The following is a 57,671-nucleotide window of genomic DNA, read 5'->3' as shown; positions in this document are numbered from 1 at the left end:
TGATGGTAGCGTGGTGGCCAGTATTGCGGCACAAGGAGTATAAGTTTATAAAGAGATTGAACTATGAAACAACTATATTATGTCATACGTACCCTGTTGCGTGGGCGCGGTTCGAATGTAATCAAAGTCATTTCTCTTGGATTGGGCTTGACAATGAGTATTCTGCTGTTTTCACGTGTGGCTTTTGAACAAAGCTACGATACTTGCTACAAGGATTATGGTGATCTTTATCAGATATACTCCATATTTTCGGCTGAGGGTGAACAATTTGAACCGCAAAAACAAAACTGTGGCCCTGTGGCAGGTGCCATTCTGGAGAATTTTCCCAAAGAGGTAGAGGCGGCTACCAGCATTGCGTATTTTGTTTCTTCACCACTTTACAATGGCAGTGTACGCATCGATGCCCGGAAAATATTAGCCGATTCACTTTTCTTCAAGACTATGGGTATTGAGGTACTGAGTGGTAATCCGGAAAAAGATCTGATGCAGAACGATGTCATATTTTTGAGTGACGATTTGGCTCAGAAAATATATGGTGGTGAGAATCCTATTGGAAAAGTCATTAGTTATAATAAGGAGTTGCAACTGACGGTAAAGGGCACTTATGTCGATTTGCCCGAGAACGCTACTATGCGTCCGGAGGCTGTTATTTCCATGCCTACAGGTTGGAGTCGTGGCTGGGGTAACTATTCCTGGCGTGGTGGTGACAGCTATTACGAATATATCCGTTTTCGTCCGGGAGCTGATAAAGAAATCGTGAATGCCCGTCTGGATGCCATGATACAGAAATATCGTCCGGAAGAAGATAAGAAAGCATACGGTTACACAGCCTTTGTGAAACCTATCCGTGATGTGTATCGTGACGAAGATCAGGTGAAACGCATGGATAGCATTATGAGTATCTTAGCTTTGGCTATTCTTTTTATCGCATCACTGAACTACGTGCTGATATCTATTTCTTCGCTCACTTATCGTGCCAAAGCGGTGGGTGTGCATAAGTGTAGTGGTGCGAGCGGAGGTACGGTGTTCTCGATGTTTCTTTTGGAAACGGGAATTATTATTGCGTTGGCCCTGGTGTTGATGGGGTTGATATTACTCAATTTCCAGGAGTTCATAGAAGATACTACCGCAGCCAAGTTGAGTGTACTTTTTGCTCCGGACCGTATCTGGGTGCCGCTTGTTGTGGTGCTGGTTCTGTTCATTGTAGGTGGAATTCTGCCGGGCAGGCTGTTTGCCCGCATACCTGTGTCTCAGGTGTTCCGCCGCTATACGGAGGGTAAGAAGGGATGGAAACGTCCGTTACTTTTCGTTCAGTTTGCGGGTGTGGCCTTCATTTGTGGACTGATGTATGTGGTGATGGCGCAGTACAATTATGTGAAAGATAAAGATATGGGCTATAATCCGCAGCGTGTAGCCATTGGCAGTATTTATTTCGGTGGCGAAGAGGAGAGTGGTCCTGCCTTGCAATTCTTTCGCGGACTGCCTTATGTGGAGGAGGTATCTTCCGCTGTCAGTACCCCTATATGGAGCTATAGCGGTTCAATGATTGAAGGTGAGGGTGGACAATCGCTCTTTTCGACCCGATTCAGTTATGCACTTGAGGACTACTTTAAGATGATGGGGATGACGATGAAGGAAGGGCGTCCGGCGCGTGCATCGGACGAAATAGTCGTGAATGAGGCTTTTGCGGAACGGATGCGTTGGGGAGACAAGGCGCTGAATCATCCGTTGCGTGCCGAAGGTCGAAATTTGAAAGTAGTAGGTGTGCTGAAGAATTTCCATATAGGCTCTTTCTATCAGCCACAGGATGTCATTATGTTTGGCTATACCCGTACCTTTGGTAATACTGTTCATGTACGTCTCAAGGAACCCTTTGCCGAGAATTTGCGTCGTCTGAACAAGGACGTCTCTGAGGCTTATCCTGACAAGACGGTTGACTTCTATAGTATGGAAGATCAGATTTTGAACAAGTATAATCCGGTTCGTGTCTTCAGTAATGCCACGATATTGGCGGCACTGACTATGTTCTTTGTCATGCTGATGGGCTTGATTGGTTATACTACAGACGAAGTGCGTCGTCGTTCCAAGGAAATCGCTATTCGTAAGGTGAATGGGGCGGAGTCTTCGGGAATATTGGAGCTGCTTTCGAAAGATGTCCTTTATGTAGCGGCTCCGGCTGTTATTATCGGCATTATATCTGCAGCATATATCAATGAAATGTGGATGGATCAGTTTGCCGAACAAGTGCCGCTTTCCTGGCCGGTATATATATTGATAGCATTAGTTATCCTGTTACTTATCATCGCTTGCGTCATCTGGAAGTCATGGCGGATAGCGAACGAAAATCCGGTAAACAGTATTAAAAGCGAGTAAATGTATGAAGCAGATTTACTATGTAATTCAAACACTGCTCCGTGGTCGCGGCAGCAATATCATCAAGATTCTCTCTCTGGGCTTAGCGTTGACGATGAGCATCCTGCTTTTTGTCCGTGTTGCCTTTGAGCAGAGCTATGATACTTGCTACCGTGATCCGGACCGCATCTACCAGCTCTTCTCCATCTTTACCATCAATAGTGAGCGGGGCGAGCCGGGTGAACTTAACCTACCCCCTGTGGCAGGTGCCGTCTTGGAGAACTTTCCCCAAGAAGTGGAAGCTGCTGTCAGTGTTTGCAAATACATGGCTTTTGGACCGCTTTATAACGGCAGTGTGCGTTTTAAAGACTACACTGTAATGGCAGATTCACTCTTTTTTCAGACACTGGGCATCGACGTACTCAGAGGCGATCCGCTGCATGAACTTCAGCAAAAGGATGTGGTTTTTCTGAGTGACCGTCTGGCACAAAAAATGTTTGGTGACGAGGACCCCATTGGTAAAGTGATAAGTTATGATAAGCAGTTACAGCTTACTGTGAAAGGAGTCTACGTTGCCTTGCCTGAGAATTCAACCATGAATCCTGAAGCTGTCATTTCTATCGTCAGCGCCTGGAGTCGTGATTGGGCGGAGAATTCCTGGGAAGGAGGTGATTCTTTCTTTCAATATATCCGTTTTCATCCGGGCGTGAAGGTAGATGTTGAGAAGTTCAATGCCCGCCTGGAGGCTGTCATTCAAAATTATCTTCCTCAGGATGGAAAGGACAATTCCAGTTATACTTCCATTGTGAAGCCATTGCGCGATGTGTATCGTGGCGATGAAGCGGTACGACGTATGAATGCTATTACGTTGATTCTCGGTCTGGCTATTCTTTTCATTGCTGCGCTGAATTATGTGCTTATTTCTATTTCTTCGCTTTCATATCGTGCTAAAGCAGTGGGAGTGCATAAATGTAATGGTGCATCGGGAGGTACTGTATTCTCCATGTTTTTGTTGGAGACAAGCATTATCATTTTGTTGTCATTGATACTGATGGCGTTTCTGTTGCTGAATTTCCGTGAGATGATAGAAGAAATGATGGAAGTCCGGTTGACGTCACTTTTTGCACTTAGTCGTATCTGGGTGCCACTGTCGGTGATAGGAATACTGTTTGTCATAGGCGGAGTGTTACCAGGGCGGATGTTCTCACGGATACCCGTGTCGCTGGTTTTCCGTCACTACACAGAAGGAAAGAAAGGGTGGAAACGTCCATTGCTTTTCATTCAGTTTTTGGGTGTAGCCTTCATCTGTGGGCTGATGTGTGTCATTATGGCTCAGTATCATTATGTATTGAATAAAGATACAGGTTACGATGCCCGTCGTATAGCTACGTCCGACATCTACTTTGAGAGTGACTCTGAGCGTGATGCTGCACGTCAGTTCTTTCTCGGACTGCCTTATGTGGAGGATGTGGAATCTGCCAGTTATCCGCCATGTATCGGAATGAGCGGCATGAGGATCTTGAACGAAAGCGGACAGTCACTTTTCTCTTCGCGCTATTGTGTGGAAACAGAAAACTATCCGAAGATGATGGGCATGACGATGAAAGAGGGGCGCATGGCACGCGAGCGCAATGAGGCGGTTGTGAATGAAACATTTGCCAAGACGATGCGCTGGGGTGATGATGTAGTGGGGCGTATTGTGCACCAAGGGAATACAGGTCTGGGAGATCTCCGTATTGTGGGAGTGCTCAAAGATTTCCATACCGCATCGTTCTATGTGTCGCAACAACCGCTTATTGTTCGTTGCGGACGGTTTGGAGGCTCTATCCATGTTCGCCTCAAAGAACCTTTTGTGGAGAACCTGAGGCGACTGAACAGTGAGGCAGCAGCTGCCTTTCCTGCGAAAACAGTAGATTTCTATTCTTTGGAGCTTGACATGCAGGATGCTTATGGTGTTGTTCGTATTTTCCGCGATGCTACCATATTGGCAACAGTGGTGATGTTCTTCGTTATGCTGATGGGATTAATAGGTTATACTACCGATGAGGTGCGTCGCCGTTCCAAAGAAATTGCTATCCGTAAGGTGAATGGTGCCGAGTCGTCTACAATATTGGAAATGCTTTCGCTCGATGTACTTTGGGTGGCGGTACCGGCAGTCATCATGGGGACGATAGGATCATGGTATGTAAATGGAATATGGATGGATCTGTTTGCCATACAAGTGCCGCTAGGATGGCCGGTGTATGTACTGGTGGGTATTGCTAATCTGCTGATTATTACGGTGTGCGTCATTTGGAAAGCCTGGCGCATAGCTAATGAAAACCCTGTACAGAGCATCAAGAGTGAATAGAGGTAATTTAATGCTTTAACCATGCCTACAGCTATCTGTAAAGCAGAATAAAAAGGGTGTAGCCTTTCAGATCGGATGGCTACACCCTTTGATAAGGATGGTGTAGCCCTTTGGTGTTAGGGCTACACCCTTTTTAGTTGAAGGTTATACCTTCTGTTTGAGTGGTACAAATTACTTACGCGATACTCTCTCTGTTTTTCTTTCGAATATACGTCCATAACACTACGAGTGCCGTTAGGAAAGCGAAAAAGTCAGCCACCGGCATACTGGTCCAGATACCATTCAATCCTATAAAGCGGGGGAAGAAGATCAGACCGGGAAGTAAATATAAGAGTTGCCGGGTAAGTGAAAGGAAAATACTGATTTTAGCCTTTCCGATACTTTGGAAGAAGTTACCGATAACGATCTGCGCACCCACAAACGGGAACATCAGCACGCAAATGCGAACACCGCGTGAAGCAATGTCAATCAGTTCCTGATCGTTTGTGAAGATAGCGGACACTGCATACGGGAAAAGCTCGCAAATGAGGAAACCACTGCTCGTGATGCACACACCAGTCAGAATACTCAGTTTCAAGGTTTGCTTCACACGGTCATGCTTCTGTGCCCCGAAATTATACCCCACAATGGGCTGCATACCCATGGTTAATCCTAATACAATCATTATATAGAGAGTGAGCAGGCGATTGATGATGCCGTAAGCTCCGATGGCCATATCACCTCCGTGGCGTTGCAGAGAGTTGTTGATGATAATCACAATGACACAGGCGCACACATTCATTAAGAAAGGCGACATTCCAATCGAAAAAATACTGCTGATGATGCGCTTCTTTAGCTTCCAAAAGTCCGGGCGGAAGCGTACAAAGCTGTCTTTATCAAGGAAATGCTTCACTACCCACACCATACCGATAAACTGCGAAATAACGGTTGCTGTGGCAGCTCCGCGAATACCCCAGTCAAAATGGAAGATAAAGATAGGAGCAAGGATGATGTTACAAACCACGGTTACCATGGAAGTCAACATTGCCTTTTTAGGATATCCCGTGGCACGCATGATATTGTTCAGTCCGATCATCGTGTAAGTAATAGGTGTTCCTGCAAGAATAATTTGCATGAAATCCCGGGCATAGGGCAGTGTATCCTGGCTGGCACCGAAGAATCTTAATATTTCATCCAGAAACAAAAAGGCGAGTCCGCCGAAAACAACAGCATTGATCAGACAAAACATCAGCGTATTTCCCAATACCTCGGTAGCTCCGTCCAAATCTTTCTGCCCCAAACGGATGGATGAGATTGTAGATCCACCTGCCGACACCAATGTACAGAATGCTACCACAAGATTCATCAGCGGAAAAGTAATGGCCAATCCGGCAATACCCATCGCACCCACACCGTGACCGATGAAAATGCTGTCGATGATGTTGTACAGTGAAGTAATCGTCATACCGATGATGGCGGGTATAGAATATTGTAGCAGCAGTTTACCTATACGTTCGGTACCTAATATGTGAGGGTTATTATCCATAACTATTAATCTAAAGAAAGTAATGAATCCGCGTTCGTCCGCTCCGGTCCGTGCCGTCCGCGTATCTGTATTTGCAGCAAAGTTACTCATTTATTTGCTCTGTTCAAGGATTATTCAGACCTTTGTATCGTAATTGATAAGGTATTAACATTATAAGGTAAAAGGAAGTTTATATGACTGAAACAAAAAACATCGCTGTTCTTTTCGACTTCGACGGTGTCGTTGTCGACACAGAGACGCAGTATAGCATCTTCTGGCACAAAATGGGAGTAGATTATTTGGGTATGGAAGATCTTGAAAGCCGCGTAAAGGGACAAACTTTGGTGTATATCTATAACACCTTCTTTCCCGGTATGATTAAAGAACAGGAAGAAATTACCGCCGGCCTCGACCGCTTTGAGCAGGAAATGACATTCGAATTTATTCCCGGTGTAGAATCTTTTATTGCCGATCTCCGTCGCAATGGTGTAAAGATGGCTGTGGTCACTAGTTCCAATGATAAAAAGATGGAAGCTGTATATCGTGCCAAACCCGAAATCAAAACTATGTTCGACCGTATTCTTACAGCTGAAATGTTCACAGCTTCCAAACCTGCACCGGATTGCTTCCTGCTTGGCATGAAAGTATTTGGTACCACACCGGAAACAACTTATGTTTTCGAAGACTCTTTCAACGGACTGAAAGCGGGTATGGCTTCCGGAGCTACGGTAATCGGTCTGTCTACTACCAATTCACGCGAAGAAATTGCTCCGTTGTGTCATTATATCATTGATGACTTCAAAGGTATGGATTATGAGAAACTGCTGACTATTTAGTCAGCAGTTCATTGCATCTATTTATCAATTCAGCTTTCCTGCTGGGAGAAGGTGCTTTCATGTCTGTAATATTTCCGTCCTTATCTATTAACATATAGGTAGGGAAACTATTGATAGAGAATTTCTGTTCCAGCATTTGCTGTTGCTTCTGAGGGAGGTTGTAGTGCACTATGTTAGGACCGGTTAAACGGAATTCTTTGATGCAGTTTTTCCAGGTTGCTTCGGCAGAGTTGCTGGCAAAGTACATAAAGATCACATCCTTATTCTGCATTTCATCCTTTATCGGTGCAACCAATTGCATTTCTCTTTTGCACGGACTACACCAAGTTCCCCATATATCTACATAAATGACTTTTCCTTTGTAGGGGGCAATCAATGTATGCCATAGTTCGTCGGCATCGTTGCTATCTTTTAAATAAGCGGTTTCCTTTAAACTTTCCGGGTAGTTCATCTCTTGCTTACTGAGTGCGATGTATGTTTCCTGTTGATCCATTATTGTACTCCTGAACTCTTTATGGGTGACAAGTTGCTTGAAGTATTCCAGAATATTTTCGTCCAGTTCCTTTCTGTTGTATTCCATGTTGTTATAGAAAGTTTTGGTAGTTATCCATTCTTTTAACATTGGAGAAGCTTCTATCTGTTTGAAACAAATAAGTTGCTCGTCTATTCTCTTTTTGTCCATTAAAAAAGGTATCAGGGATTGATATTGCTGACACAAATGGAGTATACTGCTGTCGTTCAGTAATTCGTTGGTGCGTAGCATTCCTTCTTTGTAGGGCAAGGCTAATGAATCTATTTCTAAAGAATCTTTTCCATAATGTCTTCCCAATATACTGAGGTCTATGGCATGTTCATATGCCAGAAGATCTTCCTTTTGCTGTTTATTCAGGGAGTGAATTTGTTTCTGATCCAGATAACGGAGCACTTCAATATTGCTGAGGGTGATAGCTGTGGAAAACATACTATTATAGTAACCCAGATAGTCCCTTAGAAAAGAACTGATATTTCGCTGTAATGTATAAGGTTGTGGTAAACGGTTATACAGACTGTCTACATAGTCTGTATAAGGCTTATCAAAGAATTCCTTATTAAATCCCCTTCTCAGTGCGAAACGTCTTTGCATGAGGTAGGAGGCCAGATCCATTGTGTAGCCGGATTGTATATATTGCATGAATCTGTCTGAAAGCAATGGATGCTTGTCTGTGTATCCCTTTAATATATTTACTTTCGTCTTGTAGATATCCTCCAGTTTCTGCATAAATTCCTCATGGCTCATCGTTTTGTCGTAATAAGGAACATATATACTATATTCTTTATTAGGTGGATACAAAGCATAGTTTCTTAATTCCGTATGTAAGCGGGCATTTTTTCCCATGAATTGAGTGCGGTTGGTGGCATAATCATGGTATAGGAATATCTTTTCACCAGGTTCTACTACATCATAGATATTGATTCCCTCTTTTCCCCAGTCCAGAAAAACGGAGGTTGTATTTATGACAGGAAAAGTGATGTTGAAACATCCTAGTGAATCTATATCCGCATAATATGTATCTTCTTCATCAGTGTAGAAATTGGGCACACTGATAGGAAAAGGTGAAGTTCGCTCCGTATGTTGCAGATATCCAATGAGGGTGACAGAGTCTGTGTAGTAACCGTTGTCTGTAAATGTGCGGTGGTCTTTGCACTTAAATTCCGGTTGCACGGAGTGCCGGGCTAATTTTAATTGCCGTTTATCAGGAAGTATGGCAGTACAAATACTGTCTTGCTTATTGTCGAATTTAAGTTTAATCATTCTACTCTCATTCCCTTTTCCAAGCGTAATCTCCGCTTTCCCTTTTCGAATATTCATAGATTGATACAACCAAATATCATCTTCGTATATGGCAAAGCTTTTAAAGAAACCTAACAACCATTCCTGAGTGTCCGGGTTATACCAACATCCGTGAACTGGTTGCTGAACTGGTGAATTGCTGACTTGTGCTTGTGCTTCTAACTTTATAGCCAGCATAAAAATGCATGTGAGCAGAGTAAAGAGGTTTTTCATGGTATATCTTTGTATGTGAATTGTATAATGAAACAAATGTATGTAAAAATATTGAATAAGTGATTCGCCTGCATTTAAAACTTTATCATAATTTTATGAGGTTATTAATTTAAAGTTATACCTTTGCGCCCAAATTTTGAGAAATAATAACTCATAACTAATAACTTATAACTAAATAATTATGGCTGGTTATATTTCAGATGACACTCGAAAAGTGACTACTCATCGCCTTGTAGAGATGAAGCAGAGAGGCGAAAAGATATCTATGTTGACGTCTTACGACTATACTATGGCGCAGATTGTGGACGGTGCAGGCATGGATGTAATCCTGGTAGGCGACTCTGCCAGTAATGTGATGGCAGGTAATGTGACTACGCTTCCGATTACCCTCGACCAGATGATATATCATGCAAAATCCGTAGTTCGTGGTGTGAAACGTGCTATGGTGGTGGTGGATATGCCTTTTGGATCTTACCAAGGTAATGAGATGGAAGGTCTTGCTTCGGCTATCCGTATTATGAAAGAGAGTCATGCAGACGCTCTGAAACTGGAGGGTGGTGAAGAAATTATAGGTACGGTGAAACGTATCCTCAGTGCCGGTATCCCTATTATGGGACATCTCGGGCTGATGCCGCAATCTATCAATAAATACGGTACTTATACGGTTCGTGCGAAAGATGATACAGAAGCTGAAAAACTGATCAGTGACGCTCATATGCTGGAAGAAGCCGGCTGTTTTGCCATTGTACTGGAGAAAATACCTGCCGCTCTGGCCGAACGTGTGGCAAGTGAACTGACCATTCCTATTATCGGTATCGGTGCCGGTGGTGGAGTAGATGGCCAGGTGTTGGTGATTCAGGATATGCTGGGAATGAACAATGGTTTCCGTCCTCGTTTCCTGCGTCGTTATGCCGATCTGCATACAGTGATGACTGATGCTATCAGCCGTTATGTATCTGATGTCAAGAACTTAGATTTCCCGAATGAGAAAGAGCAATATTGATAATCTTTGGTCACTGGGCTTTATGAGGATGTGCTTTGCCAATTTCCTGCTTTTTGCATCCATCTACATGCTTTTCCCGGTGCTTCCCTCAGTGATGATGTCCCGGTTGGGCATTTCCACAGGGCAGGCCGGCAGCATGTTTCTGGTATTTGCAGCGGCGATGTTCCTGGTGGGGCCGTTTCATGCATATCTGGGAGATGAGTATAAGCGGAAACGTGTACTTGTCTATTCCATATTTGTGATATTGGGAACGACTTTAGGCTATATCTTTGTCGATACTTTTCCGAGATTGCTGATGCTTGCTGCTATGCAGGGTGGAGCATTCGGATTGGCTACGACGGCAGGTATTACGGTGGCCATCGATATCACTACTGCTTCGCGCCGTAGTGCCGGAAATCTGGGCTTTGCACTGGCAGCCCGCTTGGGTATGCTGGTAGGAGTGGTAGCGGGAATATGGATGTTCCAGCTCAAAGGTTTCAGTATGACGGCATATTTTTCTATATTATGCAGTATATTCAGTATTCTATTTGCATTGCGGGTATATGTAGCTTTCCGTGCACCGATAGGAGTGGGGTATTGCAATCTTGACCGTTTCTTGTTGTTGCGGAGTTGGCTTCCCGCCCTCAATTTGGTACTGATTGCTTTTATTCCCGGTATTGCATTATTGTTAATCAAACAAGGGGATTATGCTGCACTGTTTTTTCTCGTTGTTCTGGTAGTGCTTACGATACCTTTTACGAAGATATTTGTTAAACTCTCGCAACATTGTCAACGGGGAACAGCGAATACAACTTGCCATTTGGCCATGGAAACCGGTATTCTGATTGGTCTTGCAGTTTGTTGTTTTCTATCGGATCATGGAGAAATGTATTCCGAATTAGCAAATGGAACCGGTATCGCAGATATTTATCTATATACTGATTTTCAGTTGATTTATAAGGTAATCAGTATTGGAATCCTGGTAGCTTTGGCTTCCTTCTTTTTGCTGACGTATCCTTATTATAAGAGGAAAAAAGTAAGATAATTGTCTGGCACGGATCATGCAGATTTGTATCAGGAAAAGAATCTGGTAATCTGCGCCTGAGTATTTATAAATACGGGAGAAAAATAATGATCCCGATAATTGCCGCCGCAACAGCGCACACTAGCACTGCTCCGGCGGCAATGTCTTTTACCTGCCCTGCAATGGGGTGACGCTCGGGAGAAACCAGATCCACCAATTTCTCAATGGCTGTATTGAACAGTTCCGCGGCTATTACCACGCCAATACATAAGATAATGACTATCCATTCTGTACGTGTTATGCCAAAGAAAAAACCGGCAGCTATCACCACTGCTGTAGTAATGAGATGAAAACTTAAGTTCTGTTCTTTCCCTACACATTGCCGGATACCTTTCCAGGCATATCCGAAACTGCGGATCTGTTTTTTAAAACTATATTTCATAAGTCATTTAATTCATCATTCATTATTCTTCATTCATTTTTCTTCTCAGCTTCTTGAAACTTGTTTCACTCCCTTCACCGTCCTCAGCTTCTTGAGCAGTGTCTCCAGTCGTCCTGTATCACCTACCATAATAGTCATCGTTCCGGAGAATAAACCATCATGGGAGTCAATGCCGATAGAGCGCAATGAGATATCATTTTCTTTGGATATGATCGAAGTGATATTTGTAACAATGCCTATATCATCATGTCCCACAACGCGTAGCGTAATCGGATACTGCGTACCTTGCGATTTACCGGCCCAGCGTGCTTTTACAATCCGGTATCCGAATCGTTCACGTAACTGTGTGGCGTTAGGGCAGTCACTACGATGTATCTTGATGCCGCCGGTCACACTAACAAAACCGAAAACATCATCTCCATAAATCGGACTACAGCAGCGTGCCAGCTTGAAGTCCAGTCCTTTCAGATCCTGATCAATTACCAGTACATCCTCTTTCGAACGGGTGATTTCATCGTTCTGTGTCTGTTGCAAATTATATCCCTCAGCACTGCGGTATGTGATGTCGTCATGCGTATCACTTTCCCTCCTCTGCTGTTCCAGATATTTATCGATGATTTCATTTACATCCAGTGTTTCATCTGCGATGCTTTGATAAAAGTCTGTCACTGTCTTGAAGCCGAGACGTTTGATCAAGCGCATCATTACGGCTTCATCATATTCTATTTTCCGGTTCTTGAATTTACGCTCTATCGTTTCTTTGGCAAAGGCATGCTGGCGGGCAACCATCTCCTTCAATGCCTGGCGTATCTTGGTACGTGCCTTGGAGCTGGTTACAATATTCAGCCAATCCTGTTTGGGTGTCTGTGTATTCGATGTCATAATTTCCACCTGATCACCACTATTCAGCACTTGCCGCAATTGGGCATTCTTACCGTTTACTTTTGCACCGATACACTTACATCCTAATTTGCTATGGATGTGGAAGGCAAAATCCAGTACCGTAGCTCCCTTGCCTAACTTGAACAGATCGCCTTTCGGAGTGAATACGAAGACCTCATCCTCGTATAAATCCAGTTTGAACTGGTCCATAGCTTCCAGCCCGTTACTATCCGAGTTTTCTAATGCTTCACGGACAGTGGTCAGCCATTCATCCAATCCCGTTTCTCCCTTTACACCTTTGTAACGCCAGTGAGCGGCGAGTCCCCGTTCGGCGATATCGTCCATGCGTTCGGTACGTATCTGTACTTCCACCCATTTGCCTTCGGGACCCATTACAGTGATGTGTAATGACTCGTAACCGTTGCTTTTGGGTACAGATAGCCAGTCACGCAAGCGCTTCGGGTTAGGTTGGTACATATCTGTTACAATGGAGTATGCTTGCCAGCATTCCTGCTTTTCTTTATCTACAGGTGAATCCAGGATAATGCGGATGGCGAATAAGTCATATACCCCTTCGAACGGACATTTCTGTTTCTTCATCTTCTGATAGATGGAGTGAATGGACTTTGTACGTCCTTTGATGTGGAAATGCAATCCGGCCTCCTCCAGTTTCTTCTGCATCGGAGCGATGAAGGCGGCAATATACTTGTCGCGGGACGCTTTTGTTTCGTTCAGCTTATCCTTGATGTGATAGTAAACCTCTTTCTCCGTATATTTCAGTGAAAGGTCTTCCAGCTCCGATTTCAGCTTATATAAACCTAGTTTGTGGGCGAGGGGAGCGTACAGGTAGGCCGCTTCATTTGCCACTTGCCGACGGGCTTCGTCATTCTTGCTGTCTTTGATTTGCCGCATGATGTTCACGCGGTCTGCAATCATTATTAGGATCACACGCATATCTTCCGCAAACGAGAGCAACAGGTTGCGGAAGTTTTCTGATTCGATAGTCGGGCTTTTGGAGTAAAGCTCATTTACGCGGATGAGTCCGCGGATGATACCTGCCACGTCTTCACCGAAGGCGGCTTGCACTTCTTCGGGGGTACAAGCTCCGTTTCTCACGCTTTCATGCAGCATGATGCCCAGAATAGACGCCCGTTTCATTCCGATTTCTTCGGCCACGATAACGGCAGTCTGCATATCTTTAACCAGTGGATTCAGTCCGAAGGTGTCACGCTGAACTCGGTTATCCTTTATAGAGTTGATAAGATGTGTTTTCAGTTTTCTACAGTCACCTTTCTGTAATGTCTCACCGGTCAACTGCAATAATTTTCTGTAGAGAGAGAAGAGAGATTCCTTCTCTTCAGTAGTGAAAAATTCATCTCTTTCCATAATCGTCCATTTTTGTTGGCCAAAGGTAGAATTTTTCTTCTTTTCTATTATAAGGCTTGTGCTTTTTTTGTATTTTTGGCAATCAATTAATAAAAAATAGATAGTATGATAACACCGCAAGACAAAGAGTTGCTTAGGCAAAAAGGTATTTCAGAAGAGCAGATAGCTGAACAGCTGACCTGTTTTGAGAAAGGTTTCCCGTACTTAAAGCTGGCTGCTGCCGCTTCATTGGAAAAAGGTATTCTGGCACCTGCAGCAGAAGAGCAGAAGCTCTATCTCGATGCATGGGATGCATATACGCGGACAGATAAAGTAGTAGTGAAGTTTGTTCCTGCTTCAGGTGCGGCAAGCCGTATGTTCAAGAATTTATTCGAATTTCTCGGGGCTGATTATGATGTGCCCGAAACTAAATTCGAAAAAACATTTTTTGAGCAGATTGAAAAGTTCGCTTTCTATAATGACTTGAATGCCGCCTGTGAGAAAGCATTCGAGAAGAACATTCCCGCATTGATGGCTGGGGGTGATTATAAAGCTGTAGTGGCTGCATTGCTTGAGGCGGCAGGATTGAATTATGGTGCGCTTCCGAAAGGTTTGCTGAAGTTCCACAGATATGAAGATGGAAGCCGTACTCCATTGGAAGAACATCTTGTGGAAGGTGCTCTCTATGCGGCTAATAAGAATGGAAAAGTAAACGTACACTTTACTGTCTCTCCCGAACATCGCCGTTTATTCGAAGCATTGGTGGCTGACAAAGCAGCCGTTTATGCAAAGAAATACGGAGTGGATTATAATGTTACTTTCTCTGAACAGAAGCCTAGCACGGATACGGTTGCTGCTGATATGGATAACCAGCCTTTCCGTGATAATGGCAAATTATTGTTCCGTCCGGGTGGTCATGGCGCATTGATCGAGAATCTGAATGATCTTGATGCAGATATTATCTTTATCAAGAATATCGACAATGTGGTGCCCGATAAGTTGAAAGGCGACACCGTGTTGTATAAGAAGCTGATTGCCGGAGTATTAGTGGCGCTGCAACAAAAAGCATTTGCTTATCTGGAACTTTTGGATAGTGGCAGATATACTCACGAGCAAGTGCTTGAAATTCTGCAATTCCTGCAAAAGAAATTATTCTGCAAGAATCCTGAGACAAAGAATTTGGAGGATGCCGAACTTGTACTTTATCTGAAAGAGAAACTGAACCGTCCGATGCGCGTATGTGGTATGGTGAAAAATGTAGGCGAGCCGGGTGGCGGTCCGTTCCTGGCATATAATAATGACGGTACTATTTCCCTGCAAATTCTTGAAAGTTCTCAAATTGATATGGACGATCCGGAGAAGAAAGAGATGTTCGAAAAGGGTACGCACTTTAATCCTGTAGATTTGGTTTGTGCTGTGCGCGATTATAAGGGCCATAAGTTTGATCTTGTTAATTTCGTAGATAAGGCTACCGGTTTCATCTCTTACAAATCGAAGAACGGTAAAGAACTCAAGGCACTTGAACTTCCAGGATTGTGGAACGGTGCTATGAGTGATTGGAATACGGTGTTTGTAGAAGTTTCTTTGAGTACGTTTAATCCGGTAAAGACGGTGAATGATTTGCTGAGGGAACAACATCAATAAATGATATTTCAATAATAAGAAAAGTGTCATAGTTTTATTATAATAGCCGGAATGATTTATTTGAGATCATTCCGGCTATTTACTTTTTGTAGGTCAATAACAAAGGCCTGGCATTAGAATTCTACGGTAACTCCAATCGACGGTAATATCGTTCCACTTTCCTGTTTCAGATATTTCATCTTGTATCTTTGTTTTCCTACAGGCGCAGACGGGTTTTCAATAACTCCTGTACTCATAATCACATCCTGCTGCTTCAACTTACTTCCTGTGATATTCTGCAAATCGAGATAAAAACCTACCATGCAGCGATGAAAATAGAAAGATTTATCTACACGAATATCGAGTTGGGCGAAATTGGGTAGACGCTCCGTATTGTATTTTGAATAATCATAATACGGACGCCCCTGTGCATCCCAGGCTTCAACTAATGAGGATTTTTCTTCATCGTAAGGAGTGTAAGGGGCACCACCTATATAACTCAATTTTCCTCCGATACTCCAACGATGTGGAAGATTATACGTACCGCTTACGTTGAGAATGAAACGGTTGTCCCACGCAGAAGAGATGTATTTGATTCCGGAGGGGATCTTATCATCACTGCCGGCATTTCCATTGCGATATTCGCTGCGGAAGACTGTGAGGGAAGATACAAAGTTGAAACGTCCCGGTATCTGCCAACGCAACATGGTTTCTACACCATAAGCACGCCCTCGTGCAGTTGGTATCAATGCCTCATTACCTACTGTGCCGTAATCGTCTCCCTTACATGCCAGAGGGATGTCATCACGGAGAGAAAGAGGCATACGGCTGTAACGCTTAAAGAAACCTTCTGCCGAAATCATCAACCTATTCTGTAAATGCCAATCAAGTCCGAGGCTGGTCTCCATCACTTGCATATACTTTAAATTCTTATTTGCATAAAGGCCATCGTTGTCCTTAAAACCTAATGCTGTATAAGGTGGTAATTGGTAATATAGACCTGTATTTCCGCTTAATGTCCATTGCTGGGTTAGTTCGTAAGATAAGGAGAGGCGGGGAGAGAGCTGTTTCCATAATTCTTTCATCTCCTTATTGTAGTTGTTACCATCTGTACGGATGCCTGCGGATGCGGAAAAACGTTTATTGGCAGTGGTATAATCTGTTGAGAAGAAACCGCCCCAACTGAATATGTTCAAATCCGTCCGGTAATCAGAGAGTGTAGAGGTTATACCGAATATTCGCTGATTCGTTTGATTCGTATAGTTGGAATAATTCATTTCTGCACCTTCCTTCAATGTCCATTGCCCTAATCTCGTTTGGTTTTCAAAGCGCAGGCTGGTCTTTTGCTCTACTGAACGAAGCCGGAGTGTCAGATTGTCTTCGGAAGATTCATCATTATTCAGATATTTTATATTACGATTGTTCAGGTAGTTATGGCTTAAGGTGACCGATTGTACATGTTTCCCTGCATAATGGCGGTATGAAGCTCCCACTGTGAATGTCTCCTGGTGAATGGTAGGTAGATAACTTAATATGTATTCCGCGTCTTCTCCTTTCTCGTCTGTATTCAGTTTCATCTTATCAATGCCGACTAAGCCAAGTAGGATCAGCTCATCATGTGCTGACAGTTTGGTCTTCAATTTGAATTGACCGTCAATGAAGTTTGGCAGGAAAGGAAGTCCCAAAGTCTTGAACAGTAGTTGCAGATAAGATTGACGTATAGAAAACAGATAGGTTGTCTTATCGCTCAAATGTCCGTTGCCGCTGAAAGAAACTTCGGATGCTCCCAGGGTTGCCTTAAATATCTGTTTGTCCGGGTTGCCATTGCGCAGACGAAAATCTAATACTGAACTCATGGCTCCGGAACGATTGGCCGGAAATGCTCCGGTGTAGAAACTGATTTCCCGTATCAAATCTGCATTGACTATACTAACCGGGCCACCCGATGCTCCCTGTGTGGCAAAATGGTTGATATTAGGTATTTCTATTCCATCCATATAGAAGCGATTCTCGGAAGGTGATCCGCCTCGTACTATTAAGTCGTTTCTATAACCGATGGGAGAGAAAGAGACACCCGGATAGGCTCGCACGATGCGTGAGATATCGCGGTTTCCTCCCGGACTTTTTTCTATCTCCTGCAAGCCGATAATCCTCATACTTACCGGACTTTCCACCGTTTTCCGGAAAGGAGAGGGAGTGACCACTATTGCTGATAGCATATTTTCATCTTCTTCTATCTCTATCTCGATGAAAGGCGTAGAGGCGGAAACCAAATACTCGGAGGTCACTGTGCTTTTATAACCTATCAGTGTTGCTTCGAAGCGATAAATACCAGGGGGTATCTGCTCTATACAAAATATCCCTAGAGAATCTGTCGATGCTCCCTTGCCGGGAATACCTACAACTACGACATTAGCATACGCTACCGGTTGGCGGGACTGCTTGTCGATAATCTTTCCACGCACGGAGTAATCGACTGTTGCAGCGTGGATGCAGACATTGCACAATAGCAATGAAAGAGTCAGTAATATGTGTTTGGTTCTTATCATAATATACAAATATAGATATTATTGATATATATAGGTGTGATATGGGTATAAAAAAACTGCCCGGGAATATTCCCGAACAGTTTTCATTTCTTTGCTAAGTTGTAAGATTAATATCTTCCACCGCGATCTCCGCCGCCATAGCCACCGCCACGATTGCCGCCGCCGTAGCCACCGCCACGATTGCCACCACCGTAGCCGCCGCCACGATTGCCACCGCCGCCATAGCCACCACGGTTGCCGCCTGCAGGTCTTTCTGTTCTGGGGCGAGCTACGCTTACTGCAATGCTCTTGCCTTCAAATTCTGTTTCGTTAAGAGTGTCAATAGCCTTCTGACCTTCTTCATCATTCGGCATTTCTACGAAGCCGAAACCGCGTGAACGTCCCGTCTCTCTGTCGTTAATAATGTAGGCTGAAGTTACTTCGCCATACTGTGAAAATAATTCCTGTAAGCTGTCACTGTTTGTGTTCCAGCTTAGGTTTGCAACATAAATGTTCATTTCTTTTTGTAAGTTAAAATTGTTATTTATTAATGATTGAGATCCGCACGGCGTTCATACCTCGCGTACCACGTTCAATTTCAAATGTTACGTTATCCCCTTCGGTTATCCCTTCGGGAGCGGAAGTAACGTGGAAAAAATATTTCTCACCACTTCCTAAATCTTTAATAAAACCATAACCTCTGGACACATTAAAATGTTCAATACGTCCGTTTAATGGCAGAACTTCTTCTGCTTCGTCTTTTTTCGGAATTGATATTTCTATTTCAGAAGCATCTATTTCTTCTTTAGGCTTAACACCTTCTGGTGTGGAATGAAGAATACCGTTTTCGTCCACATAAGCCAGCATCTCTTCGAAGCTACGGCTACCGCTGCTCAAGCGTTCTTCTTTTCTCTTTTGTTTTTCTTCTCGCTTACTCTGTTTCGCTTTTTCTCTGTCTCTTTTACTTGATGTTACTCTTTTTACTGCCATTCTTTAATTATTATATATTATGCAGTTTATATACTGCACTTAGTTTTTCTGACTAATAGCTGCACCTAATCCGTTCAGGATTCATACAACAATTTAATCTTGTGACGAACAAAGGAGCTGATTATGAGGTCATTTTGGGATGGAATAATTTGCGGAATACCGCAAAAGCAAACATGCACAAAGAAGATTTCAGAATAAACCCTATTGTTTATGCTACAAAGATACAGATAAAAATGAGCTATCCATTCGTTTTTTAAATTATTTAAAGCGGTAGCTACTTATTTTTTTACGTACATTTGTGCTTCTTAATATAAACACATAGCAAAAATGAAGAAGATTTTATTGTTAGGTTCCGGTGAACTGGGCAAAGAGTTTGTGATTTCTGCCCAACGAAAAGGTCAATATATTATTGCCTGTGATTCATATGCCGGAGCACCTGCCATGCAGGTGGCTGACGAATATGAGGTATTTAGCATGCTTGACGGCGATGCATTGGAACGTGTAGTACGTAAACACCAGCCGGATATCATTGTCCCGGAAATCGAGGCCATCCGTACAGAACGTCTTTACGATTTTGAGAAGGAAGGTATTCAGGTGGTACCCAGTGCCCGTGCCGTAAACTTTACCATGAACCGCAAGGCTATCCGTGATTTGGCCGCACAGGAGTTGGGACTGAAAACTGCTAAATATTTTTATGCAAAAACTCTGGATGAGTTGAAAGCTGCTTCTGAAAAGATTGGTTTTCCTTGCGTAGTGAAGCCGTTGATGTCTTCTTCGGGCAAGGGGCAGTCTCTTGTGAAGAGTGCGGATGAATTGGAGCATGCCTGGGAATATGGCTGTAATGGTAGCCGTGGTGATATAAAAGAATTGATTATTGAAGAATTTATCAAGTTTGATAGTGAGATAACATTGCTTACGGTGACGCAAAAGAATGGGCCTACATTGTTCTGCCCGCCCATCGGACATGTGCAGAAAGGGGGCGATTATCGTGAAAGTTTTCAGCCGGCGCACATTGATCCTGCTCATTTGAAGGAAGCGCAGGAAATGGCTGAGAAAGTGACACGGGCTCTGACCGGTGCCGGTCTGTGGGGAGTTGAATTTTTCTTGAGCCATGAAAATGGAGTTTATTTCTCGGAACTTTCTCCGCGTCCGCATGATACGGGTATGGTGACATTGGCAGGAACACAAAATTTGAATGAATTTGAACTTCATTTGCGTGCTGTACTAGGCTTGCCTATTCCAAACATCAAGCAAGAGCGTATTGGTGCCAGTGCTGTGATTCTTTCAAATATTGCCAGCCAGGAACGTCCTGATTATCGTGGTATTGAAGAGGTGACGAAAGAAGAAGATACTTATCTCCGCATTTTCGGTAAGCCGACGACGCGCGTCAATCGGCGTATGGGCGTGGTGTTATGCTATGCACCGTTAAAGTCAGATCTGGATGCATTGAGAGATAAGGCTAAGCGAATTGCAGAAAAGATTGAAGTGTATTAAGGCTTACTTATTAGATAAAAGAAAAGCAGTTGTCACAGATTGAGTGGCAGCTGCTTTTTTATTTCGCAACTACTATTTCAACATCATATCCGATAAAAAGCCCGCTTTCAATTACTCCGGTAATTGCTTTCAGGTTTTGTTCCAAAGAAGGGTCAACATAACTGAAGCGGGTATCAAAAATAAAGTTACCGTTTTCGGTAAGAACAGGCCCGTCTTTTCCACCGGCAAGACGCAATTTCACGTCAGAAGCTCCCAGCCGTTGCATCTCGCTTTCTGCAAAAGTTAATGCACTTGGAAACACTTCTACAGGTATTGGAAAATGACTTCCTAAATGATCTACCAGTTTTGTATCATCAATGATAATGAAGTTTTTACTACTGCTTTTTAGCAGAAGTTTTTCTTTGAACATGGCTCCACCACGTCCCTTAATCAGACTTTTCTCCGGATCTACTTCATCAGCACCATTAAAAGCCCAGTCTGGACGTTTATTCCAAAGGGTCGTTTGTGGTATATCCAATTGTATGCAGGTCATGGAAATTTCTGCGGAGGCAGGGATAACTTCTATATGTAGAGATTCTTTGCGAATACGTTCCGCTAATGCGAATAGCGTCAGATAAACGGTAGAACCGGAGCCGGCTCCGATCACATCACCATCCTTCGCCATTGCAGCAATTTCCTGCGCTACGATTTCTTTGCCCTCACGATTAATGATTGCATTCGACCATTGCAAATGATTTATCAGTTGATTATCCCATTTCATTGTCAGAGGTTGCTAATCGTTATTATCTTCTTCATCGTCAGTCAGGTTGTTCAGTTCTACTTCAAGTTCAACCAACTCTTGTTCCCAAATTTTTCTGATGTTTGCCGGCGTATTTTGGGGAGCTTCCTTAATACGTTTTTGAGCTAATGATACTTCATGCTCCAGCTGCGAACGTCTACTCATAAGTCTTGCTATTTATAGTTATTTTTATAGATAACATTCTGTTTGACTCAATTGTTCTTGTATTTGGTAAGAATTTTGTATTACCCGAATAACTCGGGATAGATTTCTCCATCACCACCAGATACATCAAGGCTCTGTAGTAGTTTACCGTCAGGAGCATAGAAAAGCTGAATTTCTCTGTCAGAGTTATACTCTTCTATATCGATAATTACTACAGTAGGCATTTGGGGGAAGGTAATTATCTTTATATATCTGATTTGTATAGGAGGCGTCTCTGTCTGCATAAATGCTTTAGCTACGGGAGCAGGGACATTTTCCAGGCTTTCGACATTTGTCTCTGTCATTATCCATTGGGCGTTGTTTCCAAACCAGGCGTTCATTTCGTGGCTATCTGAAACGAATCCGGCAATGTGGTAATCACTTTTATGCGTCCATTCCACGGTCGTCACTTTAGGATACATCTTTTTGAAAGTTTCCTGTACTTTTTCCGGAGTATTTTCCGCGCATACGGAAGCAGATATCAGCAACAACAAGCCTGCCAATAAACTGAATTTAAACTTTTTCATAATCAAGGTCTGTTTTTAGTTGCTATTAGAAACAACCCTGGGAAGCTTTTGTTTGTTGCATTTTTGAGCAAAAACAGAGTTGCTTTCATTCTTTGAAAATAATTATTGAGTCTGTGATATTTTGTATTGCTTAATTCACTACTTTCGAGCACTTTTTTAAAAAGATGAAATGAACAATGTATTGATCCTTGTAGACAGCTTGGATGATTGGAAACCATATTCCAAAACAAACAGCATTTTAACAGTATCTGACTACCTGAAGTATAAATCACCGGGAAAGGATCGTAAATTAGTAATCAACCTGAGTAATGATTATAGCTATAACTCCGAAGGCTATTATTGCTCGTTATTAGCCCAGACGAGGGGGCATAAAGTTATTCCCGGAGTAGATATAATTAATAAGGTGGAAGCAGGTGCAGGTATCCGTATGGATAGCAGTCTTCAAAAGCTTTGTTATCAATGGATTCAGAAAAATGAAATAAACGATGATCTTTGGTCTCTGAATGTATACTTTGGCACTTGCAAAGAGAAAGGATTGGAGCGTATAGCCCGTTTTATTTTTGAGAATTATCCGGCTCCTTTATTGCGGGTTACATTAAATACGCGACATAAGAATCAGATAGAAAATATTCAGTTTTTACCTTTGAGCTCATTGAATAATGAGGAAGAGGATTATTTCGCTAATGCTCTGGATTTGTTTAACAGAAAAGTGTGGCGCAATCCTCAGGCTTCGAAATCGGTAAGATACAACCTGGCTATATTGTATGATCCGGATGAAAAATTTCCGCCAAGCGATAAAAAGGCACTTCACAAACTACTTGAACTGGCTAAGAAGATGGATATTCATGCCGAATTGCTAACTGAGGAAGATGCCACACGACTGATGGAGTTTGATGCCTTATTTATTCGTACCACTACTTCGTTAAACCATTACACGTTCCGGCTTTCACAATTGGCCACACAAAATGGGTTGGCTGTTATAGATGATCCTCAATCTATTATCCGCTGTACCAATAAGGTTTATCTGAAAGAATTGTTTGAGAAGGAAAAGATTCCGGCACCGCTTTCCATATTACTATTCAAATCGAATGTCAACTCTTATGAGGAGATTACGGAACAACTTGGTAGTCCTTTTATCCTGAAAATCCCAGATGGTTCTTTCTCTATTGGTATGAAGAAAGTCAATAATGAGATCGAGTTGGATGAAGCGTTGAAAGTATTGTTTGAGAAGTCATCTATACTGCTGGCTCAGGAGTTCACTCCAACAGATTTTGACTGGCGTATCGGCATTCTGAATGGAGAGCCTCTCTATGCGTGTAAGTATTATATGGCTAAGGGACATTGGCAAATCTATTGCCATTATGCTTCCGGACGGAGCCGCTGCGGATTGGTGGAGACTATTCCTATTTATCAAGTGCCACGTAAGGTATTGGATACAGCGCTGCGCGCGGCTTCTTTTATTGGGAAAGGCCTGTATGGAGTAGATTTGAAAATGATAAATGACCGTGCTATTGTTATTGAGATAAATGATAATCCCAGCATTGACCATGGATTAGAAGACGCCATTCTGGGAGATGAACTCTACTATCGATTACTGAATAACTTTTGGCGTATGTTGGATGTAAAACGTTTCTAATTCGCATGGAACAGCGATTTATACTTCGTTTGGCTGAAATTGATGATATTCCGTCAATTATGGAGATAGAACAAATTTGTTTTGATAAAGATAGTTTTTCAAAGCGTCAGTTTGTTTATCTTATTTCTCAAGCAAAAGGATACTTTTGTGTAGCAGAATATCAGCAAAGGGTGGGGGGCTATTTTAGTGTATTGATAAATCAACGTGCTTGTAGTCTACGTATCTATTCGATAGCTGTTCATCCTGATTTTCGTGGCAAGAAAGTGGGGCAATTACTAATAGATCAGATAACTGTTATTGCTCAAAAACAAGGCTTAAAGAGAATTACTTTGGAAGTGAATGTTTCTAATTCCCCAGCTATTCATTTATATGAAAAAAATGGTTTTAAATGTACTTCCATAAAAGAGAACTATTATCATAACGGGACTTCTGCATATTATATGCAGAGGCCCGCTATAGTTGAATAGATATTCTTCTCTGGAAATTCGGTATCCGAAACAGGAATTAATAAACAAACAGAGAGGCTGATTGCCCCTCTGTTTGTTTATTAATTCCTGTTTAAAAATATGATGTAATACTCTCTTTTCTTTGTCAAATTGTTAACAAGGTCGATAGAATTATTAAACCTTGTTGTAAAATGCCCTGTAAAGGCTCTGAAATTTGGAGAAATCAAGAAAATCCGTACCTTTGCAACGTGTTTTTCATAGTATTAGATTTAAGGTTAACAAAAGATTGGCTGTCTGGGATAGATAGCCTTTTTTTATGTTTGTCCAGCATGGGGCGAACTGCTAATCTTCTCCAAGTAGATTGTAAGACGGTGCAAAGAACAGGGTCCCGGTAACCGCAGTACTAAAATCAAGCAAACGGTCGGTGTTGCCTACAGGATTCCCGATAAACATACTTTCCAACATCTGGTGCGTAGTACTGAATGTACTTGCATATCCAATGAAATAAGTACCGTATTCTCCTTTTGAAGTATTGGCAAATGGCATATTGGCACGTACTATTTTTAAATCATCTCCAATATTTGTTACAGCATTATGTGCATTTGCAGGCTTTTCTTCATCCGACAATTCCACATCATTAAACTTTCTTCGTCCTATTACCTTTTCCTGCTCTTCTACTGGAAGTGCATTCCAAGCATTCATATCGTGAATATACTTCTGTACAAATACATAACTTCCACCCGCAAAATCCGGATCTTCTTCACCAACTACGGCAAAGTGATAAGGATTCTCGTCTACTGCTGGAGATTCTGTTCCATCTACGAAGCCAATGATTGCTTTACCATCCATATATCTGAAACCGTGAGTTTCATCAATAGCTTCAACAGCCCCCTTCAACTTTTCATCGATGATAGAAGCAAATTCGTAACATAGCCCCATTTGCCGTGCCCGGATATGAAACAGTATATCACCGGGAGTGGATACAGCTGTATATTTACTTCCTCTTATTTCTTTGAAAGTTTCCAATTCTTTTGGTTTCCCCTTGCCAAGGAAAATACGATTCCATACATTAGCACTGAAACTTATCGTGCTACTGAACTGTACATCGGGAAAGCGATTACGCATACTACGTATTAACGCTGAGAAATTGGTACATATATCTTTTACTTTGTCGACGGCATCAGGAGATTGATTTAATCCGTAAACGATGAAAATGGCATTTTCACCTTGTCTTTCGGTTACATCCTGTGGGGTGTTTCCTGCGAATGGATTTTGATGTGAATTCATACTTTTTCCTTTCATTAAATTTATACTTCAAAATATAACTTACCAAATGATGTTTTGTTCATACAGAAATAGTGGAATTCCTTCTTAGTATCTGTTGATGAATGTTTAAGCAACGTTAAATGGATGTCGCTTTTTTGTTCTGATTGTAGTAATAATAGTTCAAAAGGGTATAATTTATAGAAAAAACGTTTTCATAGAGTACAACCTGAAAGTTTTTGTGTTTACATTTGCAAAGTTGCTTATGTAACTATTCCGTAAAAATTAAGATTTGAAGCTTTGAACAAAAACTATTCAATAGGTGTTAAGCTCATAGCAGCGGAATGACAAGAACGCGACTTGTAGAGTTTAGAAAAAGAGAAATTATATAAAAAGATTGCTTATGTCACAAATTATCGGACATATCTCTCAGGTCATCGGACCGGTAGTAGACGTCTATTTTGAAGGTACGGATGCCGAACTGATGCTTCCAAGTATCCACGACGCACTGGAGATAAAAAGATCAAACGGAAAAACATTAATCGTAGAAGTGCAGCAACACATTGGCGAAAATACAGTGAGAACTGTAGCAATGGATAGTACGGACGGTTTACAAAGAGGTATGAAAGTGTATCCCACAGGTGGTCCTATTACCATGCCGGTGGGCGACCAGATTAAAGGTCGGTTGATGAATGTAGTGGGTGATTCCATCGATGGTATGAAAGAGTTAGACCGTGCCGGTGCTTATCCCATCCACCGTGATCCTCCTAAGTTTGAAGATTTGACTACCGTACAAGAGGTGCTCTATACAGGTATCAAGGTTATCGACTTGCTGGAACCTTACAGTAAGGGTGGCAAGATCGGTTTGTTCGGTGGTGCTGGTGTAGGTAAAACAGTGCTTATCCAGGAACTCATTAATAACATTGCTAAGAAACAACATGGCTTTTCTGTGTTTGCAGGAGTGGGAGAGCGTACCCGTGAAGGTAACGACTTGCTGCGTGAAATGATTGAATCCGGTGTTATCCGTTATGGTGAAGAGTTCAAGAAAAGTATGGAAGAAGGAAACTGGGATTTATCTAAGGTAGATTACAGTGAAGTGGAGAAATCACAGGTATCCTTGATATTTGGGCAGATGAACGAACCTCCCGGTGCGCGCCAATCAGTGGCATTGTCCGGGCTGACGGTGGCGGAAGCTTTCCGTGACCAAGGTGCTGAAACTGGTGGCTCACGTGATATCCTGTTCTTTATCGATAATATTTTCCGTTTCACACAAGCTGGTTCCGAAGTGTCCGCTTTGTTGGGACGTATGCCTTCGGCTGTAGGTTACCAACCGACGCTGGCTACTGAAATGGGTGCTATGCAGGAGCGTATTACTTCTACCCGAAATGGATCTATCACCTCTGTACAAGCTGTATATGTGCCTGCCGATGACTTGACTGACCCGGCACCTGCTACTACATTTACGCATCTGGATGCCACGACGGTATTGAGTCGCAAAATTACTGAGTTAGGTATTTATCCTGCCGTTGATCCGCTGGAATCTACTTCACGTATCCTCGACCCGCATGTTGTGGGAGAAGAGCATTATGAAGTGGCGCAACGGGTGAAACAAATTCTGCAACGTAACAAGGAATTGCAGGATATTATTTCTATCCTTGGTATGGAAGAACTTTCGGATGCCGACCGTACATTGGTGAATCGTGCACGTCGCGTGCAACGTTTCTTATCTCAGCCTTTTGCTGTTGCCGAACAATTTACAGGTGTACCGGGAACGATGGTGCCCATAGAAGACACTATCAAAGGCTTTAAGATGATTCTGGATGGTGAGGTGGACTATCTACCCGAACCAGCTTTCTTGAATGTCGGTACGATTGAGGAAGCGATAGAGAAAGGTAAGAAATTGCTGGATCAGGTAAATAATTAAAAAATAAAAGAAGGAAAGAGGCTATGAAGAAGTTGTATTTGAACATAGTGTCTCCTGAAAAGGAAATTTATAATGGAGAAGTGGAAAGTGTAACGCTACCTGGCACAATAGGAACGTTTACCATCCTTCCGCAACATGCACCCATTGTGTCTTCGCTTCGTGAAGGTAAGGTGATGTATGTACCGGCAGAAGGAGAAGAACAGACTCTTGACATAGAGGGTGGTTTCATTGAGTTAAGTGGTGGAGTGGTTTCTGCCTGCGTAGACTGACAATAGTCTTTTCATCCTCAATTCTTTCATTCTTAAATTTGAATAATACTATGAGTATCAGCTTGACAAAGCGCAATTTTTTATATCAGATCACCCTGTTGACATTAATAGCAGGATGGGTAGGCGCAGGGATTTTACATTATTTATTGCCTGGACATTATTTTGGAGGATACCCTTTCATTCCGGTATATTTCTTTTTGTTCGGGCTGTTTGAAATATCTATGTTTGATGCTTGCCGTAAGCATGCCCCGCAAAAGATGTTGCTGCTTTACATGGCGATGAAGGTGATGAAGATGTTGCTTTCTGTGATACTCTTGGTGGTGTACTGCTTTGCAGTGCGGGAAGAAGCTAAGTTATTCCTGCTGACATTCATCCTTTACTATATAGTCTATCTGATATATGAGACTTGGTTCTTTTTTACTTATGAAGTAGGAAAGAAACAGAAAAAAGAAAAGAAAAATGAAACAAATGCGTAATCTATTGACCGGAATATTCCTGATGCTGGGAATGCTGCTTACTACCTTGCCTGTTGTGGCACAGGGGATTGAAGCGGAACTTGACAGCGTAGCCAAACGGGATGATGTCACTTCTACTGAACAGAAAGAAAACACGGTGGATGTGAAGGAGATCGTCTTCGGGCACATTGGCGATGCTTACGAGTGGCATATTACCACATGGGGAAAAACGCACGTCACTATCCCATTACCTATTATTGTATATAGCTCGCAGACTGGTTGGCACGCTTTCCTCTCTTCACGGTTGGAAGAAAATGGAGGATCTTATGAAGGATTCTTCATAGCTCCGGTAGGTAGCAGGTACGAAGGTAAGTTGGTTGAGCATGATGCAGCCGGAAACGAAATACGTCCTTGGGATATTTCTATCACAAAAGTAACACTGTCACTGTTGATTAACAGCGTATTGCTGCTTGTCATTATTCTGACCGTTGCCCAGTGGTATCGTAAACATCCGCAAGGTAGTGCGGCTCCGGGCGGCTTCATCGGATTTATGGAGATGTTTATCATGATGGTGAACGACGATATCATTAAGAGTTGTGTAGGGCCGAAGTATCGGAAGTTTGCTCCTTACCTGCTGACAGCGTTCTTCTTCATCTTTATAAATAATATCATGGGGTTGATTCCCATTTTCCCGGGTGGAGCTAATGTGACGGGCAATATTGCTATTACGATGGTTTTGGCACTTTTTACATTTGTTGCCGTCAACCTGTTCGGAACGAAAACCTATTGGAAAGATATTTTTTGGCCGGATGTGCCTTGGTGGCTGAAGGTTCCTGTACCGATGATGCCTTTTATTGAATTCTTCGGTATCTTCACCAAACCATTTGCTTTAATGATCCGTCTTTTTGCTAATATGTTGGCTGGACACATGGCAATGTTGGTGTTAACATGTCTGATCTTTATTTCCGCCAGTATGGGACCTGCGCTTAACGGTACGCTTACCGTGGCATCTGTGCTGTTCAATATCTTTATGAACGCATTGGAACTATTGGTGGCATTTATCCAGGCATACGTATTCACTATGTTGTCTGCCGTGTTTATCGGACTGGCTCAGGAAGAGCATAAAGAAATAAAAGTGAAAGAAAACAACAATTAATAATAAACCATTTAAAAACAAAAGATTATGTTACTATCTGTATTATTGCAAGCTACTGCGGCTGCAGCTGGAATTAGTAAATTAGGTGCAGCAATTGGCGCCGGACTTGCCGTTATTGGCGCAGGTTTGGGTATTGGTAAAATTGGTGGTTCAGCTATGGAGGCTATTGCCCGCCAGCCGGAAGCATCGGGAGACATTCGTATGAACATGATTATCGCTGCTGCGTTGATTGAAGGTGTTGCTCTGTTGGCAGTAGTTGTGTGTCTGTTAGTGTTCTTCTTATAATTAAAACGTAGATAAAATTATGTCATTGTTATTACCCGATAGTGGTCTGCTGTTCTGGATGCTTTTGTCGTTCGGTGTGGTGTTTGTAGTGTTGGCGAAGTATGGCTTTCCTGTTATTACTAAGATGGTAGAAGGCCGTAGAACCTACATAGACCAATCGCTGGAAGTGGCAAAAGAAGCTAATGCGCAACTTCAAAGACTAAAAGCTGAGAGCGAAGCATTGGTTGCTGCTGCCAACAAGGAGCAAGGACGCATCCTGCGGGAGGCGATGCACGAGCGTGACAAGATTATCGTCGAAGCACGCAAGCAGGCGGAAGTCGCCGCACAGAAAGAGCTGGACGATGTGAAGAAGCAGATACAGCAAGAAAAGGAAGAGGCGATACGCGATATCCGTCGCCAGGTTGCCGTGCTTTCTGTGGATATTGCGGAGAAAGTAATCCGTAAGAATCTGGATGAAGAGCACGAACAAATGGAGATGATAGACCGGATGCTGGACGAAGTGCTGGCAGCCTCAAGAAGCAATTAAGTAGCGATAAGCGATTATTGATGAATGATTAGCGAAATGTTGGTTATGAGTCGCTAATCACTAATAATTAAAGGAAATGGATATAGGAATTGTTTCGATGCGATATGCCAAAGCGTTGATAGAATACGCAAAAAGTACGGGGGCTGAAGACCACGTATACCATGAATTGCGTATGCTGGAACGAAGCTTCCGCAAGCATCCTGATTTACGGGAAGCGTTGGATAACCCCATTTTGAAGACTAAGGAGAAGTTTGGTCTGATTTGCACTGCTGCTGTAGGCAATGGAGAAGTGAGCCGGGAATTTTCCCGCTTCATAACACTTGTGTTGAGAAACCGCCGGGAGTATTATTTGCAGTACATCTGCCTGACTTATCTTGATCTATACAGGAAATTGAAGCATATCGGCGTAGGAAAGCTGATTACGTCTGTACCTGTAAGCCGGGAAGTTTGGGAGCGCATTCGAGATAGTGCTTCTACTTTGCTACATGCACAGATGGAGTTACAAACTGAAGTTGATCCTTCGATTGAAGGGGGCTTTATATTTGATATCAACGATTTCCGGCTGGATGCCAGTATCGCCACGCAACTAAAGAGAGTGAAACAACAGTTCATTGATAAGAACAGAAGAATAGTGTGATTTACGATTAGAGTTACTCTACATTGTAAATAGTGAATCGGACTTAATGATGGTAATCTCAATCGTAAATTGTAAATAACTAAATCGTAAATAGAATCATGTCTGAAAATATAAAAGTAAGCGAAGTCTCCGATATTCTCCGTCATCAGTTAGAGGGAATTGATACCCGCGTGCAGTTGGATGAAATCGGTACGGTGCTGCAAGTTAGTGACGGTGTGGCACGTATCTACGGACTGCGCAATGCTGAAGCAAACGAACTGTTGGAGTTTGACAACGGTATCAAGGCGATTGTGATGAATCTGGAAGAGGACAACGTAGGAGCTGTTTTGCTGGGTCCTACAGATAAAATCAAAGAAGGCTACGTCGTAAAGCGTACCAAACGCATTGCTTCCATTATGGTGGGAGAGGGCATGCTGGGACGTGTTATCGATCCCTTGGGAGCACCACTGGATGGTAAGGGACTCATTGGTGGAGAGCTGTGCGAAATGCCTTTGGAACGTAAAGCGCCGGGCGTTATCTTTCGTCAGCCTGTGAACCAGCCGTTACAGACTGGACTAAAAGCTGTGGATGCCATGATACCTATCGGTCGTGGACAGCGTGAGTTAATTATCGGTGACCGTCAGACGGGAAAGACAGCTATTGCCATCGATACGATCATCAACCAGCGTGCGAATTATGAGGCAGGCGATCCTGTATATTGTATTTATGTAGCCATAGGGCAGAAAGGTTCTACTGTAGCTACTATTGTGAATACTTTGCGTGAGAATGGCGCAATGGATTATACGATTGTGGTCGCCGCTACGGCAGGTGATCCCGCAGCGTTGCAGTATTATGCTCCGTTTGCAGGTGCCGCCATTGGTGAATATTTCCGCGATACCGGTCGTCATGCACTGGTGGTTTATGATGACCTTTCCAAGCAGGCGGTAGCTTATCGTGAGGTATCATTGATTTTGCGTCGTCCTTCAGGGCGTGAAGCCTATCCGGGTGATATCTTCTATCTGCATTCCCGTTTGCTGGAACGTGCAGCTCGTATTATCAATCAGGAAGAAGTGGCACGTGAAATGAATGATTTGCCGGAAAGTCTGAAAGGCAAAGTAAAAGGTGGCGGTTCGCTGACTGCACTGCCTATTATCGAGACACAGGCAGGAGACGTATCTGCATACATCCCAACGAATGTGATTTCTATCACTGACGGACAGATTTTCCTTGATACAGACTTGTTTAACCAAGGTAACCGTCCGGCTATCAATGTGGGTATCTCTGTGAGTCGTGTGGGTGGTAATGCTCAGATTAAGGCGATGAAGAAAGTGGCCGGTACATTGAAGATAGACCAGGCACAGTATCGCGAGCTGGAAGCATTTACGAAGTTCAGCGGCGATATGGACCCTGTTACTGCATTGACCATTGATAAAGGACAAAAGAATACCCGTTTATTGGTTCAGCCGCAATACAGTCCGATGCCGGTAGAAAAGCAGATTGCCATTCTGTATTGTGGTACACATGGTTTACTGCGTAATGTTCCGTTGGATAAAGTAACAGATTTCGAAAGGAGTTTCCTTGAAGCGCTTGAAATGAACCACCGCACTGATGTGCTCGATATACTGAAGAGTGGTGTCATTGACGATGATGTCTGCAAGAAGATAGAGGAAACAGCAGATCTGATGTCGAAACAATATTTATAAATAGGTATTAAGTATTATATGGCACTGATAAGTATTTGTGCATTCCTAACACTTAATACCTGATACTTAATACTTAAGTAGATGGGTTCTTTAAAAGAAGTAAAAAACAGAATAAACTCCGTCAAGAGTACGCGTCAGATAACATCGGCGATGAAGATGGTGGCATCCGCTAAGTTGCACAAGGCACAAACACGGATTGAGAATATGCTGCCTTATCAACAGAAGTTGAATGAAATTCTGACTAACTTCTTGTCTACAGATGCTACATTTGAGTCGCCTTATACCGAAGTGCGTCCTGTAACTCGGGTAGCGATCGTGGTTTTCTCATCCAACAGTTCGCTGTGCGGAGCTTTCAATGCGAATGTGGTAAAAAAGCTCGGAGAAACGCTGGAAGAATATAAATCACTTGGTAAAGAGAACGTTCTGATATATCCTGTAGGAAAGAAAGTAGAGCAGGCTGTGAAAAAGCTGGGCTATACATCGCAGGGAAGTTATCAAGAGATGGCGGATAAACCATCATATGTACAAGCATATGAACTTGCTGCGTTATTGATGCAAGAGTTTATGGAAAAGCAAATCGATCGTGTGGAACTGATTTATCATCACTTTAAATCAATGGGTTCGCAGATATTGATGCGTGAAGAATATCTTCCTATTGATTTGAGTAAAGTAGCAGCAACTGCTGCTACAGAAGGATCGGGGAAACGTGGTTTCCAGAATGATTATATTGTAGAACCATCTGTCGGACAGCTGATTGCTGATTTACTGCCGAAGGTATTGAGTCAGAAACTATTTACTGTGCTTCAGGATTCTAATGCTTCTGAACATGCTGCGCGTACACTTGCCATGCAGACTGCAACAGATAATGCGAATGAACTGATACAGGATTTGACGAAGCAATATAACAAGAGCAGGCAACAGGCAATTACAAACGAATTGCTGGATATCATAGCAGGAAGTCTGAAGTGATAAAGCTAAAGCTACGAGTGGCTTTTGGAACATAGCGCAGCCACTTGTAGCTTGTAGCTCGTTGCTTGTCACTCCTATAGCTTTTTCCTTTTTTAAAAAAAAGATGTGCCAATGGAGGCTTTAACTCTTTTATTTGTGCTACCTTTACACCTCCAACCAACATCGATAAAATAATGGAACAGAATCCGGAATTGGCATTAGCGTGGCAATTTATAGAAAATACAGGCACACATCTCTTTCTGACCGGTAAAGCAGGGACCGGAAAAACTACATTCCTACGGCGGTTGAGGTCCGAAAGTCCAAAACGTATGGTTGTTCTTGCCCCAACAGGTATTGCAGCTATCAATGCAGGTGGCGTAACCATTCACTCTTTCTTTCAGTTACCTTTTGCCCCTTACGTACCTGATACCTCATTCAGTGCAGATGGCAAAGCACAATATCGTTTCCGTTTCGGAAAAGATAAACTCAACATCATGCGTAGTATAGACCTGCTGGTGATTGATGAAATCAGTATGGTGCGTGCTGATCTTCTGGATGCGATAGACGACGTGCTGAGACGCTTTCGTGATCGCAGTAAACCCTTCGGTGGTGTGCAATTGCTGATGATTGGCGATTTGCAGCAGCTTGCCCCAGTGATAAAAGATGAAGAGTGGCAGATGCTGAACAGTTACTATGATACTCCTTATTTCTTTTCCAGTCGTGCACTGAGACAGTCTGAATATTGTACGCTTGAACTGAAAACGGTGTATCGTCAGAGCGATACTCACTTTCTGGATATGCTGAACCGTATTCGGGAGAACCGTTGTGATAAAACTTTGCTGGATGAATTGAACCGTAGGTACATTCCGAATTTCAACCCTTCGAAAGAGGAAGGATATATCCAGCTGACTACCCATAACTATCAGGCGCAACGTATCAATGAACATGAACTGGCACAATTACCCGGTCGTTCCTTCACTTTTCGTGCACAGATAGAGGGAAAGTTTCCTGAGTATTCTTATCCCACAGATGAAGTGCTTGAACTGAAACGTGGTGCCCAAGTCATGTTTGTGAAGAATGATTCGTCTGGTGAGCACCGTTATTACAATGGTATGATCGGTGAAGTGGTGAATGTCTCAGCTTTGGGTATAGAAGTACGCAGTAAAGGAAGTGAGGATGCTTTTATGCTGCAAGAAGAAGAATGGACGAATGCAAAATACGTGTTGGATGAAGAGACTAAGGAAATCACCGAAGATATAGAAGGGGTCTTCAAACAATTTCCTCTGAAACTGGCATGGGCTATTACTATCCATAAAAGTCAGGGATTGACATTTGAACGCGCTATAATCGATGCCAGTGCTTCTTTTGCACACGGACAGACTTATGTGGCATTAAGTCGTTGTAAAACATTGGAAGGTTTGGTATTGAGCGCTCCACTGTCGGCAAGAGCGGTCATCAGTGACAGTGCTGTAGATACTTTTACGGAAGATGCGCGTAGAAACGAACCTGATGAAACGCGTTACAGGAGATTGCAACAAGCATACTTTCTGGAATTGCTATCGGGATTGTTTGATTTCTTACCGTTAGAGTTGGCATTGAAGCGCTTTGTGAGATTGGTGGATGAACACTTGTATAAACTCTATCCCAAACTATTGACTGAATATAAATCAGAAACGGAACGTTTTCACGAGAAGGTTATGAAAGTTGCCCAGAAGTTTAGCCTTCAATACACACGCCTGGTTGATGGTGCTGAAGATTATGCAACGGATAAAAGCTTGCAGGAACGTATTCATTTGGGGGCGGAATATTTTAAAGAACAGTTAGAACCTTTGGATGCTATCAGGAGTAGTACCATTGTGGAAACAGACAATAAAGAACTAAAGAAACAGTTGAAGACTGCCAGTGAGGAATTGGATGATCTACTTCTGTTAAAAGTTGACTTATTGGAATTTGTTATCAGTAAGGGCTTTCATGTAGGAGAGTACCTGAAACAAAAGGCGGTACTTTCCATTGACGATACGGCATCGACTAAAGGCAAAGGGGAAAAGCGTTCCGGTAATTCTACTGAAAGAAGAAAAAGAAAAGGTGGAACCGAGGAAAGTGGAAATACCCCTGCACGGAAAAAAACGGCAGTCGTGGAAGTTCCTTCGGATATCCTGCATCCCGAATTATACAGGCGCCTGGTAGCATGGCGTAATGCGGAAGCGTCTCAATTAGGATTACCAGTATATACCGTAATCCAACAGAAAGCTATTTTAGGTATCACCAATTTATTACCAGAAGATAAATCCGCTCTTCTCCGGATCCCTTATTTTGGTAAAAAAGGAGTGGAAAAGTATGGGGATGAGTTGCTGGAGATGGTGCGGGTGTATAAAAAGGAGAGTGGAATTGCAGAAACGTTGTTTAGTGATTAATACCTCCTCTCTATCTCTTTAAAGATTGAACATTAGTTTTATTCCTTCTTCCAGAGTATGTGGTTGGTATCCCAGTTCTCTGCGTGCTTTTTCAATGCTTAATCCGCTGAAACGGGGACGGGGAGTTGTTTCTCCCATTTGCTTGGTAGTGACTGGCAGAATTAATGAATAATCCAGATTCAAAGAATCTGCTACGCGATAAGCAATATCGGCTATAGTCAGACATTCCGAGCCACAGATGTGATAAATGCCATTATTGGGATGATTTATCAGTTTCTCTATTCCTTGAGAAACATCGCCTACATAGGTTGGCGTGCGCCACTGGTCGGAAACCACCCATATTTCTTCATTATTTCTTAAACGATTGGCTACCAATTGCAGAATATTCCCGTGTTGCCCCGGCAAGGCGGCACCATAGACCACTACCACACGTGCGATGGCATAATTGCTACAGAGCTCAGCTACCCGTTTTTCACCTTTCAGTTTGGTTACCCCATAATAGTTGACGGGATCAGGAGTATCTTCTTCTGTATAAAGCTGCCCTGTATCTCCATTAAATACAAAGTCAGTAGATAGATGTATAAAGCGTGCAGCGGATGCTTCGCATCGGAATGCCAATTGTCCCACAGCATTGACATTGATACTGTCTGCCTCCTCACGGTGTGCTTCGCAATAATCAGGAACGGATAATGCGGACGTGTTGATCACTATATTCGGGCGTACTTCCCGGAACAATGCGCTTTGGTCTCCCATCTGGCAGATGTCTGCACTGATGAAACGATAATTCCCGGAATTGGGAGCAATGTCGTCATGCAGGGAACAACCTGTTACTATATACTCGTCATTGCGTGACAAATCATTCAAGATCCGGCGTCCTGTGAAGCCATTGGCACCTATTACCAATACTTTTTTCTTCATATTCATATTATTTCAGTATATAATCCCTTGACTGTAGTCTTTTTTAGTAAGGTCCATTCCTTCCTTGTTGTACTTCGATTCTAATTCCGAATGATCCGTTTGCCGACTTCAGTTCGAAAGCGCCTTTAAAGTTATTCCGTTCCCACGGCAGGGCAGAAGGATTAGGGACTTTCCGTCCGTCCTTGTCATACTCTCCATAAGTATTGATGCGCATTCCGTTCTTCAGCCGGAAACTTCCCATTTGCAGGTTTTGGGGAGATGATCCGAAACCTGTCAGTCCGAAAGGGTTCATACTGTATATGGTGGAGCTACCTAAACTAAATAAGTGTGAGTAGCCTTGTGAGTAGGTCACATTCGGGTCCAAGCGAAACAGAAAACTATAATCTTTGCTGGCATCGGGAATGTCTAAAGTCATTTTGGGCATTTGGGGAGCTGCCATTTTCATCAGGTTCATATCCAAAAGGAATCCATCAAAATTCTTTGTTGCCGGCATATTCATACTGCGAACACTGTCAGCGGGTACTTCATTCTGGGCATTTACCCTGAAAGAAAGAAGACAGAAAAGTATGATTAGTCCTGTATATTTCATCACTTAATGGTCTTTATTTAATGGCGAATATAAGAAATAAGTATGAATTATGGAAATATATAGCATTTATTAAAATAAAACTTGTATATTATGTTTTAGTATTTGAGTATTGTTGCTATCTTTGGAGCGTAAATAATTGAATTGGTTTTATAAGCAATCTATTTGTTCCTCTCTAACCGGTAAATGAACGGGCTGTATCTCATGTGGAAATGCAGCCCGTTTTTCTATTTCTTTTTTCTATTGAGATGAATCACTGGACTAAATATCGGTACTGTTTCCCACTTCATCTTCGAAGCATTGTACACTCGTTCCACGCCTCCTTGTATTTCCAGATAATCATTGACTTTCATTTCTAGAACAGCACCGTAGTGGCTTTGTGGATACATTGGACTCATATATCCGTTCAGTGAGTTCTGTTTGCCGAAACCCGAATATTGCCCGAAGAAGCGGATGCGCATGAAATCATTAATGCGATAGGCGGCGGAAGCATCCAATCCGATGTCGAATTGAGCACCGTGCATACGCGATGGCATGGTATATTTGGCTGTATACATACCCCCTGTTAGTTCCCAACGTTCGTTGGGACGATATATAAAATCGGCACTTGCCTGGATAATTGTTCCCATTGTAGGGTAAGTATTGTAGGTGCTGAATGTGCTCAATATACTATTGGGTGAAAGCTGAAAAGCACCGTAATGCTCGTAATCCATCACGAAAGGATCGTAACTGCTGACCATCTTTCCCATTCTAATATCCATCCACGGAAAGTTGGGATAATAAGTCGGAAGAATGATGCGTAAGTCTGTGCTATCCATGCTGAGAGAAGTCTTTACCGACATGTCCCGATTGAGAGCGGCGGCTGTTCCGGGGGGAGGAGACAACGGGGCTTTTCCCATTTCCGTGGGAAAACGATTCAATAATGTGCTGTCCTTTGTTTGCTCGCTTTGTGCGGAAATGCGAAAGGAAACAGTGAGAAGGAACAGAATGATGAATAGTTTTTTCATAAATCGTTATGCGTTAACGGAAGTTTCAGTTGATGATAAGTTTGTATCCGATACCCCGGACATTGACAATGCGGATGCGTTCGTCTTTGGAGAGCTTATGCCGTAGTTTGGTGATGAACACGTGCAGGCTGCGCGAATTAAAGAAACTGTCGTCGCCCCAAAGATCGAGCAGGATATTCTGGGTATTCACTACCTGATTACGGTTTTCGCACAGGCGTTTCAGGATTTCGGCCTCGCGGTGGGAGAGTTCCTGCTCTATTCCGGTATGGGACAATATCTGTGTGACAGAGTTGAAATGGTAATCGCCTATCTTGAAACAAGTTTCTTCCTTCTTCAGTTCCTCTTTGAATATAAATGCTTTGCCCACCAGCGCTTTAATGCGTACGATAAGTTCCTGCATGCCAAAAGGCTTTTTCAGATAGTCGTTGGCTCCGAGTTCAAAGCCTTCTACCACATCATTGATGGAAGAACGGGCAGTGAGAAAAAGTACCGGAGTTCGTTTGTCGGTTTGACGGATGTGGCGTACCATTTCAAAACCATCCATACGGGGCATCATAACATCTGCTACCAGTACATCAGGGCGTAAGTCGAAGAACATACGCAGACCTTCCTCGCCATCGGCAGCAGTATGGATGATGAAATTCTGGCCTTCCAGCGTATCTTTGATAATCATGGCGAGAGTTTGTTCATCCTCAACCAACAGTACCTTGATTTTGTCCATATCTTGATTCATTTTCATAATAAGCAATGTTTATTAGATTCTTATTGTAAAAGTACTTCCTTTTCCCGCTTCACTTCGTACGGTTACAATGCCACCGTGCTTTTCTACCATTGTCTTTACATAGAAAAGCCCCAATCCGTAGCCTTTGGTATTGTGGATATTTCCTGTTGGAACCCGATAGAATTTATCGAAAATGTGAGGCTGTTTATCCGTAGAGATACCAATACCGTGGTCTGTAACTGAGATTTCCACTTGTTCCGTTTCCTTTTTCCGGCAACAGATCATTATGTCGGCTTTATCCGGAGAGTATTTGATGGCATTATCTATCAGGTTACTCAGAATATTACTAAAGTGTGTACGGTCGGCAATGATTGTCAGGTCTTCCGGTGCAATGTCGAGATTGATTTTTACAGGCTTGTCCGCTTTCAGTTTATGCTGTTCGATGAGTGCCGGGAACAAATCGTGTAAGCTAAGCGTCTCCGGATGCAGACGGAAGGTTTTACGGCGTTCCATACTCATGGAGAGAATTTGTTCCACCAGTCCGCTTAATCGCTGTAACTGTTCCTGGCAGATACCCAGATACTTATCCCGTTGTTGCTTGTCTTCTGCCAGATTAAAATTAAGCAAAGCGTCGTTGGCGGCATACGCCACGGCAATAGGTGTTTTGAGCTCGTGGGTGATGTTGTTGGTAAAGTCGCTCTTCATCTCTTCCAGTGTTTTCTGCCGCAAAATGGTGCGGATAAGAAACCAGAAGGAGAAACCTAATATAATAAGGATAACGAATGATGTGGTAAGAATACCGCTCATCTGCCGCAATACAATCTTATAAATAGGTTCTATTGTGAGGCGGTAACTTTGATTGGAGTGAATGTCGAAAGCGTAATTATATTGTTTTGCTTTTTCACTGGGTATGTATCCGGGAGTCCCGACAATGGCGAGCGTATCAGTGTAAACCAGCGTTGAGTCCAGATCGGTACCGGAATGAAGGCGCTCCAATCGGTAGGGAAGTTTAAGCCCCCGTTCTTGCAGATAGGTATTCAGCAGACTGTCATAAACGGCTATATCAGGTTCTATAAAAATGTCCAGTCCCGAGTGCATTCCACGCTGGATGAAAGTGGCAAGTTCCACCATACTGCTTTGGTCACGCAGCATCATGTCTATTCCACCTTCGGCTCTTAAAGAAGCTTGAGGTTCATCCTCATTAATCACTGTATCTTCCAAGACCTCTTTTACTGAATCTCTTTCTGCCCAGACTGAAATATTTGTGCCTTCCTGTCCCCGTGTGAAAAGGATATCTCTTGTCGAGTCATTCGGGTAACTCACTGAGACGCTGTCATACTTCATAGGGATACCGTCTTTTAAAAGTGAACGACTTCCGGCACTGTCTGTTTGGTTAACAGTTGTACTGCTGCGGACAAATGATTTTCCGGAATCGGAATTGTATCCTGCTGAAACCTCTACGGAACCGTGGGCTTTATTTTCTTTTTGCATCTCCTTTACACGAAGCATCATCTCATTATAATCGCTCATGCGCATGGCTTCTACGATGCTTTGTTCCAGTTCGTGCTTCATTGTTTTGTATAGCCCCGTGATCCAGTATGCCTGGTAAATAAAGATACCCAGCAGAGAAATTATGACTAATATGGCAATAGGTTTGAATGGCAGTTTCATGTAGCTCTTGTATTTATATGGACAAAGATAGGAAAGATAACCGGTACATGTATGGACGGTAAGACTAAATAACACTTCAGATAACACTAGATAAGACTACGTAAGTTCCGGATAACACAAAGTCCGGAAATTTTCACCGTACTTTGCAGCGCAAGAGATTAAGGGATGATTCGCTTTGTATGAGGCATTTTAGGCAAAAGCTATAAGGATAATCCTGTTCACTCCCTTGCATGATTGGGTGTCAACCAAGGTCATCCGGCCTGTCAACCAAGGCTAACGGATCTGTCAACCAAGGTTGATCGACCTGTTAACCAAGGTTGACACCCAGTCATCTCTAAGTCTGAACACATTTATGTCGTATCTAAAACAAATGAACATGAAGTCTTATTACTATCTTTCCCTGATGCTATGTGCATTGAGTGCAGGAGTTTCCGCTCAGGAAATAACAAAGAGTACGGATGTAGAGAGCGAACGGACACTCAGTGCGGACAGTATTATAACACAGGACAAGCAACTGGACAGTCTTTACCAATCTCTTCCTGAAGTAATGATTACCGGACAACGTCCCATCGTGAAAGCGGAGCAAGGTAAATTGGTGTATGATCTTCCGCGCCTTATCGGTAATCTGCCCGTAGATAATGCTTATGACGCTGTGAAGGAACTGCCGGGCGTAACAGAGATGAATGGCGGGTTGATGTTGGCAGGGCAGGGGGTAACTGTTATATTGGATGGCAAAGTTACCACCATGAGTACCGAACAGCTTTATTCTTTATTGAAAAGCATCCCGTCCAGTCGCATTGAGAAGGCGGAAGTGATGTACAATGCTCCGGCGCGCTATCAGGTGCGGGGTGCACTTATCAATATCACACTGAAGCAAAGCACCGGAGGCCCGTCTTCCTGGCAGGGAGAGCTTTATGGCAAATATAATCAGAAACATTACGAGGGCTTCAACGAACGTGCCAGCCTGATCTATAACGGAAATAAATTCTCAGCAGATTTTCTTTACTCACACAACCACGGACGGGGATATTCTTTAACCGATAAAGAAGCTATGCACTCTCTGGCGGACGGTTCGGTTCATCACATCACAACCGATGAGATGGGCCGAAGCCGTTCACATACCCATAGTTTCCGGGTAGGAGCGGATTACAATATTGCCAAGGACCATCAGCTGAGTTTTGTTTATAATGGAAGTTATTCGACTTACCACAGTCTGATGGATATTTACGGTACGCAGCAGTCTAACACCCGTAGCAACAGCACCGATTGGCTGCAAAACGGACGTCTGGATTACCGTGCGCCTTTCGGATTGAAAGCCGGTGCTGAACTGACTTATTACCGTTCTCCGTCCGATCAGTTATTGCATAGCAGCATGCAAGGCGAAGAACTGGCCTTTTATACCGAAGACTGTCAGCGCATCAATCGCTGGAAATTCTTCCTTGCCCAGGAGCATAAGCTGGGTCGTGGATGGGGATTGAATTATGGTGCCGTTTATACTACCAGTATCGACCATAGTTATCAATACTATTATGATACGGAGAAGGATGCGGGAACAAAGGCAGGTGTGAGCACAGGTATTCCCGATAATATGCAATCCCGCCGTCGTGAACAAACTTTGAACTTCTATGCGGGTTTCAATAAAAGTTTCGGTGATAAACTTTCTCTGGATGCTTCGCTTGCCGTGGAACATTACAAGACGCCGGTATGGAATCAGTGGGACTGGTATCCTACCATTAATCTGAGTTATATGCCTGCCCCCGGCTATGTTTGGCAATTGGCTTTGAGCAGCGATAAGGACTATCCTGATTATTGGGCAGTGCAGGACGCTATCTCTTATCTGGGCGGTGGATATTCTGAAATACATGGGAACCCGTTCCTGAAACCAGCTCAGGAATATCAACTTCAACTGACACATATTTTGAAGAGTAAATATATCTTTAGTGCCTGGTTTACCCATACGAAAGATTACTCTACCCAGACTCTTTATCAATCTTCTGAACGTCTGGTGGAAATCTATAAACATTTGAATTTTAATTACCAACAACAGGCAGGAGTACAGGCTTCTATACCTTTTGATATAAAGCAATGGTTGAATTCTCGTTTAACTTTGATTGGTGTATGGCATCATGAGAAGGATGATGATTTCTGGGATATTCCTTTTAATCGGAATATTTGTTATGGTATTGCCGTACTGACAAATACTTTCACTCTCTCTAAGAAGCCTGATCTGAAACTGACACTGACGGGAATGGCTCGTAGTAAAGCGACTCAGGGAATTTATGATTTACCGTCTTCAGGGTATGTAAATGCTGCTTTGCGGTATGGCTTTGCCAAAGGAAAGGCTATTTTGAATCTTTATTGCAATGATATCTTTGAGACGGGACAGATAAAACCACGTATCCGCTTTGGTACGCAGAACGTGACGAATGATTATGCTTGTTTCAGGGAAATCGGGGTGTCGTTTACGTATAAGTTCGGAGGATATAGGGAGAAGAAGAGGGAGGAGGTGGATACGTCGAGGTTTAAATAGTGACGAGCTACAAGCTACAAGTGACAAGTACCTTTCGGCGTGATAGCCGGGCGAATAATTATTCGCCTATGAGTACAGCGCGGCAACTCGTAACTCGTTACTGGTAGCTCGTAGCAAATCTTAACGTATGTATTGTCCTTCCTTGTGATTGTTTGTTATATACTTAACCAGAATACGTTCGTCTTGTTTAATGAAAAAGATATACCATGTTGTACGAGGTGACTTGCTTCTTTTGAAAAAAGTGTATTGCATATTTTCTCCGTAACGGGAAAAATGGCTTTCGGCTGAAGAGCTGAGGTGGTAATGAACTGCTGTTGGAATTTCCTGAATAAAATCGATAATTTCGTCTATAAGTAGTTCTGCATTTTCATAAATATTCAGATAACCTTCAGTTATCAGGATATTAGGAAGTTCCTCTAAAAAATCTGAAACAGAAGGATGTATAAGGATTTTAGTTGCGAGCATACATTTCTTTTAATTTGCGTTTACACTGTATGCGGAAATCCTCAACGGTTAATCCCTGTTTCCATTCCTGCTCAAATTTATCTTTTTGTGCAATGCGTTCTTTCACAAACTCCAATACAGAATTCAATTCTTCCGGTTCGTCTATACGCATTATACGATTGACCAATTGAACCTTCATCGCATTTATATCTCCATAGATACCTAACGGTTCGGAAGCGTTCGTTTGTTGCACCGGAATATCAGAATATTTTTTGGTCTCTTTCTTTCCCATATCTATCGTTTTTAATAATCGTTTCAATGATAGTACAAATATAGCATGTTTGCTTTATCTTTCAATGATTTGCTGTTATTTAAATGAAGAACTTATTTTTTTATGATTACTAAAAACATTCCGCATACTATAAAAATCAGAATCTTTTGCCCCTTCCTCCTCTATATTTCTTAATTTTGTCGGAACAAAATGAAGTATCAACCTTCCGCACACTCAATCTCAAAATGACACTGCGGAACCTAAATTATCGTATTATGATTAACAGATTCGTCTTGAACGAAGTATCCTACTTCGGACCGGGTGCCCGCGAAGTGCTCCCACAGGAAATTAAACGTCTCGGCTTGAAAAAAGCTTTTGTATCCACCGACAAAGATTTGATTAAATTTGGAGTAGCCGACAAGGTGCTATCCGTACTGGATAAGGCAGGTATACCCTATGTTGTATTCAGCGATATTAAACCAAATCCTACGGTTAGTAATGTAAATGCAGGTGTGAAGGCGTTTGCAGAATCCGGTGCCGATTTTATTCTGGCTATTGGTGGTGGTTCTTCCATCGATACATCAAAAGCTATCGGCATTATCACTAATAATCCGGAATTCAGTGATGTGGTTTCTCTGGAAGGAGTGGCGCCGACTCAGAAGAAGTCCGTGCCTATCATTGCTCTGCCTACTACAGCGGGAACGGCTGCTGAGGTAACCATTAACTACGTGATTACCGACGAAGTGAATGAAAAGAAGATGGTATGCGTAGATCCGAATGATATTCCTGCCATCGCCATTGTAGATGCCGAATTGATGTACACTTTGCCTAAAGGGCTGACCGCTTCTACGGGATTGGATGCATTGACACATGCTATTGAAGGTCTGATTACTAAGGGAGCTTGGGAAATGAGCGATATGTTTGAAATTAAAGCTATCGAAATGATTACCCGTTATCTGGAAACGGCCGTGTTTGAGCCGACGAATGCAGAGGCGCGTAATGGTATGGCGGTAGCGCAATATATTGCAGGTATGGCTTTTTCTAATGTAGGTTTGGGCGTTGTTCACGGCATGGCACATCCGTTGGGTGCTATTTTCGATATACCTCATGGTGTGGCTAATGCGTTGTTGCTGCCCATCATTATGGAGTTCAATGCTCCTGCTGCGCTTGATAAGTATGTGGAAATTGCTAAGGCGATGACAGTATATAAAGAAGGAATGAGCCAGGAAGAGGCTGCACGTGCTGCCGTGGATGCGGTGAGAGCACTGTCAGTAAGAGTAGGTATTCCGCAACACCTTTCTGAATTGGGTATCAAGGAAAGCGATCTCGACAAATTGGCTACAGCTGCTATTGCCGATGTTTGTACACCGGGTAATCCTCGCGAGGTGACGAAGGAGATTATTCTGGATTTATACAAAAAAGCGTTGTAATAAGTGATTAGGGGTTAGCGATAAGTGATTAGTGCTGCGCTATAATGCCGCGGAGACTAAGCACTTATTACTAACCCCTAATCAATTTTCAAACTATTATATTACTGTAAATTACGAAATAATCGTAATTTGTTTGCTAATCTCGGTGGAATCATATAGCTTTGTGGGCAGATATATAATTTTATAACCAAACAATACATATATGAGAAAAGGGATTGTGATGTTATTCTTATCAGCAAGTGTTTGGACAGCACAAGCTCAAGGGACTTTTACAATAGAAGGACAGGTAAAGAATGTAGAAGACGGAACTTTAGTCACCTTGTTTCGTTTAGATGGAAATGTGGGCAACAGTATCGGTGTTGATACGATTCGTAACGGACATTTTCGTTTCCAGGCAGAAACATTGGGAAATGAAACCGAAATAGTGGACATGATGGGAAGAAGTGACAAGTTTCCTTCTATGAGCTTAAGGCTTTGGGTTCGTCCGGGAGATAATATACAGATAAGCGGTGAAAACACACTGATACGAACTTGGGATGTGAAAAGCACTGTTCCGGAACAAGTGGCTAATCAGGCTTTTATAAACGACTCACGCGAATTGTGGAATGAATATCAGCGCAATGCTTTATTGCAGCGTGCATACCGCCGGAAGTATGCAGGGAGTGCGGTGGAAGAAGAAAGACAGGTGATACGTGCACAAGTTGACAGTTTGCGGAAGGTAGAGGATGAAATTAGTGTCCGCATTGATGCCAACACTATAAAACGCATGAAGCAGATTCCTGTTGACGATATTTGGCTGGAGCAGTTGAGAAAGTTGGCAATGTCGGCTAAGTATACTGAAAATTATCCCTATAAAGAAGAAGTGATTGCTCTGTATGAAGGACTGGCCGATGAGAAAAAACAAACCTCTTGGGCAATGGATACATATACATATCTCTTTCCTCCCCAAGTAGTGGAAGTGGGTGATGAAATGGCAGATGCTGATTTGTACGACCTGGAGGGAAATGTACACCACTTGGCTGATTTTAAAGGTAAATATATCATGCTGGATTTCTGGAGTCGTGGTTGCGGTCCGTGTCTTATGGCTCTACCTGAAATGAAGGAAGTGGCTGAGATGTACAAAGATCGCTTGACGATAGTAAGTCTGAGCATTGATACCAAGAAAGGGTGGGAAGCAGCTTCTAAAACCCATGAAATGACTTGGCAGAATCTGAATGACTTGAAAGGAAGCAATGGATTATATGCCAAATACGGAGTACGTGGAATTCCAAATTATGTCCTTATTTCACCTGAAGGACGCATTGTGGAAAAATGGTTCGGATACGGGAAACAGAGCTTGAAACGAAAACTCCGCCGCCTGCTGAATGCAAACGAATATGTGATGAGCTTAGGGGAAGAGAATGGACATAAAGTGGTGAACTTCCCGACGGTGAAGAAAAGCAATAATGATATTCCTGAAATCCGCCAGGTAGTATTAACGGATACTGCTACGGTCCTGCGGATTCGTGCCTATTATACACCTAAATACTGGATACAAATAATGAAGAATATCCAGTTAGTAGCGGACAATGGAACTGTATGTCCGGTTCTTCGTTCGGAAGGTATTCCTTTAGGGGAGAAATTCTATATGCCGGAAAGTGGAGAGGCCGATTATACTCTTTATTTCGCTCCACTGCCTGAAGGAACACGTTCTTTCGATATGGTCGAACCGGGAGACTCGAATTCAGACCGTGTAGAAGGTATCTCTTTGACACTTGAATAAGATAGCAGAGGCTTTCTTATCCTAAAATCTTGCTATCTGCACTCTTTTTCGTACTTTTGTAGCTTTCAAAAAGAAAGTTTTATTTAAAGAAGTTCTCTGTATGAAATCAGACATTGAAATAGCCCGCAGCATAGAGCTGAAGAAGATTAAGCAGGTAGCCGAGAATGTAGGTATTCCACGTGAAGAAGTAGAAAACTACGGACGGTATATTGCTAAGATCCCTACACATCTGATTGATGAAGAAAAAGTGAAGAAAAGTAACCTGATTTTGGTAACTGCTATTACTGCTACCAAAGCAGGTATTGGTAAGACTACGGTTTCCATCGGTCTGGCATTGGGGTTGAATAAGATCGGCAAGAAAGCCATCGTTGCTTTGCGTGAACCTTCGTTAGGACCTTGTTTCGGCATGAAGGGTGGAGCGGCAGGTGGCGGTTATGCCCAGGTGCTTCCTATGGAAAAGATAAATCTGCACTTTACAGGAGATTTTCATGCCATCACTTCGGCGCACAATATGATATCCGCATTGCTCGACAATTATCTTTATCAGCATCAGGCGGACGGATTCGGGCTGAAGGAAATCATCTGGCAGCGCGTGCTCGATGTGAACGATCGCTCTTTGCGTAGCATTGTCACCGGTTTAGGTCCCAGTACGAACGGTATTACCGAAGAATCCGGCTTCGATATTACCCCTGCATCCGAAATTATGGCTATTCTTTGTCTGGCAAAGGATATAGACGACCTGAAACGACGGATCGAGAATATCATCCTTGGTTTTCGTTTTGATGGTTGCCCGTTCACTGTGAAGGATTTAGGAGTAGCAGGAGCCATCACTGTCCTGCTGAAAGATGCTATCAATCCGAACTTGGTTCAGACAACCGAAGGATCGGCAGCTTTTGTTCACGGTGGTCCCTTCGCAAATATTGCGCATGGTTGTAACTCTATTCTTGCAACGAAAATGGCAATGACTTTCGGAGATTATGTTGTGACGGAAGCCGGTTTCGGTGCTGATCTTGGTGCGGAGAAATTTTATAATATCAAATGTCGTAAAAGTGGATTGCAACCTAAACTGACAGTGATTGTGGCTACTGCACAAGGTTTGAAGATGCATGGAGGTGTCAGTCTGGATCGTATTAAAGAACCCAATATGGAAGGATTGCAACAAGGCTTCGGTAATCTCGATAAACATATACGCAATCTACGTTCATTCGGTCAGACGGTGTTGGTTGCCTTCAATCGTTTTGCCAGTGATACGGACGAGGAGGTAGAAGCAATCCGCCGGCATTGCGAAGAGAAGTTAGGTGTAGGGTTCGCTGTCAATAATGCCTTTGCAGAAGGAGGAGAGGGAGCTGTGGAACTCGCTAATCTGGTAGTGGATACTATTGAGAAGAAACCTTCTGAACCCTTGAACTTCAGTTATAGTGAAAATGACAGTGTAGAACAAAAGATAGAGAAGATAGCTTGCAATCTTTACGGTGCCAGTGTGGTGACTTACAGTATCCATTCACGTAAAATCATCAAATTGATAGAGAAGATGGGCATTGGGCATTATCCCGTTTGCATTGCCAAAACACAATATTCTTTCTCTGCCGATCCGAAAATATACGGTGCGGTGAACAACTTTGAATTTCATATCAAGGATATTGTAATCAATAACGGTGCGGAAATGATTGTTGCCATCGCCGGAGAAATTCTGCGTATGCCGGGGCTTCCCAAAGAGCCACAAGCTATGCACATTGACATTGTAGATGGAAATATAGAAGGATTGAGCTAACTATCGGAAAGTATAAACATAGAAATAGGGGATGCCGGTATTTACTTGCATCCCCTTTCCATTTATTTCAAATCATTCAACATGGCTTTCGGGTCTTTCGCCAACTGTTTCCAGTCGTAGTTTCTCAATAGTCCCAGAAGTGTAGCAATCACGATAACAATACGTGCTGCCCAAAGAACGATGATAACAGCCAATGCAATAAGACCGAACTTCATGGCATAGATAATCATGCTATCATCATCACGGGTTTTACTTCCATCGCTCCATTTTGTTATGGTGGTGGTCACATATAAAGCACCGGCAGCACCCACTAAAGCTCCTGCAATGCCGAATAATATCTTTTTGAGACCGGTAGCCATTTTGTCTTCACGGCGACGTTTAGTAATCATATATCCACGTGGACGGCAAGCGAAAATATAAAGCACGATCCAGATAAAACACCAGATCGCTTCCCATCTTTCACGCCATACTCCGGCATCGGCACGATCTACCAGGTGCTTTTTGTAAGTTTCCACATTATATGCTTTCAGTTCTTTTATTTCTTCAGTGGCATTTTCCATATATTTTTCATAAAGACTGCGTGTTTCTTCAGAAATGGTATCTACTGCCAACTTTTGGCTATAAGTATCAATGTAACTTTGTTGCCGGGTGATAGCTTCGCTGAGTTCAGTCTGCACTTGCTCATCAGTCAGAGCCTGTCTCTTTGCTACATAATCCTGTTCGCTTCCAGCCTGATAGAAATAATAACATCCCATAATGGCTACACAGATGATGATCCACCATGCGAATGTCCAATGCCGCTGTTTGGACCATTCCAGCACCTCGCGCGTATCAGCCATTACCTCCATTAGTTCGGTATCCGACGGGTCATCAATGGCCGCTTCCGCTTGTGTCAGCAGATCTTCCATGTCTCTTGTTTCCTGAGCTGTTCGAGGATAGTAATCTTCATCCGGCTGTCCATGATATCCGGCTGTTTCCCATGCTTGGAACAATAGTTCTTCCGCTTTTTTGTTTCTTTCGTCTTCAGTATTTACATTGCTGTATGTGGTGTTCATACCACCCTGCATGTGTTTCTTGTTTGCTGAGCTCATAGTATTACAGATTTAAATAGTTTGGGAATTGTTGTTTGCTTGTACCTGTCTCAACTGTTCACGCATCTCGGCGTCTTTTTTGTCCCGGTGCCCTTTGTAAGCTCTAAACCCGAAGGTCAGTACATTCCATACACCTTTAAAAAGAGCGATAACAATTTTCAGCATAATCTTACCTGTAGCTACTCCAATGTTTTCTGACATAGTAATTAAAGTTTTAAAGTGAATAATAAATGTAGTTTCCAAAAATAGGGAAATGCAAGCAGGAGCATCCTTTCAATACAACAAAAATAGTGTCAATGCGTAAAAAAAGAGGTCCGTAGCTTTTATCACAAAGGCTACGGACCATTTTACAATTTAACTATATATTTAATTATCTATATATACATTTTTTCTCAAAAACATATATACCTTGTCGACCGGAAAAAACAAAACCGGCTGACTCGTAAAAACAAATTTCTTAATATGCGAACAGCGGATATTTCTCCATAGTCTTATTCACGCGTGCGCGAACTTCGGCAATAACCGCTTCGTTTTCTACGTTGGACAGAACCGTTTCAATCATTTCTGCAATTTCCAGCATCAGATCTTCTTTGGCGCCACGGGTAGTGATGGCAGGAGTACCCAAACGGATACCGGAAGTTTGGAATGCAGAACGGCTATCGAACGGAACCATATTCTTGTTTACAGTGATATCGGCAGATACCAATGCTTTTTCAGCAACTTTACCAGTGAGATCAGGATATTTGCTACGCAGGTCGACCAGCATAGAGTGATTATCCGTACCACCGGAAACGATTGTAAAGCCACGGTCGATTAATGCTTGTGCCAGTACGGCCGCATTTTTCTTCACTTGGGCAGCATATTCTTTGAATTCAGGTTGCAGGATTTCACCGAATGCAACAGCTTTTGATGCAATGACGTGTTCCAACGGACCACCTTGGATACCTGGGAATACGGCTGAGTCGATCAACTGAGACATCATCTTGATTTCACCCTTCGGTGTCGTTTTGCCCCAAGGGTTAGGGAAGTCTTTGCCAATCAGGATGATACCTCCGCGAGGACCACGCAAAGTCTTATGTGTGGTAGAAGTAACGATATGAGCATACTTCACAGGGTTTTCCAGCAATCCGGCTGCAATCAGTCCGGCAGGGTGAGCCATATCGATCATCAGGATAGCACCTACTTTGTCTGCGATTTCGCGCATACGCTTGTAGTCCCATTCGCGAGAATACGCTGAACCACCACCGATGATCATTTTGGGTTTTTCGCGCAAAGCAACTTCTTCCATCTGGTCATAGTCTACGCGACCGGTTTCCTTATTCAGATTATATTCACAGGGAGTATAGATGATACCGGAAGTATTTACTAAAGAACCGTGTGAGAGGTGACCGCCGTGAGCCAGATTCAATCCCATGAATTTGTCACCCGGATTCAATACAGCGAGGAATACAGCTGCATTAGCCTGTGCGCCTGAGTGGGGTTGCACGTTAGCCCATTCTGCACCAAAGATCTCCTTTATGCGGTCGATAGCAATTTGTTCGCTCTGGTCTACTACTTCACAACCTCCGTAGTAACGTTTGCCGGGATAACCTTCTGCATACTTGTTAGTGAGACAGGAGCCCATTGCCTCCATTACTTGGTCACTTACAAAATTCTCTGATGCAATCAGTTCAATACCTTTGAGCTGACGTTGATGTTCTTTTTCGATGATATCGAAAATTAAATCGTCTCTTTTCATTTTGCTTACTTAGATAAGTTTGATAAATCTGTGTTCTCTTATTAAGCGCACAAATTTACGGTAAAAAAATGAATAAACTGTCAGAAAAGACAGAAATTTACTTTCTAAAAGAATACTCCAAAGGAAAAGCTGAGAACATTGTCTCGCCGATGGAAACGTATTTCGTCGGCAGGTGGATCACCTTCGGCGACGCCGTCATCATAAGTGACTTTGCGGGATATATTATGTAGTCCTATATCATAACGGAAATCAAAGAAAATGCGGGAGATGGTAACGGCTACTCCAAGGGTGAAACTGAGGTTCAGCGGACGCAACCTTTCTTTGATTCCCGGCTGGTCGAAGTTCTCAAAAGTAATTTCGCTCTTTTTATTCCAGATATAACGAAATTTAGGTCCTCCGAATACAGCCAGACTATAGGGACCCTCCTTAATAACATTATATCCATAGATCACAGGAATGTCTACACTGTGGATTTCTGAAGTTATAGATGCCATTTCCAAAGGAACATCTTCTGCGGCGGGTTTTTCGAAGGTTATGTTGCAACGGTTAATATTGTAGGATATTTCCGGCTGCAGGAAATGACGTTCAAAGTTGATACGCATAAAGACAGAGCCGAAATAACCTATCTTGTAGTTATTCTGCACCTCGTCTATGGTGATTCCGTTTAATGTAAGATTGGATACAAGAAAGAGGGAAGAGGTGAAACCGCCTTTAATACCGAAGTTCACCGGACGGTCATGGTGATGTTTGCTCAGGGGCTCTTCAACCGCCGTACCGGGCACAAGATGAGATTGCCCCCACGTTGTAGCGGGGAAAAACAAAAGGCACAGGATAAATATTTTCAAAACTTTGTTCATCACTTATCACTAACCATTAATCACTATTTTTTCTTCTCAACAGACCAACCAAATTTACCGATCTTTTCACCCAATTCATAGTATCCTCCATGTACATAAACCAGTGGATTAGCTTCCGCTAGCTCCAGTTTTCCGGTTTCCAGGTTCAGATTCCGGTCGTCGGCACGCACATTTACCACATCGGCAATAAACATATAATGTGAGCCGAGTGACACGATTTCCTTTACACGACATTCTATACATAAAGGGGATTCTTCAATAAGAGGGGCATTGACCACAGTGCTTTTTCCTGGTGTCAGATGCATTTCTTCAAACTTATTGTAGTCTTTCCCGGAACGTATGCCACACCAATCCGTTGCACGCGCCATATCTTTGGTCGTGAGATTAATGACAAACTCCATATTCCGTTTTAGAATTTCATAGGAGTGGCGTTCGGGACGTACTGAAATATAGCACATGGGCGGGTTCGTACAAATCGTTCCCGTCCATGCAATTGTTAATATGTTATATTCTTCCGGAGTGCTTCCACAGCTTACCAATACGGCAGGAAGCGGGTAAATCATTGTTCCGGGCTTCCAGTCTTGTTTCATAGGCGAAGGAGTACGAACTACAAGCTACGAGTGTCTTTCGGACAGTTGCTGCAAACTATACAGCGAGCATTACGCAGCACTTGTAGCTTTTATATTATTTCAATTTCGTTCCTGTTTTGTTCTTTCTCGCAATAATGGCATCGGATCACACAATTCTCCTTATCCACTACATGGAATAACGTCGCCATGGGCTCGTTGTTCGTGATACATTTGGGATTAGCACACTTTACAATGCCGCGAAGTTCTTCAGGAAGGCTAACTTCACGTTTTTCCACCACTTCATAATCTCGGATAATATTCAGCTTCACATTAGGTGCTACCACGGCGATACGGTTAATTTCGTCATCGCAGAAAAATTTATCCGCAATTTTAATAATGCCTTTAGTACCCAGCTTTCCACTTTTGAGATTAAAGCCAATGGTGATATTATTATTCATGTGTTCAAGTCCCAGCAAAGAGACTACAGTGAACAGATTTTCAGAGGGGATATGGTCGATAACTGTACCGTTTTCTAATGCGGCAACCTGTAATTCTTGTTTTTTTTCGCTCATAGTTTTCTGATGTAACTTCAATTGTAAACTTGTCAAATCATTCTTTCACATCATCCAGTGTGATGCCTAATACATCGCAGAGAATAGCCTCACGGGCATACAGGCCATTTTGTGCCTGCTGGAAGTAGTAAGCTTTCGGATTATCGTCTACGTCATAAGCGATTTCATTGACGCGGGGTAGGGGATGCAGAATGCACAAATTGGGACGGGTATGTTCCAGCATCTTGTTACGCAGGATGTAAATGTTCTTCACCCGTTCGTACTCCATGAGGTCAGTGAAACGTTCACGCTGCACACGAGTCATGTAGAGGATGTCGGCATCTGCTATGGTTTCTTCCGTAAAGTCCGTATGTTCCACGTATTTGATGCCATGATCGCGGCAGTAAATTTTGTATTCTTCGGGCATTCTCAATTCATCAGGAGCTATGAAATGGAAAGTCGGGTTGAAGTGGCGCATTGCCATCAGCAGTGAGTGTACGGTGCGGCCATATTTGAGGTCGCCAACGAGGAAAATATTCAGGTTCTCCAGTGTACCCTGGGTCTTGTAGATGGAGTAGAGATCGAGCATCGTTTGTGAAGGATGCTGGTTGGCTCCGTCTCCGGCATTGACGATAGGCACCGTGGTTACTTCGCTGGCATAGCGGGCGGCTCCTTCCAGATGATGTCGCATCACGATGATATCGGCGTAGTTGCTCACCATTTTGATGGTATCTTTCAGGGTTTCGCCTTTCGAAGAACTCGTTGCTTTGGGGTCACTGAATCCGATTACACGGGCTCCTAAGCGGTTGGCTGCTGTCTCAAAACTGAGTCTTGTGCGGGTAGACGGCTCGAAAAAGAGGGTGGCAACCACTTTCCCTTCCAGCAGCCTACGGTTGGGACGGGCTTCAAACTGCTTCGCCATCTCGATCATGTAGAGGATTTTTTCCTTGCTATGCTCGGCGATGGTGACTAAACTTCTGTTTTCCATATCGTTCGTTATTTTATTTCTTTTCGAGAGTTCAAAGGTACGGAAAAGATGCGGAGTACGGAAGAAAGACGGGAGAAAATTTAGAAGTTTTTTCGTCTCCATAGCCGGTGATCTTCAGTTTATGGAACAAAGAGTTTTGCTCTATGAGCTGAAAAAAAATATTTCGTGGGACGAAAAAAAAATCTCACGGGATGAAGTTTCTTATGCGGTGAGATGAATGCCGGAATTTGTTTGGATCATTACCAGCATCAGCAGTAGCTTTTCTTTTTCTTTTCTGCTGTTGTTGTTATATAAAGAATATATAAGAAAGAAAAATGCATTGCTTGTTTTGATTAAAGTGTTGAAAAGTAGGTATTTAACCTTTGAATACCCACTTTGTCCCTAAGCAAAAAAATGCGTTTTTTTGCAAAAAACAGCTTGGAATCGGCCGTTTCCTAAACAAAAAACACCTCTAAAATGATCCGTTTTCTACTCTTTTGGGTGACTAAAATGCCATGTTTCATCACCCCAAACGCCATACTTTATCATCGGAAATGCTACATTTCATTCTCCAAAATACCACACTTTGTGCTTACTGAAGTGTGGCGTTTTACCCATTAAGATGTGGCATTTCCGATGATAAAGTGTGGCGTTTTAAGAGTTTTCTATAGAATTTATAAGGGTGTTCCAATATAATTCCGTACCTTTGCCTTGTTATTTTTACAGGTAATCTATTTTATTGATTTAGTGAATTTACAGTAATAAACATGATAAAGAACATCATAAAAATCCTTTGGATATTCTTAGCCGTCATAGTATTGGCTTGCGTCACTGTTTTCTTCTCCATTGCAAAAGGTTGGATAGGCTATATGCCTCCTGTCGAAGATCTGGAAAACCCCAATTATAAGTTTGCTACACAAATTTTCTCAGAAGACGGGAAGGTGCTCGGTACTTATTCATTTAGTAAAGAAAATCGTGTGTATGTAGGCTATAATGATCTGTCTCCCAATATTATCAATGCTTTGATTGCAACGGAAGATGTACGTTTTGCCAAACACTCCGGAATTGATGCCATCGCATTGTTCCGCGCTATCGTGAAGCGTGGTTTGCTATTCCAGACGAATGCAGGTGGAGGTAGTACGATTACACAACAATTATCCAAACAGCTTTATTCACCCAGTGCGGATAATGTAATGGAACGTTTGTTTCAGAAACCCATCGAGTGGGTGATTGCCGTGAATTTGGAACGTTATTATACTAAAGAAGAGATACTTACCATGTATCTTAATAAATTTGATTTCTTGAACAATGCAGTAGGTATTAAAACTGCTGCCAATACTTATTTTGGTTGCGATCCAAATGATTTAAAGATAGAAGAAGCCGCTATGCTTGTAGGAATGTGCAAGAATCCATCTTATTTTAATCCAGTACGATATAATGAACGCTCACGCGGGCGTCGTAACGTGGTGCTTGATCAGATGCGTAAAGCCGGATATATCACAACGGAAGAATGTGACTCTTTGCAGGCCCTTCCGCTTGTTCTGAAATATACTCGCGTTGACCATAATGAAGGAATGGCAACTTACTTCCGCGAATATCTGCGTGGTGTATTGAATGCAAAGAAACCTGTAAAGGGAGATTATCGTGGTTGGCAGATGCAAAAATTCTATGAAGATTCTCTTGACTGGGAAAATAATCCTTTATTTGGTTGGTGTGAAAAGAATACTAAGAAAGATGGCTCTAAATATAATCTTTATACAGACGGTCTGAAAATTTATACCACTATTGACTCCCGTATGCAGCAATATGCAGAAGAGGCGGTAGAAGAGCACCTGAAAGAATTGCAAGGCTATTTTTTCAAAGAAAAGAAAGGACGTAAAAAAGCGCCTTACAGTAACAGAATTACGCAGGAGCAGGTAGATGAGATTCTTACCCGCACCATGAAACAGTCTGACCGTTATCGTATCATGAAGAAAGCCGGGGCATCGGATGCCCAAATAGAAAAAGCTTTCAATACACCTGAAGAAATGTCGGTATTTACCTGGAATGGTGAAAAGGATACAATCATGACACCTATGGATTCTATCCGCTATTACAAACACTTCCTCCGTGCAGGTTTTATGTCTATGAATCCGCATAATGGGCATGTGAAAGCATATGTCGGAGGACCTAATCATCATTATTTTAAATATGATATGGCAATGGTAGGCCGCCGTCAGGTGGGGTCCACTATTAAGCCTTATGTCTACACATTAGCTATGGAGAGTGGCTATTCTCCTTGTGATGAAGCGCGTCATGTGGAATATACTTTAATTGATGAAAACGGCAAACCGTGGACGCCTCGTAATGCCAATACTAAACGTTATGGAGAAATGGTAACTGTTAAGTGGGGATTGGCTAACTCTGACAACTGGATCACAGCGTATCTGATGAGTAAGCTCAACCCATATTCTCTGAAGCGTTTGATTGAAAGCTTTGGTGTGCGTAATCGTGAAATTGTGCCGTCAGTTTCTTTGTGTCTTGGTCCTTGCGAAATTTCGGTAGGAGAAATGGTCAGTGCTTATACTGCATTCCCCAATAAAGGTATCCGTGTAGCTCCACTGTTTGTAACTCGCATTGAAGATAATGACGGAAATGTATTAGCTACGTTCTCTCCGGAAATGGAAGAGGTTATCAGTGTTTCCAGCGCTTATAAGATGTTGGTTATGCTTCGTGCCGTTATTAATGAGGGAACAGGTGGACGTGTTCGTCGTTTAGGTGTGAAAGCTGATATGGGTGGTAAGACCGGAACAACTAACTATAATGCAGATGGTTGGTTTATGGGCTTTACTCCTTCACTGGTATCCGGATGCTGGGTTGGTGGAGAAGAGCGCGATATTCATTTCGATACTATGCTGCATGGGCAAGGTGCTTCTATGGCATTGCCTATCTGGTCTAAATATATGGTAAAAGTACTTGGAGACAAGACACTGGGATATGATGAAAATGAGACATTCCAACTTCCGGAAGGTTTCGATCCTTGTAAGGATAATGGGGACGTTGATTTTGAATCGGCATCAGAAACTGGTTTGGATGACTTCTTTGATTAAAGTTCAGGTGTCGGTCTAAATTTTTGATTTCGAAAGTGGTTTATACAATTAGCATCGGTAGTAACGAGCAACAGAAAGAGAATCTTTCGTTGGCGCGGAAGCGGTTGAAAGAACTGTTTCCTGATATTCGTT

The 57,671-nt window shown here is 42.8% G+C and carries 51 protein-coding genes (2 of these 51 running past the window's edge); 26 read left to right on the top strand and 25 right to left on the bottom strand.

Going from position 1 to position 57,671, the window contains the following annotated elements:
* The 3 genes in view from VYM24_RS18925 to VYM24_RS18915 are tightly spaced (at most 20 nt apart) and all read left to right on the top strand, a layout consistent with a single transcriptional unit that may run on beyond the window.
* Positions 1–43 carry the end of an ABC transporter ATP-binding protein gene (locus tag VYM24_RS18925; protein WP_299092734.1) on the top strand. The gene continues 641 nt to the left of window position 1, outside the view, so 43 of the gene's 684 nt are visible here — the last part of the coding sequence; its start codon lies beyond the left edge, outside the window; its stop codon occupies positions 41–43.
* A 20-nt stretch (positions 44–63) separates the two neighbouring features.
* A complete protein-coding gene (locus tag VYM24_RS18920; protein ID WP_299092732.1) occupies positions 64–2,373 on the top strand; it encodes an ABC transporter permease in 2,310 nt (769 codons plus the stop codon).
* A gap of 4 nt (positions 2,374–2,377) precedes the next feature.
* A complete protein-coding gene (locus VYM24_RS18915; RefSeq protein WP_299092729.1) occupies positions 2,378–4,702 on the top strand; it encodes an ABC transporter permease in 2,325 nt (774 codons plus the stop codon).
* A 175-nt stretch (positions 4,703–4,877) separates the two neighbouring features.
* Here the strand turns inward: VYM24_RS18915 and VYM24_RS18910 are convergent, their stop codons facing one another.
* Entirely contained in the window at positions 4,878–6,227 is a 1,350-nt protein-coding gene (locus VYM24_RS18910; RefSeq protein WP_291554095.1) for an MATE family efflux transporter, read from the bottom strand.
* Positions 6,228–6,400: 173 nt separating this feature from the next.
* Here VYM24_RS18910 and VYM24_RS18905 point away from each other — a divergent pair, with 173 nt between their 5' ends.
* Positions 6,401–7,042, top strand: coding sequence for an HAD family hydrolase (locus VYM24_RS18905; RefSeq protein ID WP_291554061.1), 642 nt, complete (start codon positions 6,401–6,403; stop codon positions 7,040–7,042).
* Here the strand turns inward: VYM24_RS18905 and VYM24_RS18900 are convergent.
* Positions 7,035–9,086, bottom strand: a complete 2,052-nt coding sequence (locus VYM24_RS18900; RefSeq protein WP_330940643.1) for a TlpA family protein disulfide reductase — start codon at positions 9,084–9,086, stop codon at positions 7,035–7,037. The two genes, VYM24_RS18905 and VYM24_RS18900, sit on opposite strands and share 8 nt — an antisense overlap.
* Positions 9,087–9,267: 181 nt before the next feature.
* Between VYM24_RS18900 and panB the strand changes: the two genes are divergently transcribed.
* Positions 9,268–10,089: a 3-methyl-2-oxobutanoate hydroxymethyltransferase gene (panB, locus tag VYM24_RS18895; protein WP_007213965.1), complete on the top strand. Its 822-nt coding sequence runs from the start codon at positions 9,268–9,270 to the stop codon at positions 10,087–10,089.
* Positions 10,070–11,113, top strand: a complete 1,044-nt coding sequence (locus tag VYM24_RS18890; protein ID WP_330940642.1) for an MFS transporter — start codon at positions 10,070–10,072, stop codon at positions 11,111–11,113. The genes panB and VYM24_RS18890 overlap by 20 nt, the downstream gene beginning before the upstream one ends.
* Positions 11,114–11,177: 64 nt before the next feature.
* Here the strand turns inward: VYM24_RS18890 and VYM24_RS18885 are convergent, their stop codons facing one another.
* Both VYM24_RS18885 and VYM24_RS18880 read right to left on the bottom strand, forming a co-directional pair.
* Complete coding sequence (locus tag VYM24_RS18885; protein ID WP_299092715.1) at positions 11,178–11,534, bottom strand: diacylglycerol kinase family protein; 357 nt, start codon at positions 11,532–11,534, stop codon at positions 11,178–11,180.
* A 45-nt stretch (positions 11,535–11,579) separates the two neighbouring features.
* Positions 11,580–13,802 carry a RelA/SpoT family protein gene (locus VYM24_RS18880; protein WP_330940641.1) on the bottom strand — a complete coding sequence of 741 codons (2,223 nt, stop codon included), beginning with the start codon at positions 13,800–13,802 and terminating at the stop codon, positions 11,580–11,582.
* A gap of 105 nt (positions 13,803–13,907) precedes the next feature.
* On the opposite strand from VYM24_RS18880, the gene VYM24_RS18875 reads away from it, so the two are divergent.
* Positions 13,908–15,425, top strand: coding sequence for a DUF4301 family protein (locus VYM24_RS18875; protein WP_291554072.1), 1,518 nt, complete (start codon positions 13,908–13,910; stop codon positions 15,423–15,425).
* Between the two features lie 113 nt (positions 15,426–15,538).
* Here VYM24_RS18875 and VYM24_RS18870 read toward each other — a convergent pair whose 3' ends face one another.
* The 3 genes from VYM24_RS18870 to VYM24_RS18860 form a co-directional block, all read right to left on the bottom strand.
* On the bottom strand, positions 15,539–17,953 hold the full coding sequence (locus VYM24_RS18870; RefSeq protein ID WP_330940640.1) for a TonB-dependent receptor: 2,415 nt from the start codon (positions 17,951–17,953) through the stop codon (positions 15,539–15,541).
* Between the two features lie 107 nt (positions 17,954–18,060).
* The gene (locus tag VYM24_RS18865; protein WP_330940639.1) at positions 18,061–18,450 is read right to left on the bottom strand and encodes an RNA recognition motif domain-containing protein; all 390 of its coding nucleotides are present in this window, start codon (positions 18,448–18,450) and stop codon (positions 18,061–18,063) included.
* A gap of 22 nt (positions 18,451–18,472) precedes the next feature.
* Positions 18,473–18,922, bottom strand: coding sequence for a cold-shock protein (locus VYM24_RS18860; protein ID WP_291554078.1), 450 nt, complete (start codon positions 18,920–18,922; stop codon positions 18,473–18,475).
* A 327-nt stretch (positions 18,923–19,249) separates the two neighbouring features.
* Between VYM24_RS18860 and purT the strand changes: the two genes are divergently transcribed.
* Positions 19,250–20,416: a formate-dependent phosphoribosylglycinamide formyltransferase gene (gene purT, locus VYM24_RS18855; RefSeq protein WP_291554080.1), complete on the top strand. Its 1,167-nt coding sequence runs from the start codon at positions 19,250–19,252 to the stop codon at positions 20,414–20,416.
* 58 nt (positions 20,417–20,474) lie between these two features.
* Here purT and rpiA read toward each other — a convergent pair whose 3' ends face one another.
* The 3 genes from rpiA to VYM24_RS18840 form a co-directional block, all read right to left on the bottom strand.
* Positions 20,475–21,176 carry a ribose 5-phosphate isomerase A gene (gene rpiA, locus VYM24_RS18850; protein WP_330940638.1) on the bottom strand — a complete coding sequence of 234 codons (702 nt, stop codon included), beginning with the start codon at positions 21,174–21,176 and terminating at the stop codon, positions 20,475–20,477.
* 12 nt (positions 21,177–21,188) lie between these two features.
* Positions 21,189–21,359 carry a hypothetical protein gene (locus VYM24_RS18845; RefSeq protein ID WP_007213977.1) on the bottom strand — a complete coding sequence of 57 codons (171 nt, stop codon included), beginning with the start codon at positions 21,357–21,359 and terminating at the stop codon, positions 21,189–21,191.
* Between the two features lie 80 nt (positions 21,360–21,439).
* A complete protein-coding gene (locus VYM24_RS18840) occupies positions 21,440–21,925 on the bottom strand; it encodes a PepSY-like domain-containing protein (protein WP_330940637.1) in 486 nt (161 codons plus the stop codon).
* A 169-nt stretch (positions 21,926–22,094) separates the two neighbouring features.
* Here VYM24_RS18840 and VYM24_RS18835 point away from each other — a divergent pair, with 169 nt between their 5' ends.
* Together VYM24_RS18835 and rimI are read left to right on the top strand one after the other, a co-directional pair.
* The gene (locus tag VYM24_RS18835) at positions 22,095–23,561 is read left to right on the top strand and encodes a RimK family protein (RefSeq protein ID WP_291554087.1); all 1,467 of its coding nucleotides are present in this window, start codon (positions 22,095–22,097) and stop codon (positions 23,559–23,561) included.
* A 5-nt stretch (positions 23,562–23,566) separates the two neighbouring features.
* Positions 23,567–24,028 carry a ribosomal protein S18-alanine N-acetyltransferase gene (gene rimI, locus VYM24_RS18830; RefSeq protein WP_118402360.1) on the top strand — a complete coding sequence of 154 codons (462 nt, stop codon included), beginning with the start codon at positions 23,567–23,569 and terminating at the stop codon, positions 24,026–24,028.
* 321 nt (positions 24,029–24,349) lie between these two features.
* On the opposite strand, the gene VYM24_RS18825 is transcribed toward rimI, so the two are convergent.
* On the bottom strand, positions 24,350–25,294 hold the full coding sequence (locus tag VYM24_RS18825; protein WP_291553505.1) for a Dyp-type peroxidase: 945 nt from the start codon (positions 25,292–25,294) through the stop codon (positions 24,350–24,352).
* Between the two features lie 379 nt (positions 25,295–25,673).
* Here VYM24_RS18825 and atpD point away from each other — a divergent pair, with 379 nt between their 5' ends.
* From atpD to VYM24_RS18775, 10 genes are all read left to right on the top strand, one after another.
* Positions 25,674–27,194: a F0F1 ATP synthase subunit beta gene (gene atpD / locus VYM24_RS18820; RefSeq protein ID WP_149934159.1), complete on the top strand. Its 1,521-nt coding sequence runs from the start codon at positions 25,674–25,676 to the stop codon at positions 27,192–27,194.
* A gap of 23 nt (positions 27,195–27,217) precedes the next feature.
* Positions 27,218–27,463 (top strand): ATP synthase F1 subunit epsilon, encoded by a 246-nt coding sequence (gene atpC / locus VYM24_RS18815; RefSeq protein WP_118402357.1) that lies wholly within the window; start codon positions 27,218–27,220, stop codon positions 27,461–27,463.
* Positions 27,464–27,513: 50 nt separating this feature from the next.
* Positions 27,514–27,939, top strand: a complete 426-nt coding sequence (locus VYM24_RS18810) for a hypothetical protein (protein WP_007218358.1) — start codon at positions 27,514–27,516, stop codon at positions 27,937–27,939.
* Entirely contained in the window at positions 27,923–29,074 is a 1,152-nt protein-coding gene (gene atpB / locus VYM24_RS18805; protein ID WP_118402356.1) for a F0F1 ATP synthase subunit A, read from the top strand. The genes VYM24_RS18810 and atpB overlap by 17 nt, the downstream gene beginning before the upstream one ends.
* Before the next feature lie 27 nt (positions 29,075–29,101).
* On the top strand, positions 29,102–29,359 hold the full coding sequence (gene atpE / locus VYM24_RS18800) for an ATP synthase F0 subunit C (RefSeq protein ID WP_007213986.1): 258 nt from the start codon (positions 29,102–29,104) through the stop codon (positions 29,357–29,359).
* Positions 29,360–29,378: 19 nt separating this feature from the next.
* Positions 29,379–29,885 carry a F0F1 ATP synthase subunit B gene (gene atpF / locus VYM24_RS18795; RefSeq protein WP_007213987.1) on the top strand — a complete coding sequence of 169 codons (507 nt, stop codon included), beginning with the start codon at positions 29,379–29,381 and terminating at the stop codon, positions 29,883–29,885.
* A 76-nt stretch (positions 29,886–29,961) separates the two neighbouring features.
* Positions 29,962–30,522 carry a F0F1 ATP synthase subunit delta gene (locus VYM24_RS18790; RefSeq protein WP_118402354.1) on the top strand — a complete coding sequence of 187 codons (561 nt, stop codon included), beginning with the start codon at positions 29,962–29,964 and terminating at the stop codon, positions 30,520–30,522.
* Between the two features lie 98 nt (positions 30,523–30,620).
* On the top strand, positions 30,621–32,204 hold the full coding sequence (gene atpA / locus VYM24_RS18785; protein ID WP_291553501.1) for a F0F1 ATP synthase subunit alpha: 1,584 nt from the start codon (positions 30,621–30,623) through the stop codon (positions 32,202–32,204).
* Between the two features lie 81 nt (positions 32,205–32,285).
* Positions 32,286–33,173: a F0F1 ATP synthase subunit gamma gene (locus VYM24_RS18780; protein ID WP_291553499.1), complete on the top strand. Its 888-nt coding sequence runs from the start codon at positions 32,286–32,288 to the stop codon at positions 33,171–33,173.
* Positions 33,174–33,346: 173 nt separating this feature from the next.
* Positions 33,347–35,566, top strand: coding sequence for an HRDC domain-containing protein (locus VYM24_RS18775; RefSeq protein WP_330940636.1), 2,220 nt, complete (start codon positions 33,347–33,349; stop codon positions 35,564–35,566).
* An 18-nt stretch (positions 35,567–35,584) separates the two neighbouring features.
* Here the strand turns inward: VYM24_RS18775 and VYM24_RS18770 are convergent, their stop codons facing one another.
* The 5 genes from VYM24_RS18770 to VYM24_RS18750 all read right to left on the bottom strand — a co-directional run bounded on the left by VYM24_RS18770 (position 35,585) and on the right by VYM24_RS18750 (position 40,469).
* Entirely contained in the window at positions 35,585–36,484 is a 900-nt protein-coding gene (locus VYM24_RS18770) for an SDR family oxidoreductase (protein ID WP_330940635.1), read from the bottom strand.
* 43 nt (positions 36,485–36,527) lie between these two features.
* Positions 36,528–37,073, bottom strand: a complete 546-nt coding sequence (locus VYM24_RS18765; protein WP_044267918.1) for a hypothetical protein — start codon at positions 37,071–37,073, stop codon at positions 36,528–36,530.
* A gap of 224 nt (positions 37,074–37,297) precedes the next feature.
* Positions 37,298–38,077 carry a hypothetical protein gene (locus VYM24_RS18760; RefSeq protein ID WP_291553491.1) on the bottom strand — a complete coding sequence of 260 codons (780 nt, stop codon included), beginning with the start codon at positions 38,075–38,077 and terminating at the stop codon, positions 37,298–37,300.
* Positions 38,078–38,102: 25 nt separating this feature from the next.
* Entirely contained in the window at positions 38,103–38,798 is a 696-nt protein-coding gene (locus tag VYM24_RS18755; protein ID WP_330942275.1) for a response regulator transcription factor, read from the bottom strand.
* Positions 38,799–38,831: 33 nt separating this feature from the next.
* Positions 38,832–40,469, bottom strand: a complete 1,638-nt coding sequence (locus VYM24_RS18750; protein WP_330940634.1) for a sensor histidine kinase — start codon at positions 40,467–40,469, stop codon at positions 38,832–38,834.
* 376 nt (positions 40,470–40,845) lie between these two features.
* Between VYM24_RS18750 and VYM24_RS18745 the strand changes: the two genes are divergently transcribed.
* Positions 40,846–42,999 carry an outer membrane beta-barrel family protein gene (locus VYM24_RS18745; RefSeq protein ID WP_330942274.1) on the top strand — a complete coding sequence of 718 codons (2,154 nt, stop codon included), beginning with the start codon at positions 40,846–40,848 and terminating at the stop codon, positions 42,997–42,999.
* Between the two features lie 120 nt (positions 43,000–43,119).
* Here the strand turns inward: VYM24_RS18745 and VYM24_RS18740 are convergent, their stop codons facing one another.
* On the bottom strand, positions 43,120–43,464 hold the full coding sequence (locus VYM24_RS18740) for a hypothetical protein (RefSeq protein ID WP_291553485.1): 345 nt from the start codon (positions 43,462–43,464) through the stop codon (positions 43,120–43,122).
* The gene (locus tag VYM24_RS18735) at positions 43,451–43,735 is read right to left on the bottom strand and encodes a hypothetical protein (RefSeq protein WP_291553483.1); all 285 of its coding nucleotides are present in this window, start codon (positions 43,733–43,735) and stop codon (positions 43,451–43,453) included. Before VYM24_RS18735 ends, VYM24_RS18740 begins: the two co-directional genes overlap by 14 nt.
* Positions 43,736–43,989: 254 nt before the next feature.
* Between VYM24_RS18735 and fucO the strand changes: the two genes are divergently transcribed.
* From fucO to VYM24_RS18720, 3 genes are all read left to right on the top strand, one after another.
* A complete protein-coding gene (gene fucO, locus VYM24_RS18730) occupies positions 43,990–45,144 on the top strand; it encodes a lactaldehyde reductase (RefSeq protein WP_007214009.1) in 1,155 nt (384 codons plus the stop codon).
* 202 nt (positions 45,145–45,346) lie between these two features.
* Positions 45,347–46,906 carry a TlpA disulfide reductase family protein gene (locus VYM24_RS18725; RefSeq protein ID WP_330940633.1) on the top strand — a complete coding sequence of 520 codons (1,560 nt, stop codon included), beginning with the start codon at positions 45,347–45,349 and terminating at the stop codon, positions 46,904–46,906.
* A gap of 100 nt (positions 46,907–47,006) precedes the next feature.
* Entirely contained in the window at positions 47,007–48,677 is a 1,671-nt protein-coding gene (locus tag VYM24_RS18720) for a formate--tetrahydrofolate ligase (protein WP_291553478.1), read from the top strand.
* Between the two features lie 62 nt (positions 48,678–48,739).
* Here the strand turns inward: VYM24_RS18720 and VYM24_RS18715 are convergent, their stop codons facing one another.
* From VYM24_RS18715 to pyrB, 7 genes are all read right to left on the bottom strand, one after another.
* The gene (locus VYM24_RS18715) at positions 48,740–49,768 is read right to left on the bottom strand and encodes a hypothetical protein (protein WP_007218377.1); all 1,029 of its coding nucleotides are present in this window, start codon (positions 49,766–49,768) and stop codon (positions 48,740–48,742) included.
* 12 nt (positions 49,769–49,780) lie between these two features.
* Entirely contained in the window at positions 49,781–49,969 is a 189-nt protein-coding gene (locus VYM24_RS18710) for a hypothetical protein (RefSeq protein WP_007214021.1), read from the bottom strand.
* Positions 49,970–50,225: 256 nt separating this feature from the next.
* Positions 50,226–51,506 (bottom strand): serine hydroxymethyltransferase, encoded by a 1,281-nt coding sequence (gene glyA / locus VYM24_RS18705; protein WP_007218378.1) that lies wholly within the window; start codon positions 51,504–51,506, stop codon positions 50,226–50,228.
* A gap of 104 nt (positions 51,507–51,610) precedes the next feature.
* Positions 51,611–52,363, bottom strand: coding sequence for a porin family protein (locus tag VYM24_RS18700; protein WP_330942273.1), 753 nt, complete (start codon positions 52,361–52,363; stop codon positions 51,611–51,613).
* 23 nt (positions 52,364–52,386) lie between these two features.
* Positions 52,387–52,953, bottom strand: coding sequence for a flavin reductase family protein (locus VYM24_RS18695; RefSeq protein WP_330940632.1), 567 nt, complete (start codon positions 52,951–52,953; stop codon positions 52,387–52,389).
* Between the two features lie 89 nt (positions 52,954–53,042).
* Positions 53,043–53,504: an aspartate carbamoyltransferase regulatory subunit gene (gene pyrI, locus VYM24_RS18690; RefSeq protein WP_007214025.1), complete on the bottom strand. Its 462-nt coding sequence runs from the start codon at positions 53,502–53,504 to the stop codon at positions 53,043–53,045.
* A gap of 37 nt (positions 53,505–53,541) precedes the next feature.
* Positions 53,542–54,471: an aspartate carbamoyltransferase gene (gene pyrB, locus VYM24_RS18685; protein WP_330940631.1), complete on the bottom strand. Its 930-nt coding sequence runs from the start codon at positions 54,469–54,471 to the stop codon at positions 53,542–53,544.
* A gap of 746 nt (positions 54,472–55,217) precedes the next feature.
* Between pyrB and VYM24_RS18680 the strand changes: the two genes are divergently transcribed.
* Together VYM24_RS18680 and VYM24_RS18675 are read left to right on the top strand one after the other, a co-directional pair.
* Positions 55,218–57,539, top strand: coding sequence for a transglycosylase domain-containing protein (locus VYM24_RS18680; RefSeq protein WP_330940630.1), 2,322 nt, complete (start codon positions 55,218–55,220; stop codon positions 57,537–57,539).
* A gap of 35 nt (positions 57,540–57,574) precedes the next feature.
* Positions 57,575–57,671: the 5' portion of a 2-amino-4-hydroxy-6-hydroxymethyldihydropteridine diphosphokinase gene (locus VYM24_RS18675; protein WP_291553463.1), read on the top strand. 269 nt of this gene lie beyond the right edge of the window; the window shows 97 of its 366 coding nt (coding positions 1–97); it begins with the start codon at positions 57,575–57,577; its stop codon lies off the right edge, out of view.

This window comes from Bacteroides sp. MSB163 (assembly GCF_036416795.1).
GTDB classification, from domain to species: domain Bacteria; phylum Bacteroidota; class Bacteroidia; order Bacteroidales; family Bacteroidaceae; genus Bacteroides; species Bacteroides maternus.
The sequence above is the reverse complement of the archived record's forward strand: the minus strand, read 5'-3'. Positions and strand labels throughout refer to the sequence as shown.

Bases quoted from the DNA above. Each gene is read 5' to 3' on its own strand.
- VYM24_RS18920 (WP_299092732.1), top strand. From the start codon at position 64: ATGAAACAACTATATTATGTCATACGTACCCTGTTGCGTGGGCGCGGT.
- VYM24_RS18915 (WP_299092729.1), top strand. From the start codon at position 2,378: ATGAAGCAGATTTACTATGTAATTCAAACACTGCTCCGTGGTCGCGGC.
- VYM24_RS18910 (WP_291554095.1), bottom strand. From the start codon at position 6,227: ATGGATAATAACCCTCACATATTAGGTACCGAACGTATAGGTAAACTG.
- VYM24_RS18905 (WP_291554061.1), top strand. From the start codon at position 6,401: ATGACTGAAACAAAAAACATCGCTGTTCTTTTCGACTTCGACGGTGTC.
- VYM24_RS18900 (WP_330940643.1), bottom strand. From the start codon at position 9,086: ATGAAAAACCTCTTTACTCTGCTCACATGCATTTTTATGCTGGCTATA.
- panB (WP_007213965.1), top strand. From the start codon at position 9,268: ATGGCTGGTTATATTTCAGATGACACTCGAAAAGTGACTACTCATCGC.
- VYM24_RS18890 (WP_330940642.1), top strand. From the start codon at position 10,070: ATGAGAAAGAGCAATATTGATAATCTTTGGTCACTGGGCTTTATGAGG.
- VYM24_RS18885 (WP_299092715.1), bottom strand. From the start codon at position 11,534: ATGAAATATAGTTTTAAAAAACAGATCCGCAGTTTCGGATATGCCTGG.
- VYM24_RS18880 (WP_330940641.1), bottom strand. From the start codon at position 13,802: ATGGAAAGAGATGAATTTTTCACTACTGAAGAGAAGGAATCTCTCTTC.
- VYM24_RS18875 (WP_291554072.1), top strand. From the start codon at position 13,908: ATGATAACACCGCAAGACAAAGAGTTGCTTAGGCAAAAAGGTATTTCA.
- VYM24_RS18870 (WP_330940640.1), bottom strand. From the start codon at position 17,953: ATGATAAGAACCAAACACATATTACTGACTCTTTCATTGCTATTGTGC.
- VYM24_RS18865 (WP_330940639.1), bottom strand. From the start codon at position 18,450: ATGAACATTTATGTTGCAAACCTAAGCTGGAACACAAACAGTGACAGC.
- VYM24_RS18860 (WP_291554078.1), bottom strand. From the start codon at position 18,922: ATGGCAGTAAAAAGAGTAACATCAAGTAAAAGAGACAGAGAAAAAGCG.
- purT (WP_291554080.1), top strand. From the start codon at position 19,250: ATGAAGAAGATTTTATTGTTAGGTTCCGGTGAACTGGGCAAAGAGTTT.
- rpiA (WP_330940638.1), bottom strand. From the start codon at position 21,176: ATGAAATGGGATAATCAACTGATAAATCATTTGCAATGGTCGAATGCA.
- VYM24_RS18845 (WP_007213977.1), bottom strand. From the start codon at position 21,359: ATGAGTAGACGTTCGCAGCTGGAGCATGAAGTATCATTAGCTCAAAAA.
- VYM24_RS18840 (WP_330940637.1), bottom strand. From the start codon at position 21,925: ATGAAAAAGTTTAAATTCAGTTTATTGGCAGGCTTGTTGTTGCTGATA.
- VYM24_RS18835 (WP_291554087.1), top strand. From the start codon at position 22,095: ATGAACAATGTATTGATCCTTGTAGACAGCTTGGATGATTGGAAACCA.
- rimI (WP_118402360.1), top strand. From the start codon at position 23,567: ATGGAACAGCGATTTATACTTCGTTTGGCTGAAATTGATGATATTCCG.
- VYM24_RS18825 (WP_291553505.1), bottom strand. From the start codon at position 25,294: ATGAATTCACATCAAAATCCATTCGCAGGAAACACCCCACAGGATGTA.
- atpD (WP_149934159.1), top strand. From the start codon at position 25,674: ATGTCACAAATTATCGGACATATCTCTCAGGTCATCGGACCGGTAGTA.
- atpC (WP_118402357.1), top strand. From the start codon at position 27,218: ATGAAGAAGTTGTATTTGAACATAGTGTCTCCTGAAAAGGAAATTTAT.
- VYM24_RS18810 (WP_007218358.1), top strand. From the start codon at position 27,514: ATGAGTATCAGCTTGACAAAGCGCAATTTTTTATATCAGATCACCCTG.
- atpB (WP_118402356.1), top strand. From the start codon at position 27,923: ATGAAACAAATGCGTAATCTATTGACCGGAATATTCCTGATGCTGGGA.
- atpE (WP_007213986.1), top strand. From the start codon at position 29,102: ATGTTACTATCTGTATTATTGCAAGCTACTGCGGCTGCAGCTGGAATT.
- atpF (WP_007213987.1), top strand. From the start codon at position 29,379: ATGTCATTGTTATTACCCGATAGTGGTCTGCTGTTCTGGATGCTTTTG.
- VYM24_RS18790 (WP_118402354.1), top strand. From the start codon at position 29,962: ATGGATATAGGAATTGTTTCGATGCGATATGCCAAAGCGTTGATAGAA.
- atpA (WP_291553501.1), top strand. From the start codon at position 30,621: ATGTCTGAAAATATAAAAGTAAGCGAAGTCTCCGATATTCTCCGTCAT.
- VYM24_RS18780 (WP_291553499.1), top strand. From the start codon at position 32,286: ATGGGTTCTTTAAAAGAAGTAAAAAACAGAATAAACTCCGTCAAGAGT.
- VYM24_RS18775 (WP_330940636.1), top strand. From the start codon at position 33,347: ATGGAACAGAATCCGGAATTGGCATTAGCGTGGCAATTTATAGAAAAT.
- VYM24_RS18770 (WP_330940635.1), bottom strand. From the start codon at position 36,484: ATGAAGAAAAAAGTATTGGTAATAGGTGCCAATGGCTTCACAGGACGC.
- VYM24_RS18765 (WP_044267918.1), bottom strand. From the start codon at position 37,073: ATGAAATATACAGGACTAATCATACTTTTCTGTCTTCTTTCTTTCAGG.
- VYM24_RS18760 (WP_291553491.1), bottom strand. From the start codon at position 38,077: ATGAAAAAACTATTCATCATTCTGTTCCTTCTCACTGTTTCCTTTCGC.
- VYM24_RS18755 (WP_330942275.1), bottom strand. From the start codon at position 38,798: ATGGACAAAATCAAGGTACTGTTGGTTGAGGATGAACAAACTCTCGCC.
- VYM24_RS18750 (WP_330940634.1), bottom strand. From the start codon at position 40,469: ATGAAACTGCCATTCAAACCTATTGCCATATTAGTCATAATTTCTCTG.
- VYM24_RS18745 (WP_330942274.1), top strand. From the start codon at position 40,846: ATGAAGTCTTATTACTATCTTTCCCTGATGCTATGTGCATTGAGTGCA.
- VYM24_RS18740 (WP_291553485.1), bottom strand. From the start codon at position 43,464: ATGCTCGCAACTAAAATCCTTATACATCCTTCTGTTTCAGATTTTTTA.
- VYM24_RS18735 (WP_291553483.1), bottom strand. From the start codon at position 43,735: ATGGGAAAGAAAGAGACCAAAAAATATTCTGATATTCCGGTGCAACAA.
- fucO (WP_007214009.1), top strand. From the start codon at position 43,990: ATGATTAACAGATTCGTCTTGAACGAAGTATCCTACTTCGGACCGGGT.
- VYM24_RS18725 (WP_330940633.1), top strand. From the start codon at position 45,347: ATGAGAAAAGGGATTGTGATGTTATTCTTATCAGCAAGTGTTTGGACA.
- VYM24_RS18720 (WP_291553478.1), top strand. From the start codon at position 47,007: ATGAAATCAGACATTGAAATAGCCCGCAGCATAGAGCTGAAGAAGATT.
- VYM24_RS18715 (WP_007218377.1), bottom strand. From the start codon at position 49,768: ATGAGCTCAGCAAACAAGAAACACATGCAGGGTGGTATGAACACCACA.
- VYM24_RS18710 (WP_007214021.1), bottom strand. From the start codon at position 49,969: ATGTCAGAAAACATTGGAGTAGCTACAGGTAAGATTATGCTGAAAATT.
- glyA (WP_007218378.1), bottom strand. From the start codon at position 51,506: ATGAAAAGAGACGATTTAATTTTCGATATCATCGAAAAAGAACATCAA.
- VYM24_RS18700 (WP_330942273.1), bottom strand. From the start codon at position 52,363: ATGAACAAAGTTTTGAAAATATTTATCCTGTGCCTTTTGTTTTTCCCC.
- VYM24_RS18695 (WP_330940632.1), bottom strand. From the start codon at position 52,953: ATGAAACAAGACTGGAAGCCCGGAACAATGATTTACCCGCTTCCTGCC.
- pyrI (WP_007214025.1), bottom strand. From the start codon at position 53,504: ATGAGCGAAAAAAAACAAGAATTACAGGTTGCCGCATTAGAAAACGGT.
- pyrB (WP_330940631.1), bottom strand. From the start codon at position 54,471: ATGGAAAACAGAAGTTTAGTCACCATCGCCGAGCATAGCAAGGAAAAA.
- VYM24_RS18680 (WP_330940630.1), top strand. From the start codon at position 55,218: ATGATAAAGAACATCATAAAAATCCTTTGGATATTCTTAGCCGTCATA.